This window comes from Variovorax sp. GW458-11-26-14-LB1, from assembly GCF_059423965.1.
The window spans coordinates 1-48,762 of the sequence record NZ_JBWKYW010000052.1 but is presented as its reverse complement, the minus strand read 5'-3'; the positions used below and the strand labels follow the sequence as shown (position 1 = coordinate 48,762).

Genomic DNA, 48,762 nt, shown 5'->3' with positions numbered 1-48,762 from the left:
GTCGCGAACTGCATCCCCGCCCCCGCCGCAAGCAACCCCAACGCCAGCGACGCAGCCCCGATCCGCGTGAGCGTCGGCGTCAACCAGCCAGGCACCGTGAGCCCCAGCACATTGGCCAGCAGCCCCGCCAGCGTCGCCACGATCAGCGGATTGCGCACCAGCTGCCGCACGAAGCCCGTCTGCGCGTGCCGTGTCATCGGCCACACGGCCGCGATGTTGAACATCGGCACGCACACGCCGATCAGCACCGCGATCAGCAGCAGGCCCTCGGGCCCGGCCAGCCGCTCGGCCAGCGCCAGGCAGATGAACGAGTTGAAGCGGAACGCGATCTGCGCGCTGGCGGCGTGGTCGTGCCGGTCGATGTGCGCGCGCAGGCCCGGCACGAAGGGCAGGGCGTAGGCCATCGCGATGCCGGCCAGCCCGACGCCGACGCCCGCGGTCAGCAGGCTCGAGGTCGCACCGAAGTCGAGCGGGCTGCGCACGATCGAATGGAACAGCAGGACGGGAAATAGAAAGTAATACACCAGGCTCTCGACCTGGTCCCACACGCGGCGGTCGAGCGCGGTGTAGCGGCACAGGAGCCAGCCGATGGCGATGAGGGAGAAATCGGGGAAGAGCAGCTGCGCGTAGTTCACCGCTTCGAGCATAAACCGGCACAACCGTGGGTATTCCACAGCATGACGGAAAGCCCCGACCCGCTAGCATCCGGGCTTCGCTTTTTTCCGGCCGCCCCGGCCGGTTCCGTCAAGTCAAGGAGTTATCGATGCAACGTCGTCAATGGAGCGCGCTTGCGGGCGCTGCCGCGCTGGTCGCAGTGGCAGGCCAGAGTTTTGCGCAAGGCTATCCCAACAAGCCGGTCGAACTGAGCGTGCCGTTCGCACCCGGCGGCACGACGGACATCGTGGCGCGCGTGATCGCCGACCCGCTGGGCAAGGTGCTGGGCCAGCCGGTGGTGGTGATCAACCGCGCCGGTGGCGGCGGCATCGTGGGTGCGGCTGAAACCGCGCGGGCGCCCGCCGACGGCTACAAGCTGGGCGTGGCCACGGTGTCGAGCACGGCGGCCAACCCGGCCATCAACCCGAAGACGCCGTACGACCCGATCACCGACTTCACGCCGATCATCAACATCGCGGCCACGCCGAACGTCATCGCCGTCAACCCGAGCTTCCCCGCCAAGAACTACGCCGAGTTCGTGGCCGAGCTGAAGAAGAACCCGGGCAAGTATTCGTACGCCTCGTCGGGCACGGGCGGCATCGGCCACCTGCTGATGGAGCTGTACAAGAGCCTGACCACCACCTTCGTCACGCACATCCCGTACCGCGGCGCGGGCCCGGCGTTGAACGACGTGGTGGCCGGCCAGGTGCCGATCATCTTCGACAACCTGCCCTCGGCGATGCCCTTCATCCAGAGCGGCCGCCTGGTGCCGATCGTGGTGTCGGCGCCGACGCGCGTGGCCGGCCTGCCGAACGTGCCGACCTTCAAGGAAGTCGGCCTGGAGCCGGTCAACCGCATGGCCTACTACGGCATCCTCGGCCCCAAGGGCCTGCCGAAGGAAGTGGTCGACAAGATCAACGCCGGCGTGAAGAAGGCGGTGGAAGATCCGGCCGTGAAGAAGCGCATCGAAGACACCGGCTCGCTGATCGTGGCCAACACGCCCGACCAGTTCGCCGCGCAGATCAAGGCCGAGTTCGACGTGTACAAGCAGGTCGTGAAGAAGCAGAACCTCAAGCTCGACTGAGCCTCTTCGCTTCCCCCGAAAGCCGCCCGCGTTCCGGGCGGCTTTTTCTTTTGTTATCTTGCACCGCATGACCGAGGCCGCCGCCGTTCCCCCCACCGCCGACATCGACACCTTCATCGACGCCCTCTGGCTCGAGGACGGGCTGTCGAAGAACACGCTGGCCGCCTACCGCCGCGACCTCGCGCTGTTCGCGCAGTGGTTGCGTGAGCAGCGCGGCGGCATGGGGCTGGACACCGCACGCGAGACCGACCTGCAGGCCTACATGGGCGTGCGCCTGTCCACCAAGGGCAAGGCGACTTCTGCGAACCGCCGGCTCACGGTGTTCAAGCGCTACTACCGCTGGGCGCTGCGCGAGCGCCGCATCACGGCCGACCCGAGCATCCGCCTCATGCCCGCGCGCCAGATGCCGCGCGCCATCAAGACGCTGTCCGAGAAGCAGGTCGACGACCTGCTGGCCGCGCCCGATGTCGAGAGCCCGCTCGGCCTGCGCGACCGCGCCATGCTGGAGCTGATGTACGCGAGCGGCCTGCGCGTGAGCGAGCTGGTCGCCCTGAAGGCCATCGACATGAGCCTGAACGACGGCGTGCTGCGCGTGCTCGGCAAGGGCAACAAGGAGCGCCTCGTGCCCTTCGGCGGCGAGGCGCGGCGCTGGATCGAGCGCTACCTCGACGAGTCTCGCCCCGTGATCCTCGACGGCCAGCAGACGCCCGACCTGTTCGTGACCGCGCGCGGCGCGGGCATGACGCGCGTGATGTTCTGGGTCATCGTGAAGAAGCAGGCGGCCGCGGCAGGCATCCATGTGCCGCTGTCGCCGCACACGCTGCGCCATGCGTTCGCCACGCATCTGCTGAACCATGGCGTCGACCTGCGCGCGGTGCAGCTGCTGCTGGGCCATGCCGACATTTCGACCACCACCATCTACACGCACGTGGCGCGCGAGCGCCTGAAGCAGCTGCACGCGCAGCACCATCCGCGCGGCTGAGGCTGCGTTCGTTCTCAGCTCTTGCGCTTGCGCGCCTCGATGGCCGGCACCAGCGTGTCGTAGAAGGCGCTGACCATGCGCATCTCGCGTCGCTCGGCCAGGCACAGCACGTGGGCGTAGGTAAAAATTTCGGTGTCGCTGAAGCCGACCATGTGCAGGTTGGGCCCCGGCACGAACTCCACGCCCGACACGGCCGCGATGCCCAGGCCTTGCGCCACGGCTTCGCGGATCACTTCGCGGCTGCTGATCTCCATCACCACGTCGACTTCGACCTTGGCTTTCGCGAGCGCCAGTTCGAGTGCCTTGCGCGTGGTCGATCCTTGCTCGCGCAGGATGAGCCGCTCGCCCTGCAGCTCGGCGAGCCGGATGTTGCGCCGCTTCGCGAAGCGGTGCGTGGAGGGCACGAACATCACGACGGGGTGCTGGCTGAAGGGCACCGACAGAAAGCGATCGTCGCGCACCAGCTGTGCGAGCACGCCGACGTCGGCGCTGTAGTCGAGCAGGCGGTCGAGCACGTCCTGTGAATTGCCGGTGCTCACCGTGACCTTCACGTCGGGGTAGCGCAGGCTGAAGTCGACCAGCATCTTGGTCACGTGGTACGGGCCCACGGCCGCCACGCGCAGGTGGCCGGTGCGCAGCTTGCCGGCGTCGCCGAGCAGCGCCACCGCATCGCCTTCGAGGCTGAAGATCTGCTGCGCGAGCTGCATCAGCTGCTCGCCGATCTCGGTGAGCTGCACGCGCCGGCCGCGCCGGTGAAAGAGCTCGACCTGGTAGGCCTCTTCGAGAAAACGCACCTGCGTGGTGATGGTGGGCTGGCTCACATGCAGGTGCTCGGCAGCCCGCGTGAAGCTGCCTTCGCGGGCCACGGCATAGAAGGAACGCAGCTGGGTGAGGCGCATCGCGGGAGCCTTTCTGATCTATAGGTTCAGTATATAGATCATCGAAAAAATTTGAATTTGATCGATATGAGTACCAGTGATGTACTCGCGCTCAAGACGGACCAGGCCTCGACAGAAACACGCCGGACGTCCCGAATCCTCGCGTTGTCATGACCATGACACGCACGACTGGAAGACTCGAGACGGGTACTTTTGCCCTTCGAAACGACCTGAGGATTCCATGCAACGCAGACCACTGGAGACAACCATGATGAAGCGTAGAAAGCTGCTGCTCGGCACTGCCGCCGTGACAGCGTCCGCCTTCGTGCCGATGGCACGGGCACAGCAGGTTCTCACTGTCGGGCTGATTCCTTCCGAGGACTCGCGCGCCATGATTGCCAACAGCCAGGCCATGATGGACATGCTGTCCAAGGCCCTCGGTTTCGCGGTCAAGCCCTTCGTGGCGGCCGACTACAACGGCGTGATCGAAGCGCTGCGTTCCAAGCGGCTCGACGTGGCCTACCTCGGCCCCTTCTCGTATGTGCTGGGCACCACGGTGGCCGACATCGAGGCCTTCGCGGTGGCCGAGACCAAGAAGGCCGGGCGCACCTCGTACCACAGCCAGATCGTGACCCACAAGGACACCGGCATCAAGACGGTGGCCGACCTCAAGGGCAAGACCTTCGCCTTCGTCGACCCGAGCTCCACCTCGGGCCATCTGTTTCCCAAGGCCGGTCTGCTGAAGGCGGGCTTCAATCCCGACAAGGATTTCGGCCGCGTGATCTTCTCGGGCTCGCACGACTCGAGCGCGATCGCGGTGCAGAACAAGAAGGTCGATGCCGCGGCCATCGCCGACCGCATCCTCGACGCCGCCGTGTCCAAGGGCCTGGTCAAGCGCGAAGACCTGGTCGAGGTCTGGAAATCCGACCCGATCCCCGAGTCGCCCACCGTGTGGCGCAAGGACCTGCCCGCCGACCTCAAGACGCGCGTGCAGGCCGCCTTCCTGCAGGTGAAGGACATCCCCTGGTCCGACCAGGGCCTGCTCAACGGTTTCCACCCGACCAACGACGCGGCCTACAACATCATCCGCGACACGGCCAAGGTGTTGAACCTCGACCTGAGGAAGATGAAATGATCGAGATCCGCGGGCTGTGCAAGCGCTACGGCGACTTCACTGCGCTCCACCGTGTGGACCTCACGGTGGCCAAGGGCGAGTTCGTCGTCATCCTCGGCGCGTCGGGCGCGGGCAAGTCGACGCTGCTGCGTTGCATCAACCACCTGGCCGAGCCGAGCGAAGGCGAGATCCACGTGGACGGCGAGCGCTCGCGCGGTGACCGCGCCGGCCTGCGCAAGGTGCGCCGTGACGTCGCGATGATCTTCCAGCACTACAACGTGGTGCCGCGCCTGTCGGTGCTCAAGAACGTGCTGACGGGGCGGCTGGGTTCGATGCCCGCGCTCTTGTCGTGGTTCCAGGTGTTCCCCGCGAAGGACATCGCCATCGCCCGCGAATGCCTGCGCCGCGTCGAGCTCGACCCCAAGGCCGACCTGCGCACCGACACGCTCTCGGGCGGGCAGAAGCAGCGCGTGGGCATTGCGCGCGCGCTGGCGCAAAAGCCCAAGGTGATCCTGGCCGACGAGCCCGTGGCCAGCCTCGACCCGAAGACCTCGCGCAAGGTGCTCAACTACCTGAAGCAGGCCAGCCGGCAGGACGGCATCACGGTGATCTGCAACCTGCACCAGGTCGACTATGCCCGCGAGTTCGCGCAGCGCGTGATCGGCGTGGCGGCCGGGCGCATCGTGTTCGAAGGCCGGCCCGACGAGCTGACCGACGAGGTGCTGCACCTCATCTATCCGGGCGGCGTGGAAGAGGGCACCGAGGCCGCCGTTGCAGGCGCAGAGCCTGACACCGCAACGCCGAGCGTGCCCGCCGCGGCCCTTCATGCGGCGCCGGTGCGCACCGCCCCGCAACTCGCCATGGAGCAATCATGATCGCCCTCGGACGCTACAACCTGCTGATCGCCAAGAGCGGCGGCAACCCCGGCTGGTGGAAGTACGCCGTGGCCGTGCTCGCCGGATTCGGCGTGCTCTGGTGGGCCGCCATCGGCAGCCAGGTGAGCTTCAGCGAACTCGGCAAGGGCATGCCCTGGATCGCCGACTTTCTCGGGCGCATGCTGCCACCCAACTGGGAGTTCATGGGCAAGCTCGTGAAGCCGGCCATCGAGACCGTGCAGATCGCGCTGTGGGGCACGCTGCTGGCGGTGATCCTCGCGGTGCCGCTGTGCTTCTTCGCGGCGCGCAACATCTCGCCGAACGTCGCCGTGTTCCACGCGATGCGGCAGGTGCTGAACATCACGCGCGGCATCAACGAGATCATCCTGGCGCTGATCTTCGTGGCGGCCGTGGGCCTCGGTCCGTTCCCCGGCGTGCTGGCGCTGGCGCTGCATGGTGCGGGCATGCTCGGCAAGTTCTTCGCCGAGTCGATCGAGGAGATCGACCAGGGCCCGATCGAGGCGCTGCGCGCCACCGGCGCGGGGCCGATCCAGACCATCATCTTCGGCGTCATTCCGCAGGTGGTCACCGCGTGGATCGGCGTGATCGTCTACCGCTTCGAGACGAATCTGCGCCAGGCCACCGTGCTGGGCATGGTGGGCGCGGGTGGCATCGGCTTCGAGCTCGTGGGCAGCATGAAGCTGTTCCAGTACCAGGACACGGCCACCTGCATCCTGGTGATCGTCGTGATGGTCATGACGGCCGACTACCTCTCGACCCGGCTGCGCGGCTGGATCCAGCAGGGCGCGCGCTGATGACTCGATCGCTCCTCGCGTCTGTCCCCGCGGCTTTGGCCGCCTCCTGAAGAAACCCCTCCATGAGCGCCAACTACCACAACCCCGTGCACAGCGTGTACGGGGCAGGGGCCCTGCTGTCCCTGCCGAAGCTGCTCGAAGGCCGGCGCGCCGCGCTGGTGACCTTTCCCGAGGCGCGCGCGCTGGGTCTGCTCGACCGGCTGGAGGCAGTGCTCGGCGACGCGCTGGCCTGTACGCTCGACCAGACGCGGCCCAACCCCGACGTGGCGGAACTGGCCGAGACCTACGAATGGTTCTGGCGCACGCACGCCGACGTGGAAGTGATCGTCGCGGTCGGCGGCGGCAGCGCCATCGACACCGCGAAGGCGCTGATGGTGGCCGACGACCACGGGCGCTTCGCGGACCTGGTGGCGGGGCTCGCGGGCGAGCGGCCCTTCGTGGCCACGCGCCACAAGACGCTCATCGCCGTGCCCACCACGGCCGGCACCGGCAGCGAGGTCACGCCGTGGGCCACCATCTGGGACCGCGAGCGTCAGAAGAAGTACTCGCTGCATTTGCCGCAGACCTGGCCGAGCCATGCGGTGATCGACCCCGAGCTGATGCTGTCGCTGCCCGCGGCGGTCACGCTGCAAAGCGGGCTCGATGCGCTGTCGCACGCGCTCGAAGCCATCTGGAACGTCAACGCCAATCCGCTGTCCGACACCTTCGCCGTGGCGGCCGTGCAGGACACGCTGGAGGTGCTGCCGCAGCTCATGGCGCGGCTCGACGATGTGGAACTGCGCGGGCGCATGGCGCTCGCAGCGCTGAAGGCGGGCATGGCCTTCTCCAACACCAAGACCGCGCTCGCGCATTCCATCTCCTACGAGATGACGCTGCGCTACGGCCTGCCGCACGGCATCGCCTGTTCGTTCCCGCTGCCGATGGTGCTGGCGCGCGCCATCGGCCGCCGACCCGACCGCGACGCGGTGCTCGCGCAGGCGCTGCGCATGCCGCTGGTTGACGCACCGGCGCAGCTCGCGGCCTTCATCGAATCGCTGGGCGTGAAGACGCGCTTCGCCGACTACGGCGTGGGCGAGGACGAGGCGCGCGAGATGCTGCGCCATGCGCAGGGCGGGGCGCGCGGGCGCAACTTCATCGGCAACGACGTGGAGGCGCAGGAAGCCTGAGCAGGTGCGAGCCGGAGGTCCGGCGATGTTTCAAAATGGATGCTCTTATTCAAGAGACATCGAGAGACATCCATGAACCTTCGCAGACTCTGCACCGGGCTCGCACTGGCCACGACCGCCGGCCTCGCCATGGCCCAGGGCTTTCCCACCGCCAAGCCCATCCGCCTGATCGTCGGCTACCCGCCCGGCGGCGGCATCGACTTCGCGGCGCGCACGGTGCAGGTGCCGCTGCAAGAGGCGCTCAAGCAGCAACTGGTGGTCGACTACAAGCCGGGCGCCAGCGGCATGATCGCGGCGACCGAACTCACGCGCCAGCCGGCCGACGGCTACACGCTGCTGCTGCCCAACACCGGACCCTTCGCCATCGCGCCGTACTTGCAGAGCAAGCCGCCGTACGACCCGATCAAGCAGTTCACCTACATCGGCCAGATCAGCCAGGGCAGCTACATCGCGGTGACGCGCCCGGACCATCCGGCGAAGAACCTCAAGGAGTTCGTGGCGTGGGCCAAGGGCCAGCCCGGCAAGGTCAACTTCGCCTCGGGTGGCAACGGCACCTCGACGCACCTGAACGGCGAGCTCATGAACCAGGTGACGGGCCTGGACATGACGCACGTGCCGTACAAGGGCAGCGCGCCGGCCGTGCAAGACCTGCTCGGAGGGCAGACGCAGATCCTCATCGACGCGGGCAGCGTGCTGCTGCCGCAGGTGAAGGGCGGCAAGCTCAAGGCGCTGGCCGTGACCGGCCCCGTGCGCGACCCGCAACTGCCCGACGTGCCGACGGTGAAGGAGCTGGGCCTCGCAGGCATGGAAGCAGTCGGCTTCCAGGGGCTGGTCGGCCCCGCCAACATGCCCAAGGACGTGGTCGATCGCCTGTCGGGTGAACTCGCCAAGGCCCTGGCGACGCCCGAGATCAAGGCCAAGTTCGCGACGGCCGGCGCCGAGGTGCATCCACTCGGCCCGGCGGCCTTTGCGGCTTTCGTCAAGGCGGACAATGAGAAGTGGTCCAAGCTGATTCGCGAGCGCAAGCTGCAGCTGGACTGACCGATCTTTCTTCTTCTCCTCCTCGACGCATGCCTTTCATCGACACCATGAACTTCCTCGCCGCCTCCAAGCCTTCGCGCCGCACCACGACCCGGCTGCTCGCCGCCGCGGCGCTGTGCGCGGCCAGTGGCGCGCATGCGCAGGCCGTGCCGCGCACCGTGCGGCTCATCGTGGCCTACCCGGCGGGCGGTGTGAGCGACGTGGTCGCGCGCGCGCTCGGCGACCGGCTCGCCGCGCAGCTGGGAACCACGGTGATCGTCGACAACCGCGCGGGCGCGAGCGGCGCCATCGGCATGGACGCCGTGGCCAAGGCCGCGCCCGACGGCGCGACGTTGGGCTTCTCGGCCATCAGCCCGCTGGTGCTGAGTCCGCACCTGGGCAAGCTGCCGTTCGACCCGCTGAAGGACATCGTGCCGGTGGCCAGCGTGATGTATTCGCCCGTGCTGCTGGTGGCCACCCCGGCCAGCAAGGCGAAGGACTTCCGCGCGCTGATCGCCGAGGCCAAGGCGCAGCCCGGCGCGGTGCGCTGGGCCACATCGGGGCCGGCCTCGCTCGGGCACATCGTGCTCGAGCAGGTGCGCGCGGCGGCCGGCGTGGACATCACGCACGTGCCGTACAAGGGCGGCGGCCAGCAGCTCAACGATGCGCTGAGCGGGCAGTTCGAAATCCTGTCGACCAATGCCAGCCCGACGCTCTCGGCGCACATCCAGTCGGGCAAGCTGCGCCCGCTGGCGGCCGGCGCACCCGCGCGGCTCGAGAGTCTGCCGCAGGTGCCCACGCTGGCCGAGCTGGGCTACAGCGCGGCCAACATCCATTCGCTGTTCGGCGTGTTCGCGCCCGCGGGCACGCCGGCGGCGCTGGTTGCGAAGTACAACGCCGAGATCAACAAGGCGCTCGCCAGCCCCGAGCTGCGCGCCAAGCTCACGGCCACCGACAACGTGCCCGCCCCGGGCACGCCGGCCGCCTTCGCCAAGGAAATCGCCAGCGAGTTCGAGAGCAACGGCCGCATCGTGAAGGCCGCGGGCATCAAGGCCGATTGACCCCGGCGCTTGCAGGGGTGGGCTTCCCTACCTTATAGTAGGTAGATGCACGACGCTACCACCCTGGCCCCCGGCGGCACCCGCGATCAGATCCTCGCGGTGGCGCGCGGGCTCATCGAAACCCGTTCGTACCTGGGCTTCAGCTTCCAGGACGTGGCCAACGCGGTGGGCGTGCGCAAGGCCAGCCTCTACCACCACTTTCCCACCAAGGAAGCGCTGGGCATCGCGGTGATCCAGGGCGCCACGCAGGGCTTCAAGGACTGGGTGGCGGCGCGCGCGCGCGAGCCCAAGGACGCACTCGAATCCTATTTCCGCATGTACCGCAACACGCTGAAGGCCGGCTCGGGCCTGTGCCCGGCGGGCGCGCTGGCGCCGGGCTGGGACTGCATCAACGAAGACCTGCGCCAAGCCGTGCAGGCGCTGCGCAACACGCAGGTGATGTGGCTCACCGGCGTGCTCGGCGCGCTGGTGCCGGCGCAGGCGCAGAAAGACAACCCCGTGGCCTCGCTCGCGGCCTTCGTGTTCTCGTCGTGCCAGGGCGCGCTGCTCGCGTCGCGCATGACGGGCCGCGTCGAAGACTTCGACGACGCCATCGCCCAATTGCGGCGCGTACTGCCACTCGACTGACCGATCCGTTTCACCACGGGCACGCCGGGCGTGCCTTTTTTTGAACCCCGAAGCCTACCGATTGGAAGGTAGTTTTTCCCAAAGGAGTGTTCCCATGAAAGCCGTGATTTCCGCCTACGCCCGTTCCCCGTTCCACTTCGCGAAGAAGGGCGCGCTGGCCGAAGTGCGCCCCGACACGCTCGCCGCCGGCGTGGTGCAGGGCCTGCTGCAGCGCACCGACCTCGACCCCGCGCTGCTCGAAGACATCATCCTGGGCTGCGCCTACCCCGAGGCGTCGCAGGGCAACAACCTGGCGCGCATCGTCGGGCTGCTGGCCGGGCTGCCGCACGAGGTGGGCGGCATGACGGTGAACCGCTTCTGCGGCTCGTCGATGCAGGCCGTGCACATCGCGGCCGCGCAGATCGAGGCGGGCATGGGCGACGCTTTCCTGTGCGTGGGCGTGGAGTCGATGACGATGGTGCCGCAGGGCGGCTTCAACTTCTCGCCCAGTCCCGAGCTGCTGGCCAGCACCGATGCCTACATCTCGATGGGCGAGACGGCCGAGAACGTCGCGCAGCGCTGGAACGTGAGCCGCGCCGACCAGGAGGCGCTGGCCGTCGCGTCGCACCGCAAGGCGGCCGAGGCGCGTGCGCAGGGCCGCCTCGCCGGCGAGATCGTGCCGGTGCGCCTGGCCTCCGGCGAGGTGATCGATGCCGACGGCTGCATCCGCCCCTCGACCTCGGCCGAGGCGCTGGCCAACCTCAAGCCCGCGTTCCGTCCCGACGGCGTGGTCACGGCCGGCACCTCGTCGCCGCTGACCGATGGCGCGGCGGCCGTGCTGGTCACCAGCGACGCCTTCGCCGCCAAGCACGGCCTGAAGCCGCTGGCGCGCATCCGTTCGTTCGCGACCGTGGGCGTCGACCCGGCCGTCATGGGCATCGGCCCGATCCCCGCCACGCGCAAGGCGCTCGCACGCGCGGGCCTGAACGTGGCCGACCTCGACGTGGTCGAGATCAACGAGGCCTTCTCGTCGCAGGCGCTGGCCTGCATCCGCGACCTCGGGCTCGACCCGGCAAAGGTGAACCTCGACGGCGGCGGCCTGGCCATCGGCCATCCGCTGGGCGCCACCGGCGCGCGCATCACGGGCAAGGCGGCGGCGCTGCTGGCGCGCGAGAACGGCCGCTATGCGCTGGCGACGCAATGCATCGGCGGCGGGCAGGGCATCGCCACCATCCTCGAGCGCGTCTGATCGCCCGAGAATGACGGGCAACGCAACAAGGAGACTCCCATGGACAAGCTGTATCTCGAAGACCTGAAGGTCGGCGACCGTTTCCAGAGCGGCGAGCACCTGCTCGACGCGGCGCAGATCAAGGCCTTCGCGCAGCAGTTCGACCCGCAGCCCTTCCACACCGACGAAGAGGCCGCCAAGAACACCTTCTTCGGCGGGCTGGCCGCGAGCGGCTGGCACACGGCGGCGCTCACCATGAAGCTGCTGGTCGACAGCGGCATCCCGCTGGCCGACGGCATCATCGGTTCGGGCGGCGAGCTGCAGTGGCCCAAGCCCACGCGGCCCGGCGACGTGCTGCATGTGGTGAGCGAGGTGGTCGACATCACGCCCTCGCGCTCCAAGCCCGGCCGCGCGATGGTCTCGATGCGCTGCCAGACGCGCAACCAGCGCGGCGAGGTGCTTCAGTACTTCACGCCGAAGCTGGTGGTGCACAGCCGCACCGCGACGTCCTGACTCTCAAACTCAGACGACGCGCAGGCCCAGCTCCTCGACCAGTGCGGCGGCCTGCCGGTGGGAGATGGTCGCGCCCTTGAACGGCGCGGCGTTGGCCAGCCGCAGGCCGCCCAGGTCCACGTCGCGCAGGTCGGCGCCTTCGAAGCGCGCGAGCTTCAGGTGCGCGTTGCGCAGGCTGCCGCCTTCGAAGATGGCCTCGCGGAAATCGCAACCCGAGAGGTCGGCCTCCGACAGGTCGAGCTGCGCGAGCGTTTGCTTGCGGAACGACAGGCCGCGCAGGTGCGCGTCGACCAGCAGCGAATCCTTGAACACCACGCCCAGCGCCGACACCTCGCCGAAGTGCGCGCCCGTGAGCTTCACGCCCGTGAAGAGCGCCGAGGCCAGCTTGGCGCGCGCCCACTGCGTGTTGTTCAGGTCGCAGTCCTGGACGCGCGCGTTCGTGAGGTCGGCCAGGCCGAAGTCGGCCTGGCGCGCGCGGCAGCCGACCCAGCGCGTGTCCGCCAGCTGGGCGCGGTCGAACGAGGTTTCGGCGAAGCTGCACAGCGTGAACTGCGCGCCGCGCAGATCGAGGCGCGACAGGTCGGCCTCGTCGAAATGGCAGCGTTCGAAATGCGGCGGCGTGTCGCGGCCCTGCAGGCAGGCCTGCAGCTCGGCGCGTGACCAGGTCTGGTCGGAAATCACATCGGTCATTCGGGGCGGGAGTCGGTCAGCGCGCGCAGCTCTGCGGGGCTGAAGCCCGCCCGGCCGCGTGCTTCGAGGTTGAAGGGCGGCTTGTGGCGCGGCGCGTCGTAGCGCGCGACCAGGGCCGGGTAGTTGGCTTCGGCGTCGAGCCCGGCACGCTCGCACAGCCAGCGGTACCAGTGGTTGCCGATGGCCACGTGGCCCACTTCGTCGCGCAGGATGATGTCGAGGATCTCGACCGCGCGCAGTGCGTCGGGCGTGTTCACGCGCTTGAGCTTGGACTGGATCAGCGGCGTGGCGTCGAGCCCGCGCGCCTCGAGCGTGCGCGGCACCAGCGCCATGCGCGCGAGCACGTCGTCCTTCGTCTTCTCGCACATGTTCCACAGGCCGTCGTGGCCCGGAAAGTCGCCGTAGCGCCAGCCCATGCCCTGCAGGTGCGTGTGCAGCAGCGTGAAGTGCTGCGCCTCCTCGTCGGCCACGCGCAGCCAGTCGCGGTAGTAGGCCTCGGGCATGCCGTCGTAGCGCCACACGGCGTCCAGCGCGAGGTTGATCGCGTTGAACTCGATGTGGCAGATCGAATGGATCAGCGCGGCGCGGCCTTCGGGCGTGAAGGGCGAGCGCTTCTGCACGGCGGTGGCGGCCACGCGCAGCGGGCGCTCGGGGCGGCCGGGCACGCCGTCGTCGTCGCCGGGCGTGCGCAGGGGCTCGAGTGCTATGGAAACAGTAGCTGCCTGTGCAGCCGTGGCGCGCGTGGCGGCCACCTTGTCGTCGGGGTCTGTCAGGCGCAGCGCGGCCAGCGCGCTCAATCGGGGGTGCATCCCTACAATTCTAGTTTTGCCCCTCCGGAGACAACCACGATGGCGATTTACGAATTGGATGGCATTGCACCGCGCCTTGGCGAAGGCGCATGGGTCGCGGACAGCGCCCAGGTCATGGGCAATGTCGAACTGGCCGAGAACGCGAGCGTCTGGTTCGGCGCCGTGCTGCGCGGCGACACCGAGGTGCTGACCATCGGGCGCAACAGCAACATCCAGGACCTGTCGGTGCTGCACGCCGACATCGGCTGCCCGCTGACCATCGGCGACAACGTGACGGTGGGGCACCAGGTGATGCTGCACGGCTGCACCATCGGCGACAACTCGCTGATCGGCATCCAGGCGGTGGTCTTGAATAACGCGAAGATCGGCCGCAATTCGATCGTTGGCGCCGGCAGCGTCGTGACCGAGGGCAAGGAGTTTCCCGACAACTCCCTCATCATCGGCTCGCCCGCCAAGGTGGTGCGCACGCTCGACGATGCGGCTGCCGCCAAGCTGCGCCAGAGTGCGGAGCATTACGTAGAAAACGCCCATCGCTTCGCGAAGGGCCTGAAGAAAATTGGCTAACCCCCAGGCTTGCCTACTTCGTGTGGCCTCCTACCCCCTTGCGGGGGGCAATACCTGCGGCCCGGCAAAGCCGGTTCCGCGGTATTCCGCGTGAAGACAGCCTGACTAAGAGAAAGACGATGTTTTGAGCGAGCTGCACAAATTCCTGTTCGATGGCCTGCCGGTGCGCGGCATGATCGTGCGCCTGACGGATGCGTGGCAGGAGATCCTTGCGCGGCGCGCCTCCAACACCGCCACCGGCGCCTACCCGCCGCCCGTGGCCGAGCTGCTGGGCGAGATGACGGCCGCGGCCACGCTGATGCAGGCCAACATCAAGTTCAACGGCGCACTCATCCTGCAGATCTTCGGCGACGGCCCCGTGAAGGTGGCCGTGGCCGAGGCCAAGCCCGACCTGAGCCTGCGCGCCACCGCCAAGGTGATCGGCGACCTGCCGGCCGACGCGCGCCTGCCCGACATGGTCAACGTGAACAACAAGGGCCGCTGCGCCATCACGCTCGACCCGAAAGACAAGCTGCCCGGCACCACGCCGTACCAGGGCGTCGTGCCGCTGTTCGGCGACGACGGCCAGAAGCTGGGCAAGCTCAGCGACGTGCTGCAGCACTACATGCTGCAAAGCGAACAGCTCGACACCACGCTGGTGCTCGCCGCCGACGACAAGGTGGCGGCCGGCCTGCTGATCCAGCGCCTGCCCATCAAGGGCGAGGGCAACCTCGAAGGCACCTCGCAGCAGGTGCACGACGAGGCGCACCAGGACCAGATCGGCCGCAACGAGGAATACAACCGCATCTCGATCCTGGCGTCGAGCCTCACGCGCGACGAGCTGCTCACGCTCGACGTCGAGACCATCCTGCGCCGCCTGTTCTGGGAAGAGAAGCTGCTGCGCTTCGAACCGCAGGCCGGCCTGCTGGGCCCGCACTTCGCGTGCACCTGCGGCCGCGAGCGCGTGGCGCAGATGATCCGCGGGCTCGGCGTGGAAGAGGCCGAGGAAATCCTCGCCGAGCGCGGCGACATCGAGGTCGGCTGCGACTTCTGCGGCAAGCAGTACCGCTTCGACGCGGTCGACACCGCGCAGCTGTTCAAGCCGCTGGGCGACCAGTTGCCGGGCAGCCCGGTCGTCCAGTAGGCGCGACGCGGTTCAAGCGGGCTGCGGCGGTTGCCGCAGCACCTTGACCATCGCGGCCAGGCGCTCGTTGCCCAGGCCCGCGCGCATCGCGCGCTCGAACTGCCCCATCAGGAAATCCGGAAAGCCCGCGTCGAGCTGCGCTTCGCGCGCCTGCTTCACGAACAGCCGGCCCGAGCCCGCGCAGGTGGCCATCGAGCTCTCGGGCTCGCCGTACCGGCCGGCGTGGATCGCCTCGCCCTCGGCCTGGATCATTTCGCCGAGCACCGGCGAGATCGCGCCGATCATCTGCGCGAACCCGTCCACCGGCAGCCCTTCGGCTTCGCAGATGCACACGCCGTGGAAGAAGCCGCTCATCGCGCCGAACATGCACGAGAGCGTGGCCAGGTCCCAGGCCGCCGCGTTGCCGATCGGCTCGCCCATGTGCTGGATGTTGCCGGCGATGGCGTCGAGCAGCGGCCGGCAGGCGGCGAGGGCGCGTGCCTCGCCGGAAATGAAGAGCGGCGTGTCGGGCCGGCCGATCTGGCCCGGCGTGGCGAGCAGGGCGCCGTCGAGGTACGCCACGCCGCTGAGCGCGGCCCAGTCGTCGCGCGCGTCCTGCGGCGTGCCGGTGCTCAGCTGCACCAGCACCTTGCCGCGCAGAGCGTCGTGAACGCCGGGCGCGGCGAGGATCGCGCGCGACGCCGGGTAGTCGGCCACGCAGACCAGCACCACGGGGCTGGCCTGCACGGCGGCCAGGGCGGTTGGTGCCAGCACCGTGCCTTGGTTCAAGAGGGGCGTGGCGCGTTCGGCGGTGCGGTTCCACACCGTCAGCGTGAACTTCGATGATTGAAGGGCGCGCGCGAGGGCGATGCCCATGGGGCCGAGGCCGATGAGGGAAACGTCGGTCATGTTGTGAGGTCCTTGGTGAGAGATCGGATCAAGCGGCAGCCGGCGTCAAGCCCTGGCCCAGCCCACCATCGACGGTGAGGCGTGCGCCGGTCGTGAAGGTCGCCTCGAAGGCGAAGAAGAGCACCGCGCGCGCCACTTCGGCCGAGGTGCCGTGGCGCCGCATCGGCGTGATCTGGTCGCCCAGGCGCATGAACTCGGCGCGCTCCTCGGCGCTCGCATCGGTCACGCCGAGCGTGGGCGTGTCGATGAAGCCGGGGCTCACCACGTTCACGCGGATGCCGCGCGTCACCAGCTCGGCCGCGAAGCCCGAGGCCATCGAGCGCAGCGCGGCCTTGGTGGCGCTGTACACGCTCATGCCGTGCATGCCGCCTTCGTCCGCGATGGACGAGGTGAAGACGATGGCGCTGCCCGCAGGCATCAGCGGCGCCAGGCGCTGAACCGTGAAGAACGGGCCCTTGGTGTTGACCGCAAAGGCGCGGTCGTAGCCGGCCTCGGTCACCTGCTCGAAGGGTTCGAGCGAGGAGATGCCCGCGTTGATGTGCAGCAGGTCGATGCGGCCGAAGCGCTCGCGCACCGTGGCGGCCAGTGCATCGATGTCGGTCAGCGAAGCTGTATCGGATGCAAGCACGTGCGCGCGCGGGCCGAGCACGCGGCGTGCGGCCTCCAGGTTCTGCGGGTTGCGGCCGGTCACGAGCACGTCGGCGCCGCCGTCGAGTAGCGCCTGCGCGGTGGCCAGGCCCATGCCGAGGGTGCCGCCGGTGATGACGGCCTTCTTGCCTGCGTAGGGGGTGTGGGGTGTGGTGTTCATGGCCGTCGATGATCCGGATCGCACGGCTTGCGGTCGCGCACGTTCAGCCGTGGGGGAGCACAAACGGCCGACGGCATGCACGCCGCGCGCGGCCCATAATGTTTCGATGAGCGATACCGATCTGGACACCGATCTGCACGGGCACGGTGGTGCGGCGTCCGATGTGGCGCTGTCGGCCGACAGCTTCGTCGCGCCGCCCGCCACCGACAGCCTGCGCGTCGACGTGCGCCAGACCCCCGGCGGCGTGGTCGGCTACGAGGCGCTGCCCGACCACCGCCTCAAGCTGCACGCGGGCGCGCCGGTGGCGGGCGCCTGCCAGTTCCACCGCTTTCTCTACACGCGCGGCGACCTCGACATCCTGCCGGCCGGCAGCACCGACATCTGGCATGAAGAGTCGCCGAGCACGTCGGTCGTGGTGCGCATGGCGCCCGCGCTGCTGGTGCGCACGGCCGACGAGATGGGCCTGCCGGCCGAGCGTGCGGTGCTCGGCGAACGCCACCAGTTCCGCGACCCGCAGATCGAGCACATCGCCTGGGCACTCGACGCCGAGCGCCGCGCGGGCTTTCCCAATGGCCGGCTCTACACCGACAGCCTGGGCACCGCGCTCGCGGTGCAGCTGATCGCGGCGGGCCCGCAGGTGGCGCCGTCACCCGTGCAGGGGTTGACGCGGTTGCAGCTGAAACGCGTCACGGAGTTCATCGAGGCGCACCTGGACGGCGACCTGTCGCTGGCGGCGCTGGCCGAGGTCGCGGGCCTGAGCGCCTCGCACCTGAAGACGCAGTTCAAGCGCTCCACCGGCCAGGCGGTGCATGCCTATGTGGTGCACCGCCGCGTCGACCGCGCACGCAGCCTGCTGCTGAGCAGCGAGATGCCCGCGAGCCTCGTCGCGCTCGAGAGCGGCTTCTCGCACCAGAGCCACATGGCGCGCTGCATGCGCCGCGTGCTGGGCCTCACGCCCGGCGAGGTGCGGCGCGCGGCCTGAAGCTGGTGGTCAGCGCGCTTCGTCGTCGAAGCCGCCGAATGTGATGTCGGGCGCGCTGGTGTTGTGCTTCGAGGGCAGGCTGCGGCCGAAGCGCACCTGCGTGGCGTTCAGCGTCCTCACCTCGGGCAGCGGCAACGCCTGCTCGGCCGCCTGCGGCGAGGCCTGCCAGCGCACCTCGCTCATGTCGGCGTTGTCGGGCGCCACATACATCGAGCGCAGCACCGCGAAGGGCTGCTTCGCGCTCGCTGTGGGTTTTGAGAGTGTCACGTCGAGCGCGGTGCGGGTGCGGCTGATCTCGGTCACGCGCGCCACGGCGCTGCCGCCGTCGGTGAAGCGCAGGTGGATGGCGAGTGGCTTCGGCACGACGCGGATCGATGCGATGTCCACCACCGGCCGCCCATCCTGCACGACCGGGCCGAGCAGGAACGACGAGCCGTACACACCGTCGCCGAAGCGCGCCTCGGGCAGCGGCTTGAGGCGCCAGTAGCCGTCGGACGGGTAGAGCACGATGGCCTCGAGCGCCTTGCCGTTCTCCTTCTTGAACACCTGCAGAAGGTGAAAGCCGCGGTCGTGGCGCGCGCCGACCTGCACCGGCACGCGCGCCGGGCGCCAGAAGGTCGGCAGCGTCATGCCGACGATGCGCCACTGCGCGTTGTCGAGCAGCACGACGGTGCGCTTCTTGAAGCGGTGCGCCGGGTCGGTGGGGTGGGCGCCGCCGTCGAAGTTGCAGCCCGAGAAGTCGGGCGCGGTGACGTCGTTGCCGATGGTGCCCAGGTAGGTGGGCTGCAGCGCTTCGATGCGCAGGCGGCGGATGCCGTCGCCGCGCAGCACCATCGACACGTTGTCTTCCTCGGCGCAGGCCGTGGAGGTGGTGGCGTTCTCGACGGTGGCGGCCACAGGGGCTGCAGAAGCGGCACCGGTGGCCAGCAGCAGGGCGAGGAAGGCGGCGGCGGGAGCGCGGCGCGCAGCAATCGAAACGGGCATCGGGTCTCCGGTGAGGGGGAGAGGGCGCGCGAATGCGCAAGAACCGGAAGGCTCAGGGCGGGTCGCGGCGCGCCATCAGGTCGCTGAAGAGCTTATGTTCGCATTCCGGGTCGGAACACTTCTCGCAAGGCCATGTCCACGAGGCGGGCTTGGCATCGCGGCGGGTGCGCGTGCGGGCACGGCCTTCGTTGCCGGCGATGGTGTTGATCGCATTCCAGGCGTTCGCCAGCCGCTCGCCGCCGCTGCCGTGCACCACGGCATACGAGAGCCCCGCGCGCGAGAGCGCGGCGCGCACCAGCGTGTCGGTCGGCTGGCGCGCATGCGGGCCGTCGCGCATGTCGTCGGCCACCCAGGGCAGGTCGAGCGCGGTGAGCAGCGTGATGGCGTAGCGCCGCTGCGCGGCGAGGGCGCTGTCGTGCAGCGAGGTGTCGGCGAACAGCTGCTCGCTGTAGACCGCTGTCATGAGTGCCGTGGTGTCGGCCACCACCACGCCCGTGGTGGCAGCCGCGTCGATCCGGCGCATCTGTTCGTCGGCGATGGCTTGTTGTTCGTCGGGGCGCGGCGTGCGGCCTTCGCGTTCGCACCATTCGCGCAGGTACTCGCCCACCAGCGTGACGGGCGTGCCGCGGTCTTGCAGGCGCTGTGCGATGGCGCGCGAGAGCTCGGTCTTGCCCGTGCTCTCGGCGCCCACGAGTGCGATGACGCAGCCGGTCGGCAGGTTCGGCGTCATGCCGGCACCGCCTTCGTCGTGGCCTTCGGCAGGCGTCGCTGCCATGCCAGGAAGCCGGCCACGCTGAGCACGGCGAACACCGCGTACAGCGCTGTCGTGAGCCACAGGCCCTTGTGGATGAACAGGCCCACGCTGACCACGTTCACGGCCAGCCACACGAGCCAGTTCTCGATGAACTTGCGCCCGAGCAGGAACTGCCCGACCAGGCTCAGGCCGGTGACGAAGCCGTCCCACCAGGGCACGTCGGTGTTGGTGAAGCGGCGCAGGAAGAGGGCGACCACGGGCCACGCAATGGCGCAGGCCAGGAGGGCGTACGCGGTCCCGCGCGGCGACAGCCGGCTGACCCGCAAGGCGCTGCCGTCGGCGCGAAAGCCGCGCAACCATTGCGCCCAGCCCCAGAGGGCGACGAAAGCGAAGAAGACTTGAAGGGCGGCGTCGCCGTAGATGCGCGCGTTGGCGAACACCACCACGTAGAGCAGCGAGCTGACGATGGCCAGCGGCCAGCCCCAGTGGATCTCGCGCATGTTGCAGCCGACCATCGCGAGCGCGAGCACGGCGGCGACGAGTTCGAGCCAGGTGACGGGAGAACCCCACAGCGCAAAGGCGGAGGCCGAGAGAAGCTCTGGCATCGAGAAGCGGCGAAGGAAAGGATCAGTGCGCGATCTGCACGAAGACTTCGTTCGGTTTGACCATGCCGAGTTCCGCGCGGGCGCGTTCCTCGACCATCTCGAGGCCGTCTTTCAGGTCATTGACTTCGGACGCCAGCCGCTCGTTGTTGAGGGCGGCCTTGGCGTTGGCGTCCTTCTGGTCGGCCAGCTGGGTTCTCAGCTGGGCGACCTCGCGCACGCTGCCGCGCCCGTTCCACAGCTGCCACTGCAGGATGACCAGCAGGAGCACCAGGATGAGAGGAGGGACGAAGCGCGCGCGCATGCAGGCTGCGAGGCGCTACTTGAGGTTGTAGAACGCGCCGCGGCCCGGGTAGACGGCGATGTCGCCGAGGTCTTCTTCGATGCGCAGCAGCTGGTTGTACTTGGCGATGCGGTCCGAACGCGACAGCGAGCCGGTCTTGATCTGGCCGGCGTTGGTGCCCACAGCGATGTCGGCGATGGTGCTGTCTTCGGTTTCGCCCGAACGGTGCGAGATGACGGCCGTGTAGCCCGCGCGCTTGGCCATTTCGATGGCAGCGAAGGTTTCGGTCAGCGTGCCGATCTGGTTGATCTTGATCAGGATCGAGTTGGCGATGCCCTTGTCGATGCCTTCTTGCAGGATCTTGGTGTTGGTGACGAACAGGTCGTCGCCCACCAGCTGCACGCGCTTGCCCAGGCGTTCGGTCAGGTGCTTCCAGCCGTCCCAGTCGCCTTCGTGCATGCCGTCTTCGATGCTGATGATCGGGTACTTGTCGACCCAGGTGGCGAGCATGTCGGTCCAGCTTTCGGCCGTGAGCGAGAGGTTCTCGCCCGACAGCACGTACTTGCCGTCCTTGTAGAACTCGCTGGCTGCGCAATCCAGGCCCAGGGCGATCTGTTCGCCGGCGGTGTAGCCAGCCTTGTCGATGGCTTCCAGGATCAGCTGGATGGCTGCTTCGTGGCTCTCGACGCTGGGGGCGAAGCCGCCTTCGTCGCCCACGGCCGTGCTGATGCCGCGGTCGCCCAGGATCTTCTTCAGAGCGTGGAACACTTCGGCGCCGTAGCGCACGGCCTCGCGGAAGCTCTTGGCGCCCACGGGGATGATCATGAACTCTTGCAGGTCCAGGCTGTTGTTGGCGTGCGCGCCGCCGTTGATGACGTTCATCATCGGCACCGGCAGCTGCATGCCGCCCATGCCGCCGAAGTAGCGGTACAGCGGCAGGCCCGACTCTTCGGCCGCGGCGCGGGCCACGGCCATCGAGACGGCTAGGGTGGCGTTGGCGCCCAGGCGGGCCTTGTTGTCGGTGCCGTCCAGGTCGATCATGGTGCGATCGAGGAAGGCCTGTTCGCTGGCGTCCAGGCCCAGCACGGCTTCCGAGATCTCGGTGTTGATGTTCTCGACGGCCTTCAGCACGCCCTTGCCGAGGTAGCGGCTCTTGTCGCCGTCGCGCAGCTCGATGGCCTCGCGCGAACCGGTCGAAGCGCCCGAGGGCACGGCCGCACGGCCCATGGTGCCCGACTCGAGCAGCACGTCGCACTCGACGGTGGGGTTGCCTCGGCTGTCGAGAATTTCGCGGCCGACGATGTCAACGATTGCACTCATCTCTATCTCTTTCTCTGGGTCTCTTGGTGGAGTGGACTGGCAAAAAACGGAATCAAAGGCCTTCGACCGCGATCATGTTCATGATGGCGGCGCCGGCACGCGCTTCACGCGCCTTCAGGTATTCGGGCGTCTCGTAGAAGGCCTTGGCCTTTTCGAAGCTGGGGAATTTGAGCACGACGACGCGGGTGGGCTTCCAGTCGCCCTCGAGCGGCAGCACCTGGCCGCCGCGCACGCAGACTTCGGCGCCGTGCGCCTGCATCGCGACGCTCGACCACTTCTTGTATTCCTCGTACTGCGTCGGGTTGGTGACCTCGACGTGGGCAATGACGTAACCGCTGCTCATGCTTGAAAACTGTCCTCGAGGAATGCGTTTTTCTTGGTGACCCGGTCGAGCGCCACGAGCGTCTCGAGCAGGGCCTTCATGTGCTTGAGCGGCACGGCGTTGGGGCCGTCGCTCAGGGCTTTGTTCGGGTCGGGGTGCGTCTCCATGAAGAGACCGGCCACGCCCACGGCCACGGCCGCACGCGAGAGCACCGGCACCATCTCGCGCTGGCCGCCCGAGCTGGTGCCCTGGCCGCCGGGCAGCTGCACCGAGTGGGTGGCGTCGAACACGACGGGCGCTTTCGTCTCGCGCATGATCGCGAGCGAGCGCATGTCCGAGACGAGGTTGTTGTAGCCGAAGCTGGCGCCGCGCTCGCAGGCCATGAAGCTGTCTTCGTCCAGGCCGGCTTCCCTGGCGGCAGCGCGGGCCTTGTCGATCACGTTCTTCATGTCGTGCGGTGCGAGGAACTGGCCCTTCTTGATGTTCACCGGCTTGCCCGACTGCGCCGCGGCGTGGATGAAGTCGGTCTGGCGGCACAGGAAGGCGGGCGTCTGCAGCACGTCGACCACCTTGGCGGCCTCGGTGATGTCCTCGTGGGTGTGCACGTCGGTCAGCACGGGCAGGCCGAGTTCGCGCTTCACCTTGGCCAGGATCTCGAGGCCCTTGTCACGCCCCGGGCCGCGAAAGCTCGTGCCCGAGGAGCGGTTGGCCTTGTCGAAGCTGCTCTTGAAGATGAACGGGATGCCCAGCGACGCCGTGATTTCCTTCAACGTGCCGGCCGTGTCCATCTGCAGCTGCTCGGATTCGACCACGCACGGGCCGGCGATCAGGAAGAAAGGCTGGTCCAGCCCGATGTCGAATCCGCAAAGCTTCATGCCACTGCCTTGAGCGTCTTGTTGGTGCTGCCCGCGCCCTTGTCCTTGTGGTCGAGCGCCGCCTTGATGAAGGCGTTGAACAACGGATGGCCGCCCCACGGCGTTGACTTGAACTCGGGGTGGAACTGCACGCCCATGAACCACGGGTGCACGTTCTGCGGCAGCTCGACGATCTCGGTCAGGTGCTCGCGCTGCGTGAGCGCCGAGATCACGAGGCCGGCATTGCGCAGCTCGTCCAGGTAGTTGACGTTGGCTTCGTAGCGGTGGCGATGGCGCTCGGTGACCACGTCGCCGTAGATGCTGTGCGCCAGCGTGCCCGGCGTGACGTCGGAGCTTTGCGCGCCCAGGCGCATGGTGCCGCCGAGGTCGGACTTCTCGTCGCGCGTCTTCACGGTGCCGTCGCGGTCCTTCCACTCGGTGATCAGGGCGATCACGGGGGTGGGCGTTTCCGGGTCGAACTCGGTGCTGTTGGCGTTCTTCAGGCCGGCCACGTGGCGGGCGTACTCGATGGTGGCGACCTGCATGCCCAGGCAGATGCCCAGGTAGGGCACCTTCGATTCGCGGGCGAATCGGGCGGCCGAGATCTTGCCTTCCACGCCGCGCTGGCCGAAGCCGCCGGGCACCAGGATGGCGTCGTACTTGGCCAGGCGCGACACGTCTTGCGCCGAGATGGTCTCGGAGTCGATGTAGTCGATCTTCACGCGCGCATGGTTCTTCATGCCGGCGTGGCGCAGCGCCTCGTTGAGCGACTTGTAGCTGTCCGACAGGTCGACGTACTTGCCGACCATGGCGATCGACACTTCCTGTTGCGGATGCTCGACCTCGTACACCAGCTCGTCCCAGCGCGTGAGCTTGGCCGGCGGCGTGTTGATGCGCAGCTTGTCGCAGATCAGGCCATCCAGGCCCTGTTCGTGCAGCATGCGGGGCACCTTGTAGATGGTGTCCACGTCCCACATGGAGATCACGCCCCATTCGGGCACGTTCGAGAACAGCGAGATCTTGGCGCGCTCGTCGTCGGGGATCGGGCGGTCGGCGCGGCACAGCAGGGCGTCGGCCTGAATGCCGATGGCGCGCAGTTCCTTGGCGGTGTGCTGCGTGGGCTTGGTCTTGAGCTCGCCGGCGGCGGCGATCCAGGGCACGTAGCTCAGGTGCACGAAGGCCGAGTTGTTCGGGCCCATGCGCAGGCTCATCTGGCGCACGGCTTCCAGGAAGGGCAGTGACTCGATGTCGCCCACGGTGCCGCCGATTTCGACGATGGCCACGTCCACCTCGTGCGCCGTGCCGATGCCGGCGCCGCGCTTGATGTATTCCTGGATCTCGTTGGTGATGTGCGGAATGACCTGCACCGTCTTGCCGAGGTAGTCGCCGCGGCGTTCCTTCTCGAGCACGGTCTTGTAGATCTGACCGGTCGTGAAGTTGTTGGCCTTGCGCATCCGCGTGTTGATGAAGCGCTCGTAGTGGCCGAGGTCGAGGTCGGTCTCGGCGCCGTCATCGGTGACGAACACTTCGCCATGCTGGAACGGTGACATCGTGCCGGGGTCGACATTGATGTACGGATCGAGCTTGATGAGGGTGACTTGGAGGCCGCGCGATTCGAGGATCGCGGCGAGCGAGGCGGAGGCGATTCCCTTGCCAAGGGAAGATACGACACCACCGGTGACGAAGACAAATTTGGTCATGCCAGTTCCGGACGCGTGAATCCGGGCAGTGGGAAATTGCGATTATAGGTGTCCCCTTTGTGCCTCCACGGCCGAAGGCCATCCCATTCCTGATCTTGTCGGTATGTGAGCAACAATATGTCCCATGCAAGATCTCGCCGGCAAACACATCGTCCTCGGACTCACAGGGGGCATCGCCTGCTACAAATCGGCCGAGCTGTGCCGCCTGCTCGTGAAGGCGGGCGCCACCGTCCAGGTCGTGATGACCGAGGCGGCCGAGCAGTTCATGACGCCGGTCACCATGCAGGCGCTCTCGGGGCGCACCGTCTACACCTCGCAGTGGGACGCCCGTGAGCCCAACAACATGCCGCACATCAACCTGAGCCGCGAGGCCGATGCGATCGTGCTGGCGCCCTGCAGCGCCGATTTCATCGCGCGGCTGGTGCAGGGCCGTTCCGACGAGCTGCTGAGCCTGCTGTGCCTGGCACGCCCGACCGACCGCGTGCCGCTGTTGATCGCCCCGGCCATGAACCGCGAGATGTGGGCCCATCCGGCCACGCAGCGCAACCTGATGCAGGTGTCGGCCGACGGCGCGACCGTGCTGGGCGTGGGCAGCGGATGGCAGGCCTGCGGCGAAACCGGCGACGGGCGCATGCTCGAACCGGCGCAGCTGCTCGAGGACATCACGGCCTTCTTCCAGCCCAAGCTGCTGGCAGGGCAGAAGGTGCTGGTCACGGCCGGCCCGACCTTCGAGGCGCTGGACCCGATTCGCGGCATCACCAACCATTCGTCCGGCAAGATGGGCTTTGCCATCGCCCGCGCGGCGCGCGAGGCCGGTGCCGAGGTCACGCTGGTGGCCGGTCCGGTGCACCTGCCGACCCCGCGCGGCGTGAGCCGCATCGACGTGCTGTCGGCGCAGGAGATGCTCGAAGCCACCACCCGCGCTGCGCAGGCAGCTAGCATTTTTGTAGCAACGGCCGCCGTGGCCGACTGGCGCCCCGCCACGCACAGCGACCAGAAGATCAAGAAGGACGGCAGCGGCCAGACGCCGGTGCTGCACTTCGTCGAGAACCCCGACATCCTGCTCACGGTGGTCAAGAGCGAACGCGCGCAGGCCAAGAAGCTGTTCTGTGTGGGCTTCGCCGCCGAGAGCGAGAACCTCGCCGAGCACGCCAAGGCCAAGCGCGAACGCAAGGGCATTCCGCTGCTGGTGGGCAACATTGGTCCGCTGACCTTCGGGCAGGACGACAACGCACTGCTGCTCGTGGACGCGAAGGGCGTGCGCGAGCTGCCCCGCGCGCCCAAGCTCCGGCTGGCACGCGAGTTGATGACGGAGATTGCCGCGCGACTTCCTGATTGGAGGGCCTGATGAACACCGAATCCAACACACCACCCAACGGCGACTTCGCCCGCTACGTGGAGCAGCTGTCGGCGCGGGCCGGCCAGTCGGCCCGCGTCCCGGGCAAGGAGTCCGAGCACGGGCTGGACGTCGGCATGACGCCTTCGCCCGGCGCGCAGGGCTCCGTCGCCACGCGGCGTGAATCGCCGGCTGGCGAGGCCGCGAAGGCTGACGGCACCAAGGCCATCCCCCTGGGCACGCTCAAGGTGCTGGCCGGCATGGGGGCGATGGTGTTCCTGGTGCTGTGGGCCATCGGCGTGCCGCTCTCCGTGCTGGTCCTGGGCGCCGCCGCGGCGGCCTGGTTCGGCAAGCGTTTTCTCAAGGGACTCAGCCTGAGGCCCGGGGTCGCCAAGTGGCAGCAGGTGCTCGAAGAGGCCGCCCGCAGGCAAAAAGAACAGCAACAGAAATAAACAAGGCAGCAAGTCAGTGAAAGTAGACGTCCGAATCCTCGATCCGCGCATGGTGGATCAATTGCCCGCGTATGCCACCCCCGGAAGCGCCGGCCTCGACCTGCGGGCCTGCCTCGATGCCCCGGTCACGCTCGAACCCAATGCCTGGCAACTGGTGGGCACCGGCATCGCGATCCACCTGGCCGATCCGGCCTATGCCGCGCTGATCCTGCCGCGCTCGGGCCTGGGTCACAAGCACGGCATCGTGCTGGGCAATCTCGTCGGCCTGATCGACAGCGACTACCAGGGCGAGCTGAAGGTCAGCGCCTGGAACCGCAGCAACACGCCCTTCGTGCTGCAGCCGATGGAGCGGCTCGCGCAGCTGGTGATCGTGCCGGTAGTGCAGGCGCAGTTTCGCGTGGTCGCCGAGTTCGAGGCCTCGCAACGCGGCGAGGGCGGCTACGGTTCGACCGGCAAGCACTGAGCCTTTGCCCCAGCAAAGCTGAAGGGCACCTGAGTATCCAAGGCGTAAAGAACGGAACCGCCGGCGCGTGGTTCGTCTCGAAGGTTTCAGCGTGTGTCTTTCGTCATCGCGGCTTCGGCTGAAACGTTAGACACAGGCAGGCATGCAGCCCGTCCGGGCGCGTGCTGTTTTCTTCGAGGAGCCTCTTTCATGAACATCTCAATGCGCTTCATTTCCGTCACGGCGTCCGTGCTCGCACTGGCCACGCTCACGGCCTGTGTCGCGCCGGCCCCGGTTTACCAGACCTCGCGCTACCCCTACCAGGCCCCGCCGCGGGCGATCCAGTACCAGGAAGCGGCCTACGTCGAGTACGGCCACGTGGCCAACATCGAGGTGCTGCGCAGCGAAACCGCAGGCGTCGGCACCACGGGTGGCGGTGCCATCGCGGGTGGCCTGATCGGCGGCGTGGTGGGCAACCAGTTCGGACGCGGCAACGGCCGTGCCGCAGCCACTGCGCTCGGCCTCGTGGGCGGCGCCTTGCTGGGCAACACCATCGAGGCCCAGCAGAACGGCCCGCGCGCCTACGAGAGCTACCGCGTCTCGGTGCAGACCGACCGCGGCGGCTACCGCGCCTTCGACGTGCAAAACCCGGGCGACCTGCGCATCGGCGACCGCGTGCGCATCGACAACGGGCACATCTCGCGCATGTAAGCGGTCGGCCGCGCGCGCAAAGAAAAAAGCCGGGCACTGCCCGGCTTTTGCTTTGTGGGATGGCTGGGTGTCAGTGCAGCATCTGGCCGCCCGGCGCCATCGGCGGCACCTTGAAGAAGGCCGTGCCTGCCGTGCCGCGGCCGACTTCTTCTTCGGTGGCTTCACGCACCGAACGCACCGTGATGTCCAGGCGGATCGCGATGCCTGCCAGTGGGTGGTTGCCGTCGAGCACGAGGTGGTCGGGGTAGATCTCGGCCACGGTGTAGATCGCGTCCTTGGGCATGGCCTCGCTCACGCCCTTGGGCAGGGCGGAGCCGTCGAAGGTCATGCCTTCTTCGGTGCCTTCGGGGAACAGCGAACGCGGCTCCAGGAAGAGCAGCTGGTCGTTGAAGTCGCCGAAGCCCTGCTCGGGCTCGATCTGCAGTTGCACGCGCGCGCCGGGCTCATGGCCCTGCAGGGCGGCCTCGATCACGTCGAAGAGGTCGTCGCCGCCCACCATGAATTCCACCGGCTCGTCGAGCACGTCCAGCACATCGCCGAGCGTGTCTTTCATGGTCCAGGTCAGGCCGACCACGCATTGTTCAGAGATTTCCATTGCAGAATTCTCCCATGGAGATCAATCAACCGCTGCCCTTGCTTGGCGGCCTGAGTCCCGCGCAGTTCATGCGCCGGTACTGGCAAAAGAAACCCCTGCTGATCCGGCAGGCCGTTCCCTCGATGGTGCCACCGATCGACCGCCAAGCGCTGTTCGCGCTGGCGGAGCGCGAGGGGGTCGAGTCGCGCCTGATCCGGCATGGGAAGGCCGGCTGGTCGCTCAAGCACGGCCCGTTGCCTCGCCGCGCGCTGCCGCCGCTGAAGCAGCCGGGCTGGACGATGCTGGTGCAGGGGGTCGACCTGCACCATGACGGCGTGCACGACCTGCTGCGGCAGTTCCGCTTCCTGCCCGACGCGCGCCTGGACGACCTGATGATCAGCTACGCGAGCGACACCGGCGGCGTCGGCCCGCATTTCGACAGCTACGACGTGTTCCTGCTGCAGGCGCAGGGGCGGCGCCGCTGGTCCATCGGCAAGCAGTCCGACCTGCGGCTGCAGCCCGGCGTGCCGCTCAAGGTACTCGAGCACTTCGAGCCCGAGCAGACCTTCGTGCTCGAGCCCGGCGACATGCTGTACCTGCCGCCCAAGTACGCCCACGACGGCGTGGCGGTGGGCGACGACTGCATGACGTACTCGATCGGGCTGCGCTCGTCTGCCGTGGGCGAGCTGGGCGCCGACCTGCTGGCGCGCGTGGCGCAGGCCTATGCCGAAGACCTGGAAGACGCGGGCCCGGCCGAACTGGCGCGTTACCGCGATCCGTCGCAGCCTGCCGTGGAAGCCCCGGCCGCGATGCCGGCTGCCCTGCAGGACTTCGCGCGCAAGGCCGTCGAGGCCGCGCTGCGCGACCCCGACGCCATCGACCGCGCGCTGGGCGAATCGCTCACCGAGCCGAAGGCCAACGTCTGGTTCGGCGAAGGCAACGAAGTGCCCGAGGTGCTGCGCGAGGTCGCGCTCGACCGCCGCACGCGCATGCTCTACGACGCGCGCCACGTCTACATCAACGGCGAGAGCTTCCGCGCCGGTGGGGCCGACGCCACGCTGATGCGGCGGCTGGCCGACCAGCGCGCGCTCGGTGCGCGCGAACTGGCCCGCGCCAGCGAGGGCGCGCGGGCGCTGCTGGGCGAGTGGTGCGAGGCGGGCTGGCTGCATGCCGAATGAAGGCGCCGTACCGGCCCTGAACGAGGGCCGTTTCGACGGCCGGGAGGCGTTTGCCGACCTCGTCCGCAACGCCTTGTCTGCTGCTGCGCACCAGGGCTGGAACGAGATCGTCTTCAGCGACCTCGACTTCGCCGACTGGCCGCTGGGCGAGCGCGCGAGCATCGAGGCGCTGCAGGCCTGGTCGGCCAGCGGGCGTCGCCTGTTGCTGCTGGCTGGGCGCTTCGATCTGATCGAGCGCGGTCATGCGCGTTTCGTGACGTGGCGCCGCACCTGGGACCACATCGTCGAATGCCGCGCGGCAGGTCGCTCAGGCACGGCAGAGGAGGTGCCCAGCGCCTTCTGGACGCCCACTTGGTGCCTGCACCGCATCGACCCCGAACGCAGCCGCGGTGTCTGCAGCAGCGAGCCGCGTGCGCGACGTGACCTGCGCGAAGGCCTCGACGAGCGCTGGCGCCAGGGGCGACCGGCCTTTCCCGCCTCCACGCTCGGCTTGTAAGCCAATGCCGCAAATACACCCCGCGACATATCTATGCGGGGTTGGCGGTCTAGAATTTTTTGGTTCCAGACCTTCATTGCCAAAGGAGTCCTCATGAAGAAGTCGTCGTCCGTCCTGATTGCCTCGCTGATCGCCGCTGCCGCCCTGGTGGCCTGCGGAAAGAAAGAGGACGCCGCCCCCGCGGTCGTGACCCCGCCGCCCGCTCCCGTGACAGAACCCGCACCCGCCGCTCCGCCGGCCGCCGCACCTGCATCGGCACCGTCGGCCGCCGCCTCGTCGGCCCTGGACGCCGCCAACGCCGCGACCGAAGCCGCCAAGAAGGGCGAGGCACCGAAGCAGTAATTTCGCTGCAGGTCCGCACCATGCAAAAAGCCGCCCTTGGGCGGCTTTTTCATTGGGGGAGGGCGATGCCCCGCCTGTTCAGACGTCGAGCCAGGGCGAGCCCTCGGCGGCGGTCGCCGTGAGCATCTCGGCTTCATCGCCGCCCAGCGCTTCGGCCATCAGGCGCCGCACGATCTCGGGCCGGTTGTTCTGCTCGCTCAGGTGCGCCGCGACCACGTGGCGCAGGCCGTCGTGCCGCACGGCGCGCGCAATCTCGGCGGCCGCGGTGTTCGACAGGTGGCCGTAGTTGCCGCCCACGCGCTGCTTCAGGAACGACGGGTAGGCCGAGCCGGCGAGCAGGTCGCTGTCGTGGTTGAACTCCAGCAGCAGCGCGTGCGCGCCGCGCAGCCGGGCCAGCACGTGGCTGGTGGCGTGGCCCAGGTCGGTCAGCACGCCCAGCGTGCGGTTGCCGTCGGTGCAGCGCAGCTGCAGCGGCTCGCGCGCGTCGTGGGGCACGGTGAAGGGTTGCAGGCATAGGTCGCCGACCGTGAACTCGGCGTCGTCGCGCGCCAGGTGCAGGCGGCCTTCGTAGTCGCGCCCGCCGGTCGCGAGCCAGGTGCCTTCGCTCATCCAGACCGGGATGCGGTCGCGCAGCGACAGGGCATGGGCGCAACCGATGTGGTCACCATGCTCGTGGGTGATGAAGACGGCGTCGAGGTCCGCTGCGGCCAGGCCCGCCTGGGCCAGGCGCCGGTCGAGCTGGCGGATGCCGAAGCCGCAGTCGACGAGGAGGCGGGTGGTGCGGCCGGCGCTGATCGTTGCTTCGACCAGCGCGGCGTTGCCCGTGCTGCCGCTGCCGAGGCTTCGGAAGCGGAGCATGGGGCTTACTTCAGGTCGTCGGCGATGACCTTGACGATGCGCTGCGCGTTGGCCGAGGTTTCGGGCGCGCCGGCGTCGTTCAGGACCGAGACCGTGGTGGCTTCGCCCTGGCTCTTGACCGAGATGCGGAACTTGATCGGCGCTTCGTCCTTCTTGGAGCTGAACAGCTTGCCGAAGAAGCCATCGTCCTTCTTGTCGGGGTTCGGCGTCACGTAGCGCACGTAGTAGGTGCCGGCGCTGCGATCGCGGTCTTCGACGGTGAAGCCGGTGCGGTCCAGGGCCAGGCCGACGCGGCGCCATGCGCGGTCGAAGCCTTCGCTGATCTGCACGACCGGCTGGTTGCCGACGGTGGCCACGGTGGCGGTCTTGGGCGCCGCGGTGGTCGCGGCGAGGATCTTCGACTGCTCTTGCGACACGCCGAGCTTGACCATCAGGCGGCGCAGGAATTCGGTCTCGAGCTCAGGATCGCTCGGGCGGGGCTGCCACACGGTCTGGTCCTGGCGGGAGTTGTTGTAGACCTCCTGCATGCCGCGGTGGCTGACGAAGATCTCGGTGCCGTTGGTGCTGCGCTCCAGGCGGGTGCGGAAGCGGTCGAGTTCGCCGGTCGAGTAGACCGAGTCGACCAGCTTGCCCAGCGTGCCGCGGATGATGTCCTGCGGCAGCTTGGCGCGGTTCTCGGCCCAGTCGGTTTCCATGATGCCCAGGTTGCGCTGGTCGGTGGTCAGCAGGAAGCCGTTTTCCTGCCAGAAGTCCTTGACGGGCTCCCAGAGCTGGTCGGGCGTGCGGTTGATGACGATCCAGCGCTGCGTGCCTGAGCGTTCCATGCGCACGTCGCCGATGTTGGCCACGGCGGTGGGGATGCCCGGTGCGTTCGCGATGCCGGCCTGGTAGGCGTTGGCGGTGACGGCGCCGCCCGGCACTGCATAGCGGTTGTCGCGCGAGAGCTGGGACAGGTCGGGTGGGACTTCGAGCGTCGGGGCCTTGCCTGCGCTCTTGTAGTCGATCTTGTCGCTCTCGAGGACGGAGCAGGCGGCGAGGCTGGCAACGAGGGCCAGCAGTGCAAGTCGCGAAATGTTCTTCAACGTCGTCTTCCTTGGTGGAATGGTTCGGTCAATCGATGGGCCCCAGCGCCCCGCCCTCTCTGAGCACTGTTGCGGCAAAAGGTTGCTTGACCTTGCTGCGAACAGGGGGAAAGGGCGGACGGGAGCCGGTGTGATCGGTGGGGAAACCCGGGCTCGGTCAGTCCTTGAGCAGGCCGGTGGCGCGCAGGGCGCCCTCGACCGCCGGGCGGCTCGCTTCGCCGAGTTCCGTGAGCGGCAGCCGCAGGGCGCCGCCGCACAGACCCAGGCGGGCCATGGCCCACTTGAGCGGGATCGGGTTGGGTTCGACGAACAGGTTGCGGTGCAGCGGCATGAGTTCGAACTGCAGCTGCATCGCGCGCTTGACGTCGCCGGCCAGCGCGGCCACGCACAGCTCGTGCATCTTGCGCGGCGCCACGTTGGCCGTGACGCTGATGTTGCCCTGGCCGCCGCACAGCATGAGCGCGACCGCGGTCGGGTCGTCGCCGGAGTAGACGGCAAAGTGCTTCGGCAGGTCGCGGATGAGCCACTGGGCACGCTCGATGTTGCCGGTGGCTTCCTTGATGCCGATGATGCCGGGCACCTGCGCCAGGCGCAGCACGGTGTCGTGCGCCATATCGGCGACGGTGCGGCCGGGCACGTTGTACAGCACCACGGGCAGGTCGCCGACAGCTTCGGCGATGGCCTTGAAGTGCTGGTACTGGCCCTCTTGCGTGGGCTTGTTGTAGTAGGGAACGACCTGCAGCTGCGAGTCGGCGCCGACGCCCTTGGCGAACTTGGCGAGCTCGATGGCTTCCTTGGTCGAGTTCGCGCCGCAGCCGGCCATCACGGGCACGCGGCCCCGGGCCTGCTCGACGGATACGCGGATGATTTCGCAGTGCTCTTCCACATCGACCGTCGGCGATTCGCCGGTGGTGCCGACCACGCCAAGGCAGTCGGTGCCTTCGTCAATGTGCCAGTCGATGAGCCGCCGCAGGGCGGGGTAGTCGACACTGCCGTCGTCGTGCATCGGCGTGACGAGCGCGACGATGCTGCCTGTCAGTTGCTCCAAGGGAATCTCTTTGTCGGTGGACGAAAGCGGCCATTCTACTGACTCCGGCCGGGCCGGAGACAGTTGTGTCGGCCAGCTCAGCTGGCCTTCAGGAACTGGCGCGGCGGGGCGCCCGCGGCCGCTTCGCCGGGCCGCACGGCGGCGATGCGCTGGACGTAGCGCGCCGGCTCCGGCAGGAATCCGTCTTCATAGGCGATCACCTGCAGGCTGGCGCATGCCCCGAGCAGTTCGCCCGGCTGCAGCAGGAAATCGGGCCGCGAGGGCTTGCCGACGGTCTCGTTGCCGGCGGCGAAGGTCTCGTACAGCAGCACGCCGCCCGGCGCCACGGCGGCCACGATGTCGGCCATGCGGGGGCGCCAGAGGTAGTTCGTGACGACCACCGCGCCGAAGCGCTGGGCCGCGAACGGCCAGGGGCCCGATTCGATGTCGGCCGCCACCACGCGACCGAAGGCGCCGGCCGCCTCGACGGCCTCGGGCGACCGGTCGACGCCGGTCGTCGCATGCCCGCGCCCGGCGAACCACCGCATGTGCCGCCCGGACCCGCAGGCCACGTCGAGCACCGTGGCGTTCGGCGCGAGCAGGTGCGACCAGCGCACGATCCATTCGGAGGGCGCCGTGCTCGCATGCACGGGAATTGCTACATCTTTCATAGTGGCCTGGGCCCGTCAAGCGGGCGTTTCGGGGCGAAGTCGTTCAGAAACAGGACCACACTTGGTCGACCAGCGTGACCAGGAACGTCGGATGCACGTACAGCGCGAACACGCCGCCCAGCGCCGCCAGCACGGCGGCGAGCCAGGCGGCCTGGGCCAGGTAGTGGTTGCGTGTGCGGGGCGTCATGGCGATGGCTCCTTGCAAACAAGACAGAAAAGCGCGGGCCGTCAGCCCGCCACGGCGACCGGCCGGACCGCGCGCGCAATGGCGCTTTCCTTGACCGGCAGGTTGATCAGCGCCGCGAACACGCCCAGCGCGATCGAGATGTACCAGACGATGCTGTAGCTGCCCGTCGTGTCATACAGGAAGCCGCCCAGCCACACGCCCAGGAACGACCCCACCTGGTGGCTCAGGAACACGAAGCCGCTGAGCATCGACAGGTGCGCCACGCCGAAGATGCCCGCGACGATGGCGTTGGTGGCCGGCACGGTCGACAGCCACAGGAAGCCCATGGCCGCCGAGAAGACGTACACGCTCAGCGGCGAGATCGGCGCCAGCAGGAAGAGGGCGATCGACACCGCCCGCGCAAAGTAGATGGCCGCAAGAATCTTGGGCTTGGACAGCTTCTGCCCCAGCAGGCCGACCGTGTAGGTGCCGAACACGTTGAACAGCCCGATCAGCGCCAGCGCGTAGCCCGCCACTTCGGGCGACAGGTTCTTGTCGCGCAGGTAGGTCGGCATGTGGATGCCGATGAAGGCCAGCTGGAAGCCGCAGACGAAGTAGCCCGCCATCAGCAAGCCGAAGCTCGGGTAGCGGAAGGCCTCGCCCACGGCCTGCAGCACCGATTGGTCACGGTGGCCGGCCAGGGCCGCGGTCTTGGGTTCGCGCAGGCCGAAGGCCAGCGGCACGATCACCAGCACCAGCACCGCCACCACGACCAGCGCCGTCTGCCAGCCGAAGGCCCCGATCAGGCGGCCTTCGATGGGCGCCATCAGGAACTGGCCGAACGAGCCGGCGGCCGCGGCCACGCCCATCGCCCACGAGCGCCGCTCGGCCGGGATCTGCCGGCCGATCACGCCGTAGATCACGGCGTAGGTCGAGCCCGCCTGCGCGGCGCCGATCAGCACGCCCGCACTCAACGTGAATAGCAGCGGCGTCGGAGAATGCGCCATGCCGAAGAGGCCTGCCGCGTACAGCAGCGAGCCGCCGATCAGCACGCGGAACGCGCCGAAGCGGTCGGCCAGCATGCCGGCGAACACGCCGAAGATGCCCCACGACAGGTTCTGCACCGCCAGCGCGAACGAGAAGGTCTGTCGGTTCCACTCCTGTGCCTGCGTGATGGGCTGCAGCCAGAGGCCGAAGCCGTGGCGGATGCCCATCGAGAGCGTGACGATCATGGCGCCGCAGAACAGCACCTGCTTGATCGAAAGGGTGGGAGCGGGGGAGGCTTGCATCCTTCGAATGTAGCGAAATGGATGCTGCGGCAGGTGGCGTGGCGGCCAAGGCCATTGATGATTTGTGGGCGCGGTTTCAATGCGCGGACGGCATCAAAGAAAGAAGGCAGGCGCGTGACCTGCCTTCGGGGTCAGCGCGCCGGCGCCGCTGCCGCGCCGCGCGCGCCCGGAAAGCCGTGCTCGCAGGCCCGCCACGCCAGCATCAGCCCCGGCACCAGCAACGCCAGCAGCGACCAGGGCAGGCTGCCCGCGCCGCCGCCCTGCAGCAGCAGGCCGCCCACCAGTCCGCCGCCTGCGATGGCGAGGTTCCAGGTCGTCACGACCATCGACTGCGCCACGTCCGCTGCATCGCCGGCCGCCTGGGCCGAGGCGGTCTGGAACAGCGTTGCCGCGCCGCCGAAGGCCAGGCCCCAGACCGCGACCGCGAGGTACACGCCCGCCGCCGACCCGCCCGCCGCGGCGAGCATCAGCGCCGCCAGCGCGAAGGCCGCCGTGCCGGCCAGCACCAGCGTGCGCAGCCAGCGGTCGATCAGCACGCCCGTGAGCCAGATGCCGCCCAGCGACGCCGCGCCGAACACCAGCAGCACCCGCCCGACCTGCGCTTCGAGCCCGGCGTGCGCCAGGAAGGGCGCGATGTAGGTGTAGAGGATGTTGTGCGCCAGCACGAAGGCGAACATCACGGCCAGCACCGGCCGCACGCCCGGCAGCAGGAACACGCGGCGCACGCTCTGCTGGTGTCCGGCCTCCTGGCCCGGGAAGTCGGGCACCTGCCAGCGCACCCAGCCGAGCAGCAGCACCGACAGCGCCGACATGATCAGGAAGGCCGGCCGCCAGCCGACGCTCGCGCCCAGCAGCGTGCCCGCGGGAATGCCCAGCGACAACGCCAGCGGCGCGCCCAGCATCGCCACGGCGATGGCCCGGCCCTGCTGCGACGGCGCCACCATGCGCGCCGCGTGCCCGGCCAGCAGCGCCCACAGCAGGCCCGCGAACACGCCGGCGAAGAAGCGCGCGACCAGCGTCAGCGTGTAGTCGTGCGACAGCGCCGTCACCGTGTTGACCACCGCGAAACCGCCGATCGCGCCCATCAGCAGCGGCCGGCGCCGCCAGCCGCGCGTGAAGGCCACCAGTGGAATGGCCGCCACCAGCGAGCCCAGCGCGTACACGGTGACGAGCTGGCCGACCAGCGCGGGCGCCACGCCCAGGTCGGCGCCGATCTGCGGCAGCAGGCCGGCCGGCATCGCCTCGGTGAGGATGGTGATGAAGCCGCCGGCTGCCAGTGCCAGCAGGCCCGAGAGGGGCAGCGGTGAAGAAGAGCTCGTGTCACGCATAGACGGCGTCCCTCAGTTCGGTGACGAAACGGCCCGACATGCCTTCGTAGAGCGTGTTCGTGAAGGCCACCACGCTGAGCCCGCGCGCCCGGTCGACGAACCAGGCGTGGCCGTAGGCGCCGCCCCAGCGCCAGGTGCCGGGCGATTCGGGCGTCTGCGTGGGCTGCGGGTCGTGCAGCACCGAAAAGCCCAGGCCGAAGCCCCAGCCCGGCGCGTCCGCCGGCCCCCAGGCGCCCGTGTGGTTGCGGCCCATGGTGTCGACGGTGGCGGCGTGCAGCAGCGGGGCGCCGCCGGTGCGCAGCGTGTCGAGCAGGCGCAGGAAGTCGCCCGCGCTGCCGACCATGCCGGCGCCGGCCGAGGGCCAGGCGTTGGCGTCGACGGCGCGCGCCGGGTCGAAGCGGATGCCGACGGCGCCTTCGAACGGCGTGGCGACGACGGGGGCGTCCATGCGCTGCGGCGGCGTGGCGCCGGGGCCGTTCACATAAGGCGTGGCCAGCCGCGGGTCGCCGGGGGCGGCGGCGAATCCCGTGTCGTGCATCTGCAGCGGCCCGGTCACCAGTGCGAGCACCGCCTCGGGCAGCGGCAGGCCGCTGGCCGCCTCGACCACCGCGCCGAGCACGTCGATGGCCAGCGAATAGAGCCAACCTGTGCCCGGTGGGTACAGCAGCGGCACGCCGGCCAGGCGTTGCAGGTTGCCGGCCAGCGTGAGGCCATCGTCGCGATCCATGCCGTCCGACACGCCGGCGCGCGCGTACGGGCCGTCGTCCGAGCTTTCGAGGAAGCGGTAGCCCAGGCCGGCCGTGTGGGTCAGCAACTGCCGCAGCGTGATGACCGCTTCGCCGCCATCGGGAAGGCGCGGGCGGAAGTCCGGCAGCCAGCGCGTCACCGGGGCGTCCAGGTCGAGCCGGCCCTGGTCCACGAGCACCATCGCGGCGGTCGAGACGATGGGCTTGGACACCGAGGCCAGCCGGAACAGCGCGTCCTCGCGCATCGGCCGGCCGGCCTCGCGGTCGGCCAGCCCGGCGGCGCGCCGGTGGACGAGGCGGCCGTCGTGGCTCACCAGCACCACCGCGCCAACCAGCCGCTGCTCGGCGAGCGCACGGTCGATGGCCGCGTCAATGCGCGACGGGTCCGGGCCCTGCCACGCAGGGGTGAAAGTAGGGGAAATGTCGGGGAGAAAGGTCATGCGGCCAACGATAGGAAGAAGCCGACTTCGGATAAAGACGGCTACAGTTCCGCTCAATGCGGACGTTAAAGTCCGCAATGGAGATTCCCCATGGACAGCCTCAGCGGCTTTGCCGTCTTCGTTCAGGTCGCCGAAACCCGCAGCTTCGTCGCGGCCGGGCGCGCGCTCGGCGTGTCGGCCTCGGCCGTGGGCAAGCGCGTGGCGCGGCTCGAGGAGCGGCTGGGCGTGCGCCTGTTCCACCGCAGCACGCGCAGCATCACGCTCACCGCCGAGGGCGCGCTGTTCCTGGCGCGCAGCCGCCGCGTGCTGGCCGAGATCGAGGCCGCCGAGCAGGAGCTGTCGCACGCCGCCGAGGCGCCGCGCGGGCGGCTGCGCGTGAGCCTGCCGCTGGTCAGCTCGCTGGTGCTGCCGGTGCTGGCCGACTTCATGGCCGCCTACCCGGCGATCGAACTCGACCTCGACTTCAGCGACCGGCTGGTCGACGTCATCGAGGAGGGCTTCGACGCCGTGGTGCGCACCGGCGAGCCGGCGGATTCACGGCTGTCGTCGCGCCAGTTGGGCGAGTTCTCGCAGCTGCTGGTGGCCTCGCCCGCATACCTGGCGCGCCACGGCACGCCCGCCTCGCCGGACGACCTGGCCCGCCACGCCTGCCTGCACTACCGCTACCCGGCGACCGGCAAGGTCGAGGTCTGGCCGCTCGTGCCCGGGCCCGACGGCAGCGAGGTGCGCCCGCCGGTCTCGATGATCTGCAACAACATCGAGACCCGGCTGTGCTTCGCCCTGCGCGGGCGCGGCATCGCCTGCCTGCCCGACTTCAGCGTGCGCGCCGCGCTGGCCGAGGGCGCGCTGCAGCCCGTGCTGGCCGACCACCTGCGCCGGCCCCGTACCATCGCGTTCCGCGTGCTGTGGCCGTCGGGGCGCCATCCGTCGCCCAAGCTGCGGGCGTTCATAGATTTCCTGGGCGCGCGGATGTTCGGTCCGCCCGCAGAAACTCCCGCCTGATGTGCGAAAAGACCGAAGCCGGTGCCTGTATGGGTATCCAGTCATTTCAACCCAACTGACTACAATCCGCCCCCATGGCGACTTCCCCCAAGACATCTTCAGACTCCGCTTCCGGCTATTCGGAAGGCTCCATCCGCGTGCTCAAGGGCCTCGAGCCCGTGAAGCAGCGCCCGGGCATGTACACCCGGACCGACAACCCCCTGCACATCATCCAGGAAGTGCTCGACAACGCCGCCGACGAAGCGCTGGCGGGCTACGGCAAGAAGATCAAGGTCACGCTGCACACCGACGGCTCGGTCAGCGTCGAGGACGACGGCCGCGGCATTCCCTTCGGCCTGCACCCCGAGGAAAAGGCCCCCGTGATCGAGCTGGTCTACACCCGGCTGCACGCCGGCGGCAAGTTCGACAAGGGCTCGGGCGGCGCCTACAGCTTCTCGGGCGGCCTGCACGGCGTGGGCGTGTCGGTGACCAACGCGCTGTCCAAGCGCCTCGAAGTGAGCTCGCACCGTGAAGGCTCGGTCGCGAAGCTGGCCTTCAGCGCCGGCGACGTGATCGAGGCGCTCGAGATCCGCAAGCTCGAAGCCGGCGAGCGCAAGCAGGGCACCACCGTGCGCGCCTGGCCCGACGCCAAGTACTTCGAGACCGCTGCGCTGCCCATGGGCGAACTCACCCACCTGCTGCGCAGCAAGGCCGTGCTGATGCCCGGCGTGAGCGTCACGCTGGCCGTCGAGAAGACCGGCGAAAGCCAGCAGTGGCTCTACAAGGGCGGCCTGAGCGACTACCTGATGCAGACGCTCAACGGCGACCCGGTCATTCCGTTGTTCGAAGGCAGCGGCCATGCCGACAAGAACGCCGACAACTTCGCCGAAGGCGAGGGCGCCGACTGGTGCGTGGCCTTCACCGAAGACGGCCAGCCGGTGCGCGAGAGCTACGTCAACCTGATTCCCACCAGCGCCGGCGGCACGCACGAAAGCGGCCTGCGCGACGGCCTGTTCAATGCGGTGAAGAGCTTCATCGAGCTGCACTCGCTGCTGCCCAAGGGCGTGAAGCTCCTGCCCGAGGACGTGTTCGCGCGCGCCTCGTACGTGCTCAGCGCCAAGGTGCTCGACCCGCAGTTCCAGGGCCAGATCAAGGAGCGCCTGAATTCGCGCGACGCGGTGCGCCTGGTGTCCAGCTTCGTGCGCCCCACGCTCGAGCTGTGGCTCAACCAGCACGTCGACTACGGCAAGAAGCTCGCCGAACTGGCCATCAAGGCCGCCCAGACGCGCCAGCGCGCCGGCCAGAAGGTCGAGAAGCGCAAGGGCTCCGGCGTGGCCGTGCTGCCCGGCAAGCTGACCGACTGCGAGAGCAAGGACATCAGCCACAACGAAGTCTTCCTGGTCGAGGGCGACTCCGCCGGCGGCAGCGCCAAGATGGGCCGCGACAAGGAAAGCCAGGCCATCCTGCCGCTGCGCGGCAAGGTGCTCAACACCTGGGAAGTCGAGCGCGACCGCCTGTTCGCCAACACCGAAATCCACGACATCTCGGTGGCCGTGGGCGTCGATCCGCACGGCCCCGCCGACACGCCCGACATGAGCGGCCTGCGCTACGGCAAGATCTGCATCCTGTCGGATGCCGACGTGGACGGCTCGCACATCCAGGTGCTGCTGCTCACGCTGTTCTTCCGGCACTTCCCCAAGCTCATCGAAGCCGGCCACGTGTATGTCGCAAAGCCGCCATTGTTCCGGGTCGATGCGCCCGCGCGCGGCAAGAAGCCGGCCTCCAAGGTCTATGCGCTGGACGAGGGCGAACTCACCGCCACGCTCGACAAATTGCGTAAAGATGGCGTGCGCGAAGGCGCCTGGAGCATCAGCCGCTTCAAGGGCCTGGGCGAAATGAGCGCGGAACAATTGTGGGAAACCACGCTCAATCCGGACACCCGTCGCCTGATGAAGGTCCAATTGGGGCGGTTCGATTTTTCGTCCACCCAGGGCGAGATCACCAAGCTGATGGGCAAGGGCGAAGCGGCGGCGCGGCGCGAGCTCATGGAATTGCGCGCAGACGACGTCGACATCGACGTCTGACAGTTTCCTTTTTCTTTCCTTCTTCTCACACGCATGTCGGTTTTCAAGCGTTCGCTGTGGTTGGCCCTTCTGCTGTGCATGCAGCAGGGGCTCGCGCACGCGACCGACATCTACGGCTACATCGACAGCAACGGCGTGGCGCATTTCGCGGCCGAGAAGGTCGACGAGCGCTACAAGCTCTTCTTCCAGGGCGGCCAGAGCTTCGACACCGCCAAGGGCCTGTCACCGATGGGCCGCGGCAGCATCAACCGCCGGCTCGACGGCAAGGTGTCGCCGGCGTCGCAGAACCTGCTCGCCATGTTCGAGGCCTCGCCCGGCTACAAGACCGCCAAGGCGGCGCTGCGCGACGCCTCGAGCAAGCACGCCATCGACTACGAGCTGCTGCAGGCGCTGGTCGCCACCGAGTCGGGCTTCGATGCCAAGGCTGTCTCGCCCAAGGGCGCGATGGGGCTCATGCAGCTCATGCCGGCCACCGCGCAGCGCTACGGCGTGGCGACGGACAAGCGCGGCACGATCGAGAAAAAGCTGTTCGACCCGCACATCAACATCGCCGCCGGCTCGCGCTACCTGCGCGACCTGATCGCGATGTTCCCGGGCCAGATCGAGCTCGCGCTGGCCGCCTACAACGCGGGCGAGGGCGCGGTGCAGCGTGCGGGCAACAAGATCCCGAACTACAAGGAAACGCAGAACTACGTGCAGACCGTGCTGCAGCTGTATGCGTACCTCAAGCCCTCGGCCGTGACCGTGGGTGGCAACCTGCGCAGCGGAAGCGGTAGCAGTGGTGGCAGGACGCCGGGGCGCATCCGCATGGAAATGTCGGTGCCCAAGGGCGGTGCGATCGGGCGCGGCAACATGCCGTCCGAGTCGCCGCGCAACGTGCCGACCATGCCCGAGATTCCCGAGCCGTCCGACGTGCCGACCAGCGCGGCGGAGCCGGGTGACGCTTCGCCGCCGTCGCCGCTGTCGTGATCCCGCAGGCCGCCATGCACCCCACTTTCATTTTGGGCTGAGCGCGAACGCACGCCGCCCGTCACTGTTTTTCTTTCTCTCTTCTTCATGGACGACTCTCAACCTCCGCTCGACCTTGCAGGCCCCACCGACGGCGACACCACCCTCACGCTGGCCGACTACGCGCAGACCGCCTACCTCGAATACGCCCTGAGCGTGGTCAAGGGCCGCGCGCTGCCCGACGTGTCCGACGGCCAGAAGCCGGTGCAGCGGCGCATCCTGTACTCGATGTCGCGCATGGGCCTGGGCTTCGGCGGCACCAACGGCACCGTGGGCGCCAAGCCCGTGAAGAGCGCGCGCGTGGTCGGCGACGTGCTCGGCCGCTTCCACCCGCACAGCGACCAGGCCGCGTACGACGCGCTGGTGCGCATGGCGCAAGACTTCTCGCAGCGCTATCCGCTGGTCGACGGCCAGGGCAACTTCGGCAGCCGCGACGGCGACGGCGCCGCGGCCATGCGCTACACCGAAGCGCGCCTGGCGCGCATCACCAGCCTGCTGCTCGACGAGATCGACGAAGGCACGGTCGACTTCATTCCCAACTACGACGGCAGCACCGAGGAGCCGCGCCTGCTGCCCGCGCGGCTGCCGTTCACGCTGCTCAACGGCGCCAGCGGCATCGCCGTGGGCCTGGCCACCGAGATCCCGAGCCACAACCTGCGCGAGATCGCCGACGCCTGCGTGGCGCTGATCAAGTCCAACGGCAAGCTCAGCGAAGAAGAACTCTTCGCCCTCGTGCCCGGCCCCGACTACCCGGGCGGCGCGCAGATCATCAGCAGCGCCAGCGACATCGCCGACGCCTACCGCACTGGCCGCGGCTCGCTCAAGGTGCGCGCGCGCTGGAAGATCGAGGACCTCGCGCGCGGCCAGTGGCAGCTCGTGGTCAACGAACTGCCGCCGGGCGTGAGCACGCAGAAGGTGTTGGAAGAAATCGAGGAAATCACCAACCCGAAGGTCAAGGCCGGCAAGAAGGCCCTGAGCGCCGACCAGACCCAGCTCAAGGCCGCGATGCTGTCGGTGCTCGACGTGGTGCGCGACGAGTCGAGCAAGGACGCCGCGGTGCGCCTGGTGTTCGAGCCCAAGACCTCGCGCATCAGCCAGGACGAGTTCGTGACCACGTTGCTGGCGCAGACCTCGCTCGAGACCTCGTCGTCGATCAACCTCACGATGGTCGGCATCGACGGCAAGCCGACGCAGAAGTCGCTGCGCCAGATGCTCAACGAGTGGATCGCGTTCCGCGAGATCACCGTCGAGCGGCGCTCGCGCCATCGCCTGGACAAGGTGCAGGACCGCATCCACATCCTCGAAGGCCGGCAGCTGGTGCTGCTGAACATCGACGAGGTGATCGCCATCATACGCGCGGCGGAAGACCCGAAGGCGGCGCTCATCGCGCGCTTCAACCTCAGCGAACGGCAGGCCGAGGACATCCTTGAAATCCGGCTGCGCCAACTCGCGCGGCTCGAGGCCATCAAGATCGAGCAGGAGCTGGCCGGCCTGCGCGACGAGCAGAAGAAGCTCGAAGACATCCTCTCCAGCCCGGCCACGCTGCGCCGCCTGCTGGTGAAGGAAATCGAGGCCGACGCCAAGACCTTCGAAGACCCGCGCCGCACGCTCATCCAGGCCGAGAAGCGCGCCGTGGCCGAGGTGAAGGTGGTCGACGAGCCCGTCACCGTGATCGTGTCGCAGAAGGGCTGGGTGCGCGCGCAGAAGGGCTGGGCCAGCGAGAAGGCCGCCGGCAACGGGGGCACCGCGCCCGAGTACAGCTTCAAGTCGGGCGACACGCTCTACGGCGCCTTCGAATGCCGCAGCGTCGACACGCTGCTGGTCTTCGGCAGCGCCAAGGACAAGAGCGTGCGCGTCTACACCGTGCCCGTGGCGTCGCTGCCCGGCGCGCGCGGCGACGGCCAGCCCGTCACCACGCTCATCGAGCTCGATGCCGGCACGCACGTCACGCATTTCTTCGCGGGCCCGGTGGGCGCCTGCCTGCTGCTGGCCAACACCGGCGGCTACGGCTTCATGGCCACCATCGAGAACATGATGTCGCGCCAGCGCGGCGGCAAGGCCTTCATCGACGTGGGCGAGGGCGAGCAGCTGTGCCGGCCGTCGCTGGTGGGCGGCGCGAGCGGCGCCGAGCCGATGCCGGCCGCGACGCACGTGGCCTGCGCCTCGAGCGGCAAGCGCATCCTGACCTTCGACATCGCCGAGCTCAAGAGCCTGCCCAAGGGCGGCCGCGGCCTGATGCTGATCGACCTGGAGGCCAAGGAATCGCTGGCCGGTGCGGTGGCCTACACGCGCAGCGTGCGGATCGAAGGCGTCGCCCGCGGCGGCAAGGAGCGCGAAGAAACGCTCGAGATCCGCTCGCTCAACAACGCGATGGGTGCCCGCGCGCGCAAGGGCAAGGTGGCAGACCTCGGATTCACGCCGGCGAGCGTGGTGCGGGTGCTCTGATGCTGGGCGGCATCGACATCAGCATCCTCGGCGTGGTCCTCGCCGTGGTCACGGGCTTCGGCAGCTACATCCTGGGGCGCCGCATGCGCGAGAAGCGCCAGGGCAAGCGGCGCGCGAAAGACCGCGCCGCCGCGCAGGCCAACGAGACGCGCCAGGTGCGGCGCGCACGCGAGCGGCGCGAGCAGGAAGGCAAGTAGGCAGGCAGGCCGAGGGGCTGGCTCACCACCCCCCGTAGCCATCGACGTTCTCGCGCGTCACGAGCTTGGACGGCAACAGCAGCACGCGCTGCTGGGGAGGCTGGCCCTTCAGGAGCTTCAACCCGATCTGGGCCGCCCGCTGGCCCATCAACGTGGGCGACTGCGTGGCGCTGCCGACGATCAAGGTGGCGGGGTCTTGCAGCCGCTGCGCCACCTCCGGCGAACCGTCCATCGCCGTGATGACGATGTCGCGCCGGCCCGCGACCTGGGCCGCCAGTTCCGCGCCGATGCCGCACAGGTCGTTGATCGCGAACACGCCCGACAGCTTCGGATGGCGCGCGAGCAGCCGCGTCATCTGTTCGACGCCGCCGTCCTTGGTGGCGCCGCCATTGAGCGCCATCGACAGGACGCGCATGCCGGGCGCGGCGTTCAATGCCTCGCGGCAGCCGTTGACGCGGCCCACCGCGGCCGTGTTCGGCGGGCCGTCGATGATCGCCACTTCGCCCTTGCCGCCGAGCGTGCGCACCAGGTGTTCGCAAGAGAGCCTGCCTGCCGCGCGGCTGTCGGTCACCACGGCCGCGTCCGCGCCTTGCACGAGCGCATCGACCGCCACCACCTTGATGCCGGCCGCGCGCGCCTCCGTGACGCGGGCGTGCAGGGTGGTCGAATCGACCGGCGTCACGATCACCAGCTGCACGCGCTGGCGGATCATTTCCTTGAGCTGCTCGTCCTGCCGCTGTGGATCGAACCCGCTCGACACGACCGTGATGTGCGCCGCGTTGCGACTGTCTGCGGCCAGCGTGCTTTCCACTGCGCGCGCGATGTAGGCAAAGAAGGGGTTGCGCAGGTCGCTCACGAGCACGCCGACGCGCGGGCCCTTGCCATGATTGGCATGTGTCGCGAGCGCGCTGCCCACGGGGCCCACGGCGAGGAGGAGGGCCAGCAGCCAGGTGCGCCAGGGACGTTTCATGGGCATGGGTGCGAGGGCCTCGTTGCGAGAGGGGGCCGGTGAAGGGGTGGGGATGATGACATGTTCCGCACCGCCTCGCATCCGCGATCTGCGGGGGCACGCATGGGGGAATGGACGGACCTGCCGGCCCCGGTCGGTGCCGATGTTGTCACGGGTTGGCAGCGTGGGCGGCGGCGGTGTCAGACCTGGAGGAAGAAGGGGTTGCTCGGGTTGCTGACGATCAGGCCGATGCGTGGCGCATCGGGGGTGCGACGGCCCGTGCGCCCGCGATCGATGCCAGCACGCGCCCCGCGGCGAAACCCCTGACGATGCGCGCCAGGCGGCGCCTCGGGGCGCGCGTCGAGATGGCGGGAATGCCGCCTCCTTTCTTGCCGGTTCTTCTTGTGATCACCTTGCTCCCTGTGGCTGCTGCCTTGCAGATGACGGTGTCGTCCGCGATCGGCGTCCGGTGAGGGATTCGTCGCGGCGACACGGCGATTGAACCGGCCGCTGGTTAACTGTCTGTAAACCTTCCAAAAGTGGCGAGCAACATTTGAAATACACACCGCCGCGTGGACGGTGCGCTCCTTACTTCAGCCCGGCCCACCAACGCACGTTGGTGCGTGCCTGGCCCACCGTGAGCACTTCGCCGATCACCGGCGTGGCCAGGTCGATCTTCTTCGCCTGCGCCAGGTCGGCGATGCGGTCCAGCGGGTCGTGCCAGGTGTGGAAGGCCAGGTCGAAGGTGCTGTTGTGCACCGAATAGAGCACCTTGCCGCGCAGGTCTTCGAAGGCCTGCACGCTCTGCTCGGGCGTCATGTGCACGCCGGGCCAGTAGGCGTCGTAGGCGCCGTTTTCCATCAGCGCGAGGTCGAAGCCGCCGAAGCGTTCACCGATCTGCTTGAAGCCGGGGAAGTAGCCCGAGTCGCCGCTGTAGAAGATGCGCTGGTCGCCGCTTTGCACCACCCACGAGGCCCACAGCGTGCGGTCGCGGTCGGTCAGCGTGACCGCGCGGCCCGAGAAGTGCTGTGCGGGCGTGGCCGTGAGCTTCACGCCCGCATGCTCGCCGCCCTGCCACCAGTCGAGCTCGGTCACGCGCTCGGCGGGCACGCCCATCTCGATGAGCCGGGCGCGCACGCCCAGCGGCACGAAGTAGCGCTGCACGCGCGTGGCGAGGTACTCGATGGTGGCGACGTCGAGGTGGTCGTAGTGGTCGTGCGAGAGGATCACGGCCTCGATCGGCGGCAGCTGCTCCAGCTGGATCGGCGGCTTGTGAAAACGCTTCGGCCCGACCCAGGTGAAGGGCGAGACGCGCTCGCTGAACACGGGGTCGATGAGCCAGTACTTGCCCTTGAGTTTCAGCAGGTGCGACGAGTGGCCCAGGCGCACCACGTGGTTGGCGTCGGCCGCGAGCGCGTCGAGCGCCTGGGGGGGCAGTGCGCGCACCGGAATGGGGTCGACCGGCACGGTGTCGACCTTGCTGCCGACGATGAAGCGCGACCAGATGCGCCAGGTGCTGGCGGCGGGCTGCAGCTCGGGGTTGGGCATGTTCTGGAACACGCCGCCCTTGAACTGCGGCGAGTTGTCGTAGCGCGTTTCCCCGCCGCCGGCACTGCTGCAGCCGGCCACGAACGCGCAGCCTGCCGTGGCGAGCACCGCGCTGCGGCGCAACAGCCGGGGTAAATAAGCGCCTTGCGAATCCGATTCGTCAGCCATGGGAAAGCCCTCTGCGTGTGTGTTGGTCTTGAGGCGCGAGACTAGCGGGAGTTGGCTTTTCAATGGTTTCAGCGACAGAAACATTCGGCGGGCGGGGGCAATCCGCACGCCGGCGGCATACTGCGGCGATCCACGGCTTCAGCCCTTCATCGCCATGAAAACTGCCATCCTCGTCATCGACATGCAGCGCGGCCTTTGCGACGATCCGCCCCGGCCGTACGAGGCCGAAGCGGTCATCGGGCGCATCAACACGCTCACGGCGCGGGCCCGCGCGGCCGGCGTGCCGGTGGCCTTCGTCCAGCACGAGAACGCCATCGACCTGGAGTTCGACTCCGAGCGCTGGCAGCTGGCCGATGCCTTGCAGGTGACGCCGGCGGACGCACGCCTGCGCAAGACCACGCCCGACTCGTTCCTGCGCACGCCGTTGGAGGCCTGGCTGTCGGGGCAGGGCGTGCGGCGCGTGGTGGTCTGCGGCTATTCGTCGGAGTTCTGCGTGGACACCACCGTGCGCCGCGCCGCCGCGCTGGGCTACGAGGTGGTGCTGGCGGCCGACGCCCACACCTCGCACGACAAGCCGCATGCCAAGGGCGCCTTCATCCGTGCGCACCACAACGCGACGCTGTCGGACATCACGAGCTTCGGCGTGCCGATCCGCGCGGTCGACAGCGCGGACATCGCTTTCGGCGATTGATCTGGCGCTAGGGCATGCGCCCGGTGGCCAGTGCGTGGGCCCAGTCCGCACGCCCATTGGCCGCAGCCAGTGCCGCCATGGCCGTGTGGTCGTAGGGCACGGTGACCAGCGTGCAGGTCCACTGCCCGTGGTCGTGCCGTTCGACCAGCGCGTAGCGCGCATCGGGTGAGCCGGTCTCCACGTGGTGCGGGTACGGATGCTCGTCGCCATAGGCCTGCAGGCCGACGCTGCCCGGGTTGACGATCAAGGTGCCGTTGGATGCGCGCACCACGCGCGGCAGGTGCGTGTGGCCGCAGGCGACCAGTTCCGTGCCGGCTTCCACAGTGCCGAGACGCGCATCGATCTCTGCCGCAGTGGCCATGCGCAGTTGCGTGGGTTCGACGGTCTCGAGGAAGTAGGTGAGGTCGCTGTCGGGCGTGCCGTGGCACAGCAGCACCTCGGGGCTGAAGCGCAGGCGTGGCGTGAGCGAGGCGATCCATGCGAACTCTGCCTCGCCGAGTCGGGCGTGTGCGAAGGCGTCGGACTCGCCGCGCTGGCCGGAGGTTGGCAACGTGAGCAGTTGCCGTTCGTGGTTGCCGGCGAGCTGGACCCAGTCCTGCGCCATCAGGAACTGCGCAGTCTCCAGCGGCATCAGCGGGCCTGAGAGGCTGTCGCCGAGGTTGACGATGGCATCCACGTTGCGGCGTGCGATGTCCTCGACGACGGCTTTCAGTGCGGGGAGGTTTCCGTGGATGTCGGAGACGAGGGCGATGCGCATGCGTGGCTTCTTTGTGAGGGCGGTGATCTTAGTTCGGGGTGCGTGCACAGGCCACCGGGTACTTCCCTCCGCGAATGTCCCCCGGCCTTCGGCCTCCTCCTTGATTTCGCTGCGGGA

General features: G+C 68.6%; 53 protein-coding genes. 27 read left to right on the top strand and 26 right to left on the bottom strand.

Going from position 1 to position 48,762, the window contains the following annotated elements:
- On the bottom strand, positions 1 to 647 hold a 647-nt coding region (locus tag AC07YS_RS26255; protein WP_495269517.1), incomplete at its 3' end, for an AEC family transporter.
- 116 nt (positions 648 to 763) lie between these two features.
- Here AC07YS_RS26255 and AC07YS_RS26250 point away from each other — a divergent pair.
- Together AC07YS_RS26250 and xerD are read left to right on the top strand one after the other, a co-directional pair.
- A complete protein-coding gene (locus tag AC07YS_RS26250; protein ID WP_495269516.1) occupies positions 764 to 1,738 on the top strand; it encodes a tripartite tricarboxylate transporter substrate binding protein BugE in 975 nt (324 codons plus the stop codon).
- A 67-nt stretch (positions 1,739 to 1,805) separates the two neighbouring features.
- Positions 1,806 to 2,720 (top strand): site-specific tyrosine recombinase XerD, encoded by a 915-nt coding sequence (gene xerD, locus AC07YS_RS26245; protein WP_495269515.1) that lies wholly within the window; start codon positions 1,806 to 1,808, stop codon positions 2,718 to 2,720.
- Between the two features lie 14 nt (positions 2,721 to 2,734).
- Here the strand turns inward: xerD and AC07YS_RS26240 are convergent, their stop codons facing one another.
- On the bottom strand, positions 2,735 to 3,619 hold the full coding sequence (locus AC07YS_RS26240; RefSeq protein WP_062482221.1) for a LysR substrate-binding domain-containing protein: 885 nt from the start codon (positions 3,617 to 3,619) through the stop codon (positions 2,735 to 2,737).
- Between the two features lie 250 nt (positions 3,620 to 3,869).
- Between AC07YS_RS26240 and phnD the strand changes: the two genes are divergently transcribed.
- The 9 genes from phnD to AC07YS_RS26195 all read left to right on the top strand — a co-directional run bounded on the left by phnD (position 3,870) and on the right by AC07YS_RS26195 (position 11,996).
- Positions 3,870 to 4,733 (top strand): phosphonate ABC transporter substrate-binding protein, encoded by an 864-nt coding sequence (gene phnD, locus AC07YS_RS26235; protein WP_062482233.1) that lies wholly within the window; start codon positions 3,870 to 3,872, stop codon positions 4,731 to 4,733.
- Positions 4,730 to 5,587 carry a phosphonate ABC transporter ATP-binding protein gene (phnC, locus tag AC07YS_RS26230; protein ID WP_139705637.1) on the top strand — a complete coding sequence of 286 codons (858 nt, stop codon included), beginning with the start codon at positions 4,730 to 4,732 and terminating at the stop codon, positions 5,585 to 5,587. Before phnD ends, phnC begins: the two co-directional genes overlap by 4 nt.
- Positions 5,584 to 6,402: a phosphonate ABC transporter, permease protein PhnE gene (gene phnE, locus AC07YS_RS26225; RefSeq protein WP_495269514.1), complete on the top strand. Its 819-nt coding sequence runs from the start codon at positions 5,584 to 5,586 to the stop codon at positions 6,400 to 6,402. Before phnC ends, phnE begins: the two co-directional genes overlap by 4 nt.
- 62 nt (positions 6,403 to 6,464) lie before the next feature.
- Entirely contained in the window at positions 6,465 to 7,568 is a 1,104-nt protein-coding gene (gene psrA / locus AC07YS_RS26220; protein WP_495269513.1) for an iron-containing alcohol dehydrogenase PsrA, read from the top strand.
- 72 nt (positions 7,569 to 7,640) lie between these two features.
- Positions 7,641 to 8,609: a Bug family tripartite tricarboxylate transporter substrate binding protein gene (locus AC07YS_RS26215; RefSeq protein ID WP_495269512.1), complete on the top strand. Its 969-nt coding sequence runs from the start codon at positions 7,641 to 7,643 to the stop codon at positions 8,607 to 8,609.
- 47 nt (positions 8,610 to 8,656) lie between these two features.
- Complete coding sequence (locus AC07YS_RS26210) at positions 8,657 to 9,649, top strand: Bug family tripartite tricarboxylate transporter substrate binding protein (protein WP_495269519.1); 993 nt, start codon at positions 8,657 to 8,659, stop codon at positions 9,647 to 9,649.
- Positions 9,650 to 9,694: 45 nt separating this feature from the next.
- On the top strand, positions 9,695 to 10,276 hold the full coding sequence (locus tag AC07YS_RS26205) for a TetR/AcrR family transcriptional regulator (RefSeq protein WP_495269511.1): 582 nt from the start codon (positions 9,695 to 9,697) through the stop codon (positions 10,274 to 10,276).
- A gap of 94 nt (positions 10,277 to 10,370) precedes the next feature.
- Complete coding sequence (locus AC07YS_RS26200) at positions 10,371 to 11,504, top strand: thiolase family protein (protein ID WP_495269510.1); 1,134 nt, start codon at positions 10,371 to 10,373, stop codon at positions 11,502 to 11,504.
- Between the two features lie 39 nt (positions 11,505 to 11,543).
- A complete protein-coding gene (locus tag AC07YS_RS26195; RefSeq protein ID WP_062474638.1) occupies positions 11,544 to 11,996 on the top strand; it encodes a MaoC family dehydratase in 453 nt (150 codons plus the stop codon).
- A gap of 9 nt (positions 11,997 to 12,005) precedes the next feature.
- Here AC07YS_RS26195 and AC07YS_RS26190 read toward each other — a convergent pair whose 3' ends face one another.
- The gene (locus tag AC07YS_RS26190; protein WP_495269509.1) at positions 12,006 to 12,686 is read right to left on the bottom strand and encodes a pentapeptide repeat-containing protein; all 681 of its coding nucleotides are present in this window, start codon (positions 12,684 to 12,686) and stop codon (positions 12,006 to 12,008) included.
- A complete protein-coding gene (locus tag AC07YS_RS26185; RefSeq protein WP_495269508.1) occupies positions 12,683 to 13,495 on the bottom strand; it encodes a ferritin-like domain-containing protein in 813 nt (270 codons plus the stop codon). Before AC07YS_RS26185 ends, AC07YS_RS26190 begins: the two co-directional genes overlap by 4 nt.
- A 39-nt stretch (positions 13,496 to 13,534) precedes the next feature.
- Between AC07YS_RS26185 and AC07YS_RS26180 the strand changes: the two genes are divergently transcribed.
- Entirely contained in the window at positions 13,535 to 14,059 is a 525-nt protein-coding gene (locus AC07YS_RS26180) for a gamma carbonic anhydrase family protein (RefSeq protein ID WP_159272463.1), read from the top strand.
- Positions 14,060 to 14,183: 124 nt separating this feature from the next.
- A complete protein-coding gene (gene hslO / locus AC07YS_RS26175; RefSeq protein ID WP_070059530.1) occupies positions 14,184 to 15,182 on the top strand; it encodes an Hsp33 family molecular chaperone HslO in 999 nt (332 codons plus the stop codon).
- A 12-nt stretch (positions 15,183 to 15,194) separates the two neighbouring features.
- Here hslO and AC07YS_RS26170 read toward each other — a convergent pair whose 3' ends face one another.
- Both AC07YS_RS26170 and AC07YS_RS26165 read right to left on the bottom strand, forming a co-directional pair.
- Complete coding sequence (locus tag AC07YS_RS26170; protein ID WP_495269507.1) at positions 15,195 to 16,070, bottom strand: NAD(P)-dependent oxidoreductase; 876 nt, start codon at positions 16,068 to 16,070, stop codon at positions 15,195 to 15,197.
- A gap of 28 nt (positions 16,071 to 16,098) precedes the next feature.
- Complete coding sequence (locus tag AC07YS_RS26165; RefSeq protein ID WP_495269506.1) at positions 16,099 to 16,878, bottom strand: SDR family oxidoreductase; 780 nt, start codon at positions 16,876 to 16,878, stop codon at positions 16,099 to 16,101.
- Between the two features lie 106 nt (positions 16,879 to 16,984).
- Here AC07YS_RS26165 and AC07YS_RS26160 point away from each other — a divergent pair, with 106 nt between their 5' ends.
- Positions 16,985 to 17,860, top strand: coding sequence for an AraC family transcriptional regulator (locus AC07YS_RS26160; protein WP_495269505.1), 876 nt, complete (start codon positions 16,985 to 16,987; stop codon positions 17,858 to 17,860).
- Between the two features lie 9 nt (positions 17,861 to 17,869).
- Here AC07YS_RS26160 and AC07YS_RS26155 read toward each other — a convergent pair whose 3' ends face one another.
- Genes AC07YS_RS26155 through pyrG form a run of 8 tightly spaced genes read right to left on the bottom strand, consistent with a single transcriptional unit; the run spans position 17,870 to position 24,679 of the window.
- Positions 17,870 to 18,844 carry a hypothetical protein gene (locus tag AC07YS_RS26155; protein WP_495269504.1) on the bottom strand — a complete coding sequence of 325 codons (975 nt, stop codon included), beginning with the start codon at positions 18,842 to 18,844 and terminating at the stop codon, positions 17,870 to 17,872.
- A gap of 52 nt (positions 18,845 to 18,896) precedes the next feature.
- The gene (locus AC07YS_RS26150; protein ID WP_495269518.1) at positions 18,897 to 19,574 is read right to left on the bottom strand and encodes an AAA family ATPase; all 678 of its coding nucleotides are present in this window, start codon (positions 19,572 to 19,574) and stop codon (positions 18,897 to 18,899) included.
- Positions 19,571 to 20,203, bottom strand: a complete 633-nt coding sequence (gene pnuC, locus AC07YS_RS26145) for a nicotinamide riboside transporter PnuC (RefSeq protein ID WP_495269503.1) — start codon at positions 20,201 to 20,203, stop codon at positions 19,571 to 19,573. Before pnuC ends, AC07YS_RS26150 begins: the two co-directional genes overlap by 4 nt.
- Before the next feature lie 22 nt (positions 20,204 to 20,225).
- Positions 20,226 to 20,504, bottom strand: coding sequence for a cell division protein FtsB (gene ftsB / locus AC07YS_RS26140; RefSeq protein WP_070059525.1), 279 nt, complete (start codon positions 20,502 to 20,504; stop codon positions 20,226 to 20,228).
- Between the two features lie 15 nt (positions 20,505 to 20,519).
- A complete protein-coding gene (gene eno, locus AC07YS_RS26135) occupies positions 20,520 to 21,803 on the bottom strand; it encodes a phosphopyruvate hydratase (protein WP_062474653.1) in 1,284 nt (427 codons plus the stop codon).
- A gap of 52 nt (positions 21,804 to 21,855) precedes the next feature.
- Positions 21,856 to 22,146 carry a DUF1330 domain-containing protein gene (locus AC07YS_RS26130; RefSeq protein ID WP_495269502.1) on the bottom strand — a complete coding sequence of 97 codons (291 nt, stop codon included), beginning with the start codon at positions 22,144 to 22,146 and terminating at the stop codon, positions 21,856 to 21,858.
- Complete coding sequence (gene kdsA / locus AC07YS_RS26125; RefSeq protein WP_369632227.1) at positions 22,143 to 23,000, bottom strand: 3-deoxy-8-phosphooctulonate synthase; 858 nt, start codon at positions 22,998 to 23,000, stop codon at positions 22,143 to 22,145. The genes AC07YS_RS26130 and kdsA overlap by 4 nt, the downstream gene beginning before the upstream one ends.
- Entirely contained in the window at positions 22,997 to 24,679 is a 1,683-nt protein-coding gene (gene pyrG / locus AC07YS_RS26120; protein WP_139705616.1) for a CTP synthase, read from the bottom strand. Before pyrG ends, kdsA begins: the two co-directional genes overlap by 4 nt.
- A gap of 124 nt (positions 24,680 to 24,803) precedes the next feature.
- Here pyrG and coaBC point away from each other — a divergent pair, with 124 nt between their 5' ends.
- The 4 genes from coaBC to AC07YS_RS26100 all read left to right on the top strand — a co-directional run bounded on the left by coaBC (position 24,804) and on the right by AC07YS_RS26100 (position 27,620).
- A complete protein-coding gene (coaBC, locus tag AC07YS_RS26115) occupies positions 24,804 to 26,027 on the top strand; it encodes a bifunctional phosphopantothenoylcysteine decarboxylase/phosphopantothenate--cysteine ligase CoaBC (RefSeq protein WP_495269501.1) in 1,224 nt (407 codons plus the stop codon).
- Positions 26,027 to 26,467 carry a hypothetical protein gene (locus AC07YS_RS26110; protein ID WP_495269500.1) on the top strand — a complete coding sequence of 147 codons (441 nt, stop codon included), beginning with the start codon at positions 26,027 to 26,029 and terminating at the stop codon, positions 26,465 to 26,467. Before coaBC ends, AC07YS_RS26110 begins: the two co-directional genes overlap by 1 nt.
- A gap of 16 nt (positions 26,468 to 26,483) precedes the next feature.
- A complete protein-coding gene (gene dut, locus AC07YS_RS26105) occupies positions 26,484 to 26,930 on the top strand; it encodes a dUTP diphosphatase (protein ID WP_062474662.1) in 447 nt (148 codons plus the stop codon).
- A gap of 189 nt (positions 26,931 to 27,119) precedes the next feature.
- Positions 27,120 to 27,620: a glycine zipper 2TM domain-containing protein gene (locus AC07YS_RS26100; protein WP_062474665.1), complete on the top strand. Its 501-nt coding sequence runs from the start codon at positions 27,120 to 27,122 to the stop codon at positions 27,618 to 27,620.
- A 70-nt stretch (positions 27,621 to 27,690) separates the two neighbouring features.
- On the opposite strand, the gene AC07YS_RS26095 is transcribed toward AC07YS_RS26100, so the two are convergent.
- A complete protein-coding gene (locus AC07YS_RS26095) occupies positions 27,691 to 28,215 on the bottom strand; it encodes an FKBP-type peptidyl-prolyl cis-trans isomerase (protein ID WP_062474668.1) in 525 nt (174 codons plus the stop codon).
- Positions 28,216 to 28,229: 14 nt separating this feature from the next.
- Between AC07YS_RS26095 and AC07YS_RS26090 the strand changes: the two genes are divergently transcribed.
- The 3 genes from AC07YS_RS26090 (at position 28,230) to AC07YS_RS26080 (ending at position 30,210) form a co-directional block, all read left to right on the top strand.
- Positions 28,230 to 29,372 (top strand): JmjC domain-containing protein, encoded by a 1,143-nt coding sequence (locus tag AC07YS_RS26090; protein ID WP_495269499.1) that lies wholly within the window; start codon positions 28,230 to 28,232, stop codon positions 29,370 to 29,372.
- Positions 29,362 to 29,868 carry a hypothetical protein gene (locus AC07YS_RS26085; protein WP_495269498.1) on the top strand — a complete coding sequence of 169 codons (507 nt, stop codon included), beginning with the start codon at positions 29,362 to 29,364 and terminating at the stop codon, positions 29,866 to 29,868. The genes AC07YS_RS26090 and AC07YS_RS26085 overlap by 11 nt, the downstream gene beginning before the upstream one ends.
- Positions 29,869 to 29,961: 93 nt before the next feature.
- Positions 29,962 to 30,210 (top strand): hypothetical protein, encoded by a 249-nt coding sequence (locus AC07YS_RS26080; protein ID WP_056583267.1) that lies wholly within the window; start codon positions 29,962 to 29,964, stop codon positions 30,208 to 30,210.
- Between the two features lie 78 nt (positions 30,211 to 30,288).
- On the opposite strand, the gene AC07YS_RS26075 is transcribed toward AC07YS_RS26080, so the two are convergent.
- The 8 genes from AC07YS_RS26075 to AC07YS_RS26040 form a co-directional block, all read right to left on the bottom strand.
- Entirely contained in the window at positions 30,289 to 31,068 is a 780-nt protein-coding gene (locus AC07YS_RS26075) for an MBL fold metallo-hydrolase (protein WP_495269497.1), read from the bottom strand.
- Positions 31,069 to 31,073: 5 nt separating this feature from the next.
- Complete coding sequence (bamC, locus tag AC07YS_RS26070; RefSeq protein ID WP_062474681.1) at positions 31,074 to 32,150, bottom strand: NlpB/DapX family lipoprotein; 1,077 nt, start codon at positions 32,148 to 32,150, stop codon at positions 31,074 to 31,076.
- 157 nt (positions 32,151 to 32,307) lie between these two features.
- The gene (gene dapA / locus AC07YS_RS26065; RefSeq protein ID WP_370680965.1) at positions 32,308 to 33,204 is read right to left on the bottom strand and encodes a 4-hydroxy-tetrahydrodipicolinate synthase; all 897 of its coding nucleotides are present in this window, start codon (positions 33,202 to 33,204) and stop codon (positions 32,308 to 32,310) included.
- A 71-nt stretch (positions 33,205 to 33,275) separates the two neighbouring features.
- On the bottom strand, positions 33,276 to 33,848 hold the full coding sequence (locus tag AC07YS_RS26060) for a class I SAM-dependent methyltransferase (protein WP_495269496.1): 573 nt from the start codon (positions 33,846 to 33,848) through the stop codon (positions 33,276 to 33,278).
- Between the two features lie 43 nt (positions 33,849 to 33,891).
- Positions 33,892 to 34,035, bottom strand: a complete 144-nt coding sequence (locus AC07YS_RS26055; protein WP_167395003.1) for a hypothetical protein — start codon at positions 34,033 to 34,035, stop codon at positions 33,892 to 33,894.
- A gap of 41 nt (positions 34,036 to 34,076) precedes the next feature.
- Positions 34,077 to 35,303, bottom strand: coding sequence for an MFS transporter (locus tag AC07YS_RS26050; RefSeq protein ID WP_495269495.1), 1,227 nt, complete (start codon positions 35,301 to 35,303; stop codon positions 34,077 to 34,079).
- Positions 35,304 to 35,434: 131 nt separating this feature from the next.
- Positions 35,435 to 36,631 (bottom strand): MFS transporter, encoded by a 1,197-nt coding sequence (locus AC07YS_RS26045; RefSeq protein WP_495269494.1) that lies wholly within the window; start codon positions 36,629 to 36,631, stop codon positions 35,435 to 35,437.
- A complete protein-coding gene (locus AC07YS_RS26040; protein ID WP_495269493.1) occupies positions 36,624 to 37,817 on the bottom strand; it encodes a serine hydrolase domain-containing protein in 1,194 nt (397 codons plus the stop codon). The genes AC07YS_RS26045 and AC07YS_RS26040 overlap by 8 nt, the downstream gene beginning before the upstream one ends.
- Before the next feature lie 90 nt (positions 37,818 to 37,907).
- On the opposite strand from AC07YS_RS26040, the gene AC07YS_RS26035 reads away from it, so the two are divergent.
- The 5 genes from AC07YS_RS26035 (at position 37,908) to AC07YS_RS26015 (ending at position 44,532) form a co-directional block, all read left to right on the top strand.
- Entirely contained in the window at positions 37,908 to 38,819 is a 912-nt protein-coding gene (locus tag AC07YS_RS26035) for a LysR family transcriptional regulator (protein ID WP_495269492.1), read from the top strand.
- Positions 38,820 to 38,893: 74 nt separating this feature from the next.
- Entirely contained in the window at positions 38,894 to 40,882 is a 1,989-nt protein-coding gene (locus tag AC07YS_RS26030; RefSeq protein ID WP_062474697.1) for a DNA topoisomerase IV subunit B, read from the top strand.
- 33 nt (positions 40,883 to 40,915) lie between these two features.
- The gene (locus AC07YS_RS26025; RefSeq protein ID WP_095947310.1) at positions 40,916 to 41,851 is read left to right on the top strand and encodes a lytic transglycosylase domain-containing protein; all 936 of its coding nucleotides are present in this window, start codon (positions 40,916 to 40,918) and stop codon (positions 41,849 to 41,851) included.
- Between the two features lie 87 nt (positions 41,852 to 41,938).
- Positions 41,939 to 44,335 (top strand): DNA topoisomerase IV subunit A, encoded by a 2,397-nt coding sequence (gene parC / locus AC07YS_RS26020; RefSeq protein WP_095744758.1) that lies wholly within the window; start codon positions 41,939 to 41,941, stop codon positions 44,333 to 44,335.
- A complete protein-coding gene (locus tag AC07YS_RS26015) occupies positions 44,335 to 44,532 on the top strand; it encodes a hypothetical protein (protein WP_223301260.1) in 198 nt (65 codons plus the stop codon). The genes parC and AC07YS_RS26015 overlap by 1 nt, the downstream gene beginning before the upstream one ends.
- A 22-nt stretch (positions 44,533 to 44,554) precedes the next feature.
- Here AC07YS_RS26015 and AC07YS_RS26010 read toward each other — a convergent pair whose 3' ends face one another.
- A complete protein-coding gene (locus AC07YS_RS26010) occupies positions 44,555 to 45,508 on the bottom strand; it encodes an ABC transporter substrate-binding protein (RefSeq protein ID WP_495269491.1) in 954 nt (317 codons plus the stop codon).
- A gap of 561 nt (positions 45,509 to 46,069) precedes the next feature.
- Positions 46,070 to 47,197 (bottom strand): MBL fold metallo-hydrolase, encoded by a 1,128-nt coding sequence (locus AC07YS_RS26005; protein WP_495270361.1) that lies wholly within the window; start codon positions 47,195 to 47,197, stop codon positions 46,070 to 46,072.
- Positions 47,198 to 47,351: 154 nt separating this feature from the next.
- Between AC07YS_RS26005 and AC07YS_RS26000 the strand changes: the two genes are divergently transcribed.
- The gene (locus AC07YS_RS26000; protein ID WP_495270362.1) at positions 47,352 to 47,888 is read left to right on the top strand and encodes a cysteine hydrolase family protein; all 537 of its coding nucleotides are present in this window, start codon (positions 47,352 to 47,354) and stop codon (positions 47,886 to 47,888) included.
- A 7-nt stretch (positions 47,889 to 47,895) separates the two neighbouring features.
- On the opposite strand, the gene AC07YS_RS25995 is transcribed toward AC07YS_RS26000, so the two are convergent.
- A complete protein-coding gene (locus AC07YS_RS25995; protein ID WP_495270363.1) occupies positions 47,896 to 48,645 on the bottom strand; it encodes a metallophosphoesterase family protein in 750 nt (249 codons plus the stop codon).
- Positions 48,646 to 48,762 lie beyond the last annotated feature (117 nt).

Excerpts from the sequence above, each read along its gene's own strand:
- AC07YS_RS26025 (WP_095947310.1), top strand. The coding sequence starts at position 40,916 with ATGTCGGTTTTCAAGCGTTCGCTGTGGTTGGCCCTTCTGCTGTGCATG.
- kdsA (WP_369632227.1), bottom strand. The coding sequence starts at position 23,000 with ATGAAGCTTTGCGGATTCGACATCGGGCTGGACCAGCCTTTCTTCCTG.
- AC07YS_RS26150 (WP_495269518.1), bottom strand. The coding sequence starts at position 19,574 with ATGACGCCGAACCTGCCGACCGGCTGCGTCATCGCACTCGTGGGCGCC.
- AC07YS_RS26035 (WP_495269492.1), top strand. The coding sequence starts at position 37,908 with ATGGACAGCCTCAGCGGCTTTGCCGTCTTCGTTCAGGTCGCCGAAACC.
- AC07YS_RS26000 (WP_495270362.1), top strand. The coding sequence starts at position 47,352 with ATGAAAACTGCCATCCTCGTCATCGACATGCAGCGCGGCCTTTGCGAC.
- AC07YS_RS26240 (WP_062482221.1), bottom strand. The coding sequence starts at position 3,619 with ATGCGCCTCACCCAGCTGCGTTCCTTCTATGCCGTGGCCCGCGAAGGC.
- AC07YS_RS26075 (WP_495269497.1), bottom strand. The coding sequence starts at position 31,068 with ATGCTCCGCTTCCGAAGCCTCGGCAGCGGCAGCACGGGCAACGCCGCG.
- AC07YS_RS26050 (WP_495269495.1), bottom strand. The coding sequence starts at position 35,303 with ATGCAAGCCTCCCCCGCTCCCACCCTTTCGATCAAGCAGGTGCTGTTC.
- AC07YS_RS26060 (WP_495269496.1), bottom strand. The coding sequence starts at position 33,848 with ATGAAAGATGTAGCAATTCCCGTGCATGCGAGCACGGCGCCCTCCGAA.
- phnD (WP_062482233.1), top strand. The coding sequence starts at position 3,870 with ATGAAGCGTAGAAAGCTGCTGCTCGGCACTGCCGCCGTGACAGCGTCC.
- AC07YS_RS26095 (WP_062474668.1), bottom strand. The coding sequence starts at position 28,215 with ATGGAAATCTCTGAACAATGCGTGGTCGGCCTGACCTGGACCATGAAA.
- AC07YS_RS26185 (WP_495269508.1), bottom strand. The coding sequence starts at position 13,495 with ATGCACCCCCGATTGAGCGCGCTGGCCGCGCTGCGCCTGACAGACCCC.
- AC07YS_RS26165 (WP_495269506.1), bottom strand. The coding sequence starts at position 16,878 with ATGAACACCACACCCCACACCCCCTACGCAGGCAAGAAGGCCGTCATC.
- AC07YS_RS26040 (WP_495269493.1), bottom strand. The coding sequence starts at position 37,817 with ATGACCTTTCTCCCCGACATTTCCCCTACTTTCACCCCTGCGTGGCAG.
- AC07YS_RS26210 (WP_495269519.1), top strand. The coding sequence starts at position 8,657 with ATGAACTTCCTCGCCGCCTCCAAGCCTTCGCGCCGCACCACGACCCGG.
- AC07YS_RS26010 (WP_495269491.1), bottom strand. The coding sequence starts at position 45,508 with ATGCCCATGAAACGTCCCTGGCGCACCTGGCTGCTGGCCCTCCTCCTC.
- eno (WP_062474653.1), bottom strand. The coding sequence starts at position 21,803 with ATGAGTGCAATCGTTGACATCGTCGGCCGCGAAATTCTCGACAGCCGA.
- psrA (WP_495269513.1), top strand. The coding sequence starts at position 6,465 with ATGAGCGCCAACTACCACAACCCCGTGCACAGCGTGTACGGGGCAGGG.
- AC07YS_RS26100 (WP_062474665.1), top strand. The coding sequence starts at position 27,120 with ATGAACATCTCAATGCGCTTCATTTCCGTCACGGCGTCCGTGCTCGCA.
- AC07YS_RS26205 (WP_495269511.1), top strand. The coding sequence starts at position 9,695 with ATGCACGACGCTACCACCCTGGCCCCCGGCGGCACCCGCGATCAGATC.
- AC07YS_RS26130 (WP_495269502.1), bottom strand. The coding sequence starts at position 22,146 with ATGAGCAGCGGTTACGTCATTGCCCACGTCGAGGTCACCAACCCGACG.
- AC07YS_RS26200 (WP_495269510.1), top strand. The coding sequence starts at position 10,371 with ATGAAAGCCGTGATTTCCGCCTACGCCCGTTCCCCGTTCCACTTCGCG.
- AC07YS_RS26090 (WP_495269499.1), top strand. The coding sequence starts at position 28,230 with ATGGAGATCAATCAACCGCTGCCCTTGCTTGGCGGCCTGAGTCCCGCG.
- pnuC (WP_495269503.1), bottom strand. The coding sequence starts at position 20,203 with ATGCCAGAGCTTCTCTCGGCCTCCGCCTTTGCGCTGTGGGGTTCTCCC.
- AC07YS_RS26055 (WP_167395003.1), bottom strand. The coding sequence starts at position 34,035 with ATGACGCCCCGCACACGCAACCACTACCTGGCCCAGGCCGCCTGGCTC.
- coaBC (WP_495269501.1), top strand. The coding sequence starts at position 24,804 with ATGCAAGATCTCGCCGGCAAACACATCGTCCTCGGACTCACAGGGGGC.
- AC07YS_RS26195 (WP_062474638.1), top strand. The coding sequence starts at position 11,544 with ATGGACAAGCTGTATCTCGAAGACCTGAAGGTCGGCGACCGTTTCCAG.
- phnE (WP_495269514.1), top strand. The coding sequence starts at position 5,584 with ATGATCGCCCTCGGACGCTACAACCTGCTGATCGCCAAGAGCGGCGGC.
- AC07YS_RS26155 (WP_495269504.1), bottom strand. The coding sequence starts at position 18,844 with ATGCCCGTTTCGATTGCTGCGCGCCGCGCTCCCGCCGCCGCCTTCCTC.
- AC07YS_RS26215 (WP_495269512.1), top strand. The coding sequence starts at position 7,641 with ATGAACCTTCGCAGACTCTGCACCGGGCTCGCACTGGCCACGACCGCC.
- AC07YS_RS26080 (WP_056583267.1), top strand. The coding sequence starts at position 29,962 with ATGAAGAAGTCGTCGTCCGTCCTGATTGCCTCGCTGATCGCCGCTGCC.
- parC (WP_095744758.1), top strand. The coding sequence starts at position 41,939 with ATGGACGACTCTCAACCTCCGCTCGACCTTGCAGGCCCCACCGACGGC.
- AC07YS_RS26005 (WP_495270361.1), bottom strand. The coding sequence starts at position 47,197 with ATGGCTGACGAATCGGATTCGCAAGGCGCTTATTTACCCCGGCTGTTG.
- AC07YS_RS26045 (WP_495269494.1), bottom strand. The coding sequence starts at position 36,631 with ATGCGTGACACGAGCTCTTCTTCACCGCTGCCCCTCTCGGGCCTGCTG.
- AC07YS_RS26015 (WP_223301260.1), top strand. The coding sequence starts at position 44,335 with ATGCTGGGCGGCATCGACATCAGCATCCTCGGCGTGGTCCTCGCCGTG.
- AC07YS_RS26110 (WP_495269500.1), top strand. The coding sequence starts at position 26,027 with ATGAACACCGAATCCAACACACCACCCAACGGCGACTTCGCCCGCTAC.
- pyrG (WP_139705616.1), bottom strand. The coding sequence starts at position 24,679 with ATGACCAAATTTGTCTTCGTCACCGGTGGTGTCGTATCTTCCCTTGGC.
- AC07YS_RS26250 (WP_495269516.1), top strand. The coding sequence starts at position 764 with ATGCAACGTCGTCAATGGAGCGCGCTTGCGGGCGCTGCCGCGCTGGTC.
- AC07YS_RS26180 (WP_159272463.1), top strand. The coding sequence starts at position 13,535 with ATGGCGATTTACGAATTGGATGGCATTGCACCGCGCCTTGGCGAAGGC.
- AC07YS_RS26190 (WP_495269509.1), bottom strand. The coding sequence starts at position 12,686 with ATGACCGATGTGATTTCCGACCAGACCTGGTCACGCGCCGAGCTGCAG.
- ftsB (WP_070059525.1), bottom strand. The coding sequence starts at position 20,504 with ATGCGCGCGCGCTTCGTCCCTCCTCTCATCCTGGTGCTCCTGCTGGTC.
- AC07YS_RS26030 (WP_062474697.1), top strand. The coding sequence starts at position 38,894 with ATGGCGACTTCCCCCAAGACATCTTCAGACTCCGCTTCCGGCTATTCG.
- xerD (WP_495269515.1), top strand. The coding sequence starts at position 1,806 with ATGACCGAGGCCGCCGCCGTTCCCCCCACCGCCGACATCGACACCTTC.
- AC07YS_RS26170 (WP_495269507.1), bottom strand. The coding sequence starts at position 16,070 with ATGACCGACGTTTCCCTCATCGGCCTCGGCCCCATGGGCATCGCCCTC.
- phnC (WP_139705637.1), top strand. The coding sequence starts at position 4,730 with ATGATCGAGATCCGCGGGCTGTGCAAGCGCTACGGCGACTTCACTGCG.
- AC07YS_RS26160 (WP_495269505.1), top strand. The coding sequence starts at position 16,985 with ATGAGCGATACCGATCTGGACACCGATCTGCACGGGCACGGTGGTGCG.
- AC07YS_RS26085 (WP_495269498.1), top strand. The coding sequence starts at position 29,362 with ATGCCGAATGAAGGCGCCGTACCGGCCCTGAACGAGGGCCGTTTCGAC.
- AC07YS_RS25995 (WP_495270363.1), bottom strand. The coding sequence starts at position 48,645 with ATGCGCATCGCCCTCGTCTCCGACATCCACGGAAACCTCCCCGCACTG.